Source organism: Achromobacter sp. ACM03, from assembly GCF_014851665.1.
Taxonomy (GTDB): Bacteria; Pseudomonadota; Gammaproteobacteria; order Burkholderiales; family Burkholderiaceae_B; genus Achromobacter; species Achromobacter aegrifaciens.
Genome location: NZ_JACVAD010000001.1, coordinates 1,131,140 through 1,185,855 on the forward strand (window position 1 = coordinate 1,131,140; position 54,716 = coordinate 1,185,855).

Annotated in this window: 55 protein-coding genes (2 of these 55 running past the window's edge); 32 read left to right on the forward strand and 23 right to left on the reverse strand. The window is 64.9% G+C overall.

The window, feature by feature from the left end; all coding sequences use genetic code 11:
* The 4 genes from IB257_RS05145 to IB257_RS05160 all read right to left on the reverse strand — a co-directional run.
* On the reverse strand, window positions 1–459 hold the 5' portion of the coding sequence (locus IB257_RS05145; protein ID WP_225588739.1) for a lysozyme inhibitor LprI family protein. It extends 288 nt beyond the left edge of the window; the window shows 459 of its 747 coding nt (coding positions 1–459); its start codon is at window positions 457–459; its stop codon lies beyond the left edge, outside the window.
* A gap of 387 nt (window positions 460–846) precedes the next feature.
* Window positions 847–3,327, reverse strand: a complete 2,481-nt coding sequence (locus tag IB257_RS05150) for a TonB-dependent receptor (RefSeq protein ID WP_192491950.1) — start codon at window positions 3,325–3,327, stop codon at window positions 847–849.
* 131 nt (window positions 3,328–3,458) lie between these two features.
* Window positions 3,459–4,451 carry a FecR domain-containing protein gene (locus IB257_RS05155; protein WP_370540088.1) on the reverse strand — a complete coding sequence of 331 codons (993 nt, stop codon included), beginning with the start codon at window positions 4,449–4,451 and terminating at the stop codon, window positions 3,459–3,461.
* 40 nt (window positions 4,452–4,491) lie between these two features.
* Window positions 4,492–5,019 carry a sigma-70 family RNA polymerase sigma factor gene (locus tag IB257_RS05160; RefSeq protein ID WP_125473484.1) on the reverse strand — a complete coding sequence of 176 codons (528 nt, stop codon included), beginning with the start codon at window positions 5,017–5,019 and terminating at the stop codon, window positions 4,492–4,494.
* Window positions 5,020–5,415: 396 nt separating this feature from the next.
* On the opposite strand from IB257_RS05160, the gene IB257_RS05165 reads away from it, so the two are divergent.
* The 8 genes from IB257_RS05165 to IB257_RS05200 all read left to right on the forward strand — a co-directional run bounded on the left by IB257_RS05165 (window position 5,416) and on the right by IB257_RS05200 (window position 13,429).
* Window positions 5,416–5,859 carry an Hsp20/alpha crystallin family protein gene (locus IB257_RS05165; RefSeq protein ID WP_192491951.1) on the forward strand — a complete coding sequence of 148 codons (444 nt, stop codon included), beginning with the start codon at window positions 5,416–5,418 and terminating at the stop codon, window positions 5,857–5,859.
* Between the two features lie 34 nt (window positions 5,860–5,893).
* Window positions 5,894–6,280, forward strand: a complete 387-nt coding sequence (locus tag IB257_RS05170) for an Hsp20/alpha crystallin family protein (protein ID WP_125473475.1) — start codon at window positions 5,894–5,896, stop codon at window positions 6,278–6,280.
* Window positions 6,281–6,335: 55 nt separating this feature from the next.
* On the forward strand, window positions 6,336–6,605 hold the full coding sequence (locus tag IB257_RS05175; RefSeq protein ID WP_125473476.1) for a hypothetical protein: 270 nt from the start codon (window positions 6,336–6,338) through the stop codon (window positions 6,603–6,605).
* A gap of 52 nt (window positions 6,606–6,657) precedes the next feature.
* A complete protein-coding gene (locus tag IB257_RS05180) occupies window positions 6,658–7,713 on the forward strand; it encodes an RNA methyltransferase (protein ID WP_192491952.1) in 1,056 nt (351 codons plus the stop codon).
* Window positions 7,714–8,030: 317 nt separating this feature from the next.
* Window positions 8,031–8,543, forward strand: coding sequence for a sigma-70 family RNA polymerase sigma factor (locus tag IB257_RS05185; protein WP_054453792.1), 513 nt, complete (start codon window positions 8,031–8,033; stop codon window positions 8,541–8,543).
* Window positions 8,544–8,547: 4 nt separating this feature from the next.
* On the forward strand, window positions 8,548–9,558 hold the full coding sequence (locus IB257_RS05190) for a FecR domain-containing protein (RefSeq protein WP_054453790.1): 1,011 nt from the start codon (window positions 8,548–8,550) through the stop codon (window positions 9,556–9,558).
* Between the two features lie 101 nt (window positions 9,559–9,659).
* Window positions 9,660–12,200: a TonB-dependent siderophore receptor gene (locus tag IB257_RS05195; RefSeq protein WP_192491953.1), complete on the forward strand. Its 2,541-nt coding sequence runs from the start codon at window positions 9,660–9,662 to the stop codon at window positions 12,198–12,200.
* Window positions 12,200–13,429: a PepSY domain-containing protein gene (locus IB257_RS05200; RefSeq protein WP_225588740.1), complete on the forward strand. Its 1,230-nt coding sequence runs from the start codon at window positions 12,200–12,202 to the stop codon at window positions 13,427–13,429. Before IB257_RS05195 ends, IB257_RS05200 begins: the two co-directional genes overlap by 1 nt.
* A 33-nt stretch (window positions 13,430–13,462) precedes the next feature.
* On the opposite strand, the gene IB257_RS05205 is transcribed toward IB257_RS05200, so the two are convergent.
* The 5 genes from IB257_RS05205 to IB257_RS05225 all read right to left on the reverse strand — a co-directional run bounded on the left by IB257_RS05205 (window position 13,463) and on the right by IB257_RS05225 (window position 16,901).
* Window positions 13,463–14,104, reverse strand: a complete 642-nt coding sequence (locus IB257_RS05205) for a phospholipid-binding protein MlaC (protein ID WP_054453786.1) — start codon at window positions 14,102–14,104, stop codon at window positions 13,463–13,465.
* A gap of 420 nt (window positions 14,105–14,524) precedes the next feature.
* Window positions 14,525–15,364, reverse strand: coding sequence for a hypothetical protein (locus tag IB257_RS05210; RefSeq protein ID WP_054453784.1), 840 nt, complete (start codon window positions 15,362–15,364; stop codon window positions 14,525–14,527).
* 57 nt (window positions 15,365–15,421) lie between these two features.
* Window positions 15,422–16,033, reverse strand: a complete 612-nt coding sequence (locus IB257_RS05215; protein WP_119451942.1) for an LON peptidase substrate-binding domain-containing protein — start codon at window positions 16,031–16,033, stop codon at window positions 15,422–15,424.
* A 9-nt stretch (window positions 16,034–16,042) separates the two neighbouring features.
* Window positions 16,043–16,450: a carboxymuconolactone decarboxylase family protein gene (locus IB257_RS05220; protein WP_192491954.1), complete on the reverse strand. Its 408-nt coding sequence runs from the start codon at window positions 16,448–16,450 to the stop codon at window positions 16,043–16,045.
* A 106-nt stretch (window positions 16,451–16,556) separates the two neighbouring features.
* The gene (locus tag IB257_RS05225; RefSeq protein WP_192491955.1) at window positions 16,557–16,901 is read right to left on the reverse strand and encodes a GFA family protein; all 345 of its coding nucleotides are present in this window, start codon (window positions 16,899–16,901) and stop codon (window positions 16,557–16,559) included.
* A gap of 89 nt (window positions 16,902–16,990) precedes the next feature.
* Here IB257_RS05225 and IB257_RS05230 point away from each other — a divergent pair, with 89 nt between their 5' ends.
* Together IB257_RS05230 and IB257_RS05235 are read left to right on the forward strand one after the other, a co-directional pair.
* The gene (locus tag IB257_RS05230; RefSeq protein ID WP_054453774.1) at window positions 16,991–17,419 is read left to right on the forward strand and encodes a VOC family protein; all 429 of its coding nucleotides are present in this window, start codon (window positions 16,991–16,993) and stop codon (window positions 17,417–17,419) included.
* A gap of 46 nt (window positions 17,420–17,465) precedes the next feature.
* A complete protein-coding gene (locus IB257_RS05235) occupies window positions 17,466–18,905 on the forward strand; it encodes an MFS transporter (protein ID WP_192491956.1) in 1,440 nt (479 codons plus the stop codon).
* Window positions 18,906–18,968: 63 nt separating this feature from the next.
* On the opposite strand, the gene IB257_RS05240 is transcribed toward IB257_RS05235, so the two are convergent.
* Entirely contained in the window at window positions 18,969–20,159 is a 1,191-nt protein-coding gene (locus IB257_RS05240; RefSeq protein ID WP_192328109.1) for a M20 aminoacylase family protein, read from the reverse strand.
* A 57-nt stretch (window positions 20,160–20,216) separates the two neighbouring features.
* Entirely contained in the window at window positions 20,217–21,275 is a 1,059-nt protein-coding gene (locus tag IB257_RS05245) for a Bug family tripartite tricarboxylate transporter substrate binding protein (RefSeq protein ID WP_370540089.1), read from the reverse strand.
* A gap of 140 nt (window positions 21,276–21,415) precedes the next feature.
* Here IB257_RS05245 and IB257_RS05250 point away from each other — a divergent pair, with 140 nt between their 5' ends.
* Complete coding sequence (locus tag IB257_RS05250; protein ID WP_175213494.1) at window positions 21,416–22,129, forward strand: GntR family transcriptional regulator; 714 nt, start codon at window positions 21,416–21,418, stop codon at window positions 22,127–22,129.
* Between the two features lie 19 nt (window positions 22,130–22,148).
* On the opposite strand, the gene IB257_RS05255 is transcribed toward IB257_RS05250, so the two are convergent.
* On the reverse strand, window positions 22,149–22,994 hold the full coding sequence (locus tag IB257_RS05255; protein ID WP_054456468.1) for an IclR family transcriptional regulator: 846 nt from the start codon (window positions 22,992–22,994) through the stop codon (window positions 22,149–22,151).
* Window positions 22,995–23,174: 180 nt separating this feature from the next.
* On the opposite strand from IB257_RS05255, the gene IB257_RS05260 reads away from it, so the two are divergent.
* Window positions 23,175–24,812 (forward strand): GMC family oxidoreductase, encoded by a 1,638-nt coding sequence (locus IB257_RS05260; protein ID WP_192491957.1) that lies wholly within the window; start codon window positions 23,175–23,177, stop codon window positions 24,810–24,812.
* Between the two features lie 86 nt (window positions 24,813–24,898).
* Window positions 24,899–26,236: an MFS transporter gene (locus IB257_RS05265; RefSeq protein WP_192491958.1), complete on the forward strand. Its 1,338-nt coding sequence runs from the start codon at window positions 24,899–24,901 to the stop codon at window positions 26,234–26,236.
* A 51-nt stretch (window positions 26,237–26,287) separates the two neighbouring features.
* Here IB257_RS05265 and IB257_RS05270 read toward each other — a convergent pair whose 3' ends face one another.
* The 3 genes from IB257_RS05270 to IB257_RS05280 all read right to left on the reverse strand — a co-directional run bounded on the left by IB257_RS05270 (window position 26,288) and on the right by IB257_RS05280 (window position 30,264).
* Window positions 26,288–27,298 (reverse strand): aldo/keto reductase, encoded by a 1,011-nt coding sequence (locus IB257_RS05270; RefSeq protein WP_175162872.1) that lies wholly within the window; start codon window positions 27,296–27,298, stop codon window positions 26,288–26,290.
* A 692-nt stretch (window positions 27,299–27,990) separates the two neighbouring features.
* Window positions 27,991–29,043, reverse strand: coding sequence for a serine hydrolase (locus tag IB257_RS05275; RefSeq protein ID WP_192491959.1), 1,053 nt, complete (start codon window positions 29,041–29,043; stop codon window positions 27,991–27,993).
* 24 nt (window positions 29,044–29,067) lie between these two features.
* On the reverse strand, window positions 29,068–30,264 hold the full coding sequence (locus IB257_RS05280; protein WP_192491960.1) for an alanine--glyoxylate aminotransferase family protein: 1,197 nt from the start codon (window positions 30,262–30,264) through the stop codon (window positions 29,068–29,070).
* A gap of 285 nt (window positions 30,265–30,549) precedes the next feature.
* On the opposite strand from IB257_RS05280, the gene IB257_RS05285 reads away from it, so the two are divergent.
* From IB257_RS05285 to IB257_RS05315, 7 genes are all read left to right on the forward strand, one after another.
* Complete coding sequence (locus tag IB257_RS05285) at window positions 30,550–31,221, forward strand: GntR family transcriptional regulator (protein WP_225588818.1); 672 nt, start codon at window positions 30,550–30,552, stop codon at window positions 31,219–31,221.
* 88 nt (window positions 31,222–31,309) lie between these two features.
* Window positions 31,310–32,881 (forward strand): ABC transporter substrate-binding protein, encoded by a 1,572-nt coding sequence (locus IB257_RS05290; RefSeq protein ID WP_119449429.1) that lies wholly within the window; start codon window positions 31,310–31,312, stop codon window positions 32,879–32,881.
* 65 nt (window positions 32,882–32,946) lie between these two features.
* Window positions 32,947–33,864, forward strand: coding sequence for an ABC transporter permease (locus IB257_RS05295; protein ID WP_054456461.1), 918 nt, complete (start codon window positions 32,947–32,949; stop codon window positions 33,862–33,864).
* A 1-nt stretch (window position 33,865) separates the two neighbouring features.
* Window positions 33,866–34,777, forward strand: coding sequence for an ABC transporter permease (locus IB257_RS05300; RefSeq protein WP_082401168.1), 912 nt, complete (start codon window positions 33,866–33,868; stop codon window positions 34,775–34,777).
* Between the two features lie 2 nt (window positions 34,778–34,779).
* Window positions 34,780–35,769: an ABC transporter ATP-binding protein gene (locus tag IB257_RS05305; RefSeq protein ID WP_054456460.1), complete on the forward strand. Its 990-nt coding sequence runs from the start codon at window positions 34,780–34,782 to the stop codon at window positions 35,767–35,769.
* A complete protein-coding gene (locus tag IB257_RS05310) occupies window positions 35,766–36,737 on the forward strand; it encodes an ABC transporter ATP-binding protein (RefSeq protein WP_119449426.1) in 972 nt (323 codons plus the stop codon). Before IB257_RS05305 ends, IB257_RS05310 begins: the two co-directional genes overlap by 4 nt.
* Window positions 36,734–38,128, forward strand: coding sequence for a M20 family metallopeptidase (locus IB257_RS05315; protein ID WP_088140897.1), 1,395 nt, complete (start codon window positions 36,734–36,736; stop codon window positions 38,126–38,128). Before IB257_RS05310 ends, IB257_RS05315 begins: the two co-directional genes overlap by 4 nt.
* A gap of 47 nt (window positions 38,129–38,175) precedes the next feature.
* Here IB257_RS05315 and IB257_RS05320 read toward each other — a convergent pair whose 3' ends face one another.
* Window positions 38,176–39,072, reverse strand: coding sequence for a LysR family transcriptional regulator (locus IB257_RS05320; RefSeq protein ID WP_119449424.1), 897 nt, complete (start codon window positions 39,070–39,072; stop codon window positions 38,176–38,178).
* Window positions 39,073–39,184: 112 nt separating this feature from the next.
* On the opposite strand from IB257_RS05320, the gene IB257_RS05325 reads away from it, so the two are divergent.
* A complete protein-coding gene (locus tag IB257_RS05325) occupies window positions 39,185–39,580 on the forward strand; it encodes a hypothetical protein (protein WP_192491961.1) in 396 nt (131 codons plus the stop codon).
* 70 nt (window positions 39,581–39,650) lie between these two features.
* Here IB257_RS05325 and IB257_RS05330 read toward each other — a convergent pair whose 3' ends face one another.
* A complete protein-coding gene (locus IB257_RS05330) occupies window positions 39,651–40,271 on the reverse strand; it encodes a TetR/AcrR family transcriptional regulator (RefSeq protein WP_054456455.1) in 621 nt (206 codons plus the stop codon).
* A 77-nt stretch (window positions 40,272–40,348) separates the two neighbouring features.
* Here IB257_RS05330 and IB257_RS05335 point away from each other — a divergent pair, with 77 nt between their 5' ends.
* The 3 genes from IB257_RS05335 to IB257_RS05345 all read left to right on the forward strand — a co-directional run bounded on the left by IB257_RS05335 (window position 40,349) and on the right by IB257_RS05345 (window position 42,607).
* Window positions 40,349–40,807: a hypothetical protein gene (locus IB257_RS05335; RefSeq protein ID WP_054456454.1), complete on the forward strand. Its 459-nt coding sequence runs from the start codon at window positions 40,349–40,351 to the stop codon at window positions 40,805–40,807.
* A gap of 120 nt (window positions 40,808–40,927) precedes the next feature.
* Window positions 40,928–41,506, forward strand: a complete 579-nt coding sequence (locus IB257_RS05340) for a hypothetical protein (RefSeq protein WP_054456453.1) — start codon at window positions 40,928–40,930, stop codon at window positions 41,504–41,506.
* A gap of 129 nt (window positions 41,507–41,635) precedes the next feature.
* Window positions 41,636–42,607 (forward strand): tripartite tricarboxylate transporter substrate binding protein, encoded by a 972-nt coding sequence (locus IB257_RS05345; protein WP_192491962.1) that lies wholly within the window; start codon window positions 41,636–41,638, stop codon window positions 42,605–42,607.
* A gap of 28 nt (window positions 42,608–42,635) precedes the next feature.
* On the opposite strand, the gene IB257_RS05350 is transcribed toward IB257_RS05345, so the two are convergent.
* The 3 genes from IB257_RS05350 to IB257_RS05360 form a co-directional block, all read right to left on the reverse strand.
* Entirely contained in the window at window positions 42,636–42,953 is a 318-nt protein-coding gene (locus IB257_RS05350; protein WP_054456451.1) for a hypothetical protein, read from the reverse strand.
* Window positions 42,943–43,449 (reverse strand): DUF523 domain-containing protein, encoded by a 507-nt coding sequence (locus tag IB257_RS05355; RefSeq protein WP_192491963.1) that lies wholly within the window; start codon window positions 43,447–43,449, stop codon window positions 42,943–42,945. The genes IB257_RS05350 and IB257_RS05355 overlap by 11 nt, the downstream gene beginning before the upstream one ends.
* Before the next feature lie 103 nt (window positions 43,450–43,552).
* Window positions 43,553–43,819 (reverse strand): hypothetical protein, encoded by a 267-nt coding sequence (locus IB257_RS05360; RefSeq protein ID WP_192491964.1) that lies wholly within the window; start codon window positions 43,817–43,819, stop codon window positions 43,553–43,555.
* Between the two features lie 97 nt (window positions 43,820–43,916).
* Between IB257_RS05360 and IB257_RS05365 the strand changes: the two genes are divergently transcribed.
* The gene (locus IB257_RS05365) at window positions 43,917–44,711 is read left to right on the forward strand and encodes a helix-turn-helix domain-containing protein (protein ID WP_119449418.1); all 795 of its coding nucleotides are present in this window, start codon (window positions 43,917–43,919) and stop codon (window positions 44,709–44,711) included.
* Between the two features lie 26 nt (window positions 44,712–44,737).
* On the opposite strand, the gene IB257_RS05370 is transcribed toward IB257_RS05365, so the two are convergent.
* Window positions 44,738–46,459 (reverse strand): NYN domain-containing protein, encoded by a 1,722-nt coding sequence (locus IB257_RS05370; RefSeq protein WP_192328128.1) that lies wholly within the window; start codon window positions 46,457–46,459, stop codon window positions 44,738–44,740.
* A gap of 102 nt (window positions 46,460–46,561) precedes the next feature.
* Between IB257_RS05370 and IB257_RS05375 the strand changes: the two genes are divergently transcribed.
* From IB257_RS05375 to IB257_RS05385, 3 genes are all read left to right on the forward strand, one after another.
* On the forward strand, window positions 46,562–47,134 hold the full coding sequence (locus IB257_RS05375; protein WP_119449416.1) for a GNAT family N-acetyltransferase: 573 nt from the start codon (window positions 46,562–46,564) through the stop codon (window positions 47,132–47,134).
* Between the two features lie 251 nt (window positions 47,135–47,385).
* Window positions 47,386–48,276, forward strand: coding sequence for a motility protein A (locus IB257_RS05380; protein WP_192491965.1), 891 nt, complete (start codon window positions 47,386–47,388; stop codon window positions 48,274–48,276).
* Window positions 48,273–49,238, forward strand: coding sequence for an OmpA family protein (locus IB257_RS05385; protein ID WP_192491966.1), 966 nt, complete (start codon window positions 48,273–48,275; stop codon window positions 49,236–49,238). Before IB257_RS05380 ends, IB257_RS05385 begins: the two co-directional genes overlap by 4 nt.
* A gap of 48 nt (window positions 49,239–49,286) precedes the next feature.
* Here the strand turns inward: IB257_RS05385 and IB257_RS05390 are convergent, their stop codons facing one another.
* The gene (locus IB257_RS05390) at window positions 49,287–49,739 is read right to left on the reverse strand and encodes an Lrp/AsnC family transcriptional regulator (RefSeq protein ID WP_054456444.1); all 453 of its coding nucleotides are present in this window, start codon (window positions 49,737–49,739) and stop codon (window positions 49,287–49,289) included.
* Window positions 49,740–49,839: 100 nt separating this feature from the next.
* Between IB257_RS05390 and IB257_RS05395 the strand changes: the two genes are divergently transcribed.
* Window positions 49,840–50,472: a LysE family translocator gene (locus tag IB257_RS05395; protein ID WP_082401164.1), complete on the forward strand. Its 633-nt coding sequence runs from the start codon at window positions 49,840–49,842 to the stop codon at window positions 50,470–50,472.
* Between the two features lie 17 nt (window positions 50,473–50,489).
* Here the strand turns inward: IB257_RS05395 and IB257_RS05400 are convergent, their stop codons facing one another.
* On the reverse strand, window positions 50,490–52,226 hold the full coding sequence (locus IB257_RS05400) for a SulP family inorganic anion transporter (RefSeq protein ID WP_175213509.1): 1,737 nt from the start codon (window positions 52,224–52,226) through the stop codon (window positions 50,490–50,492).
* A gap of 300 nt (window positions 52,227–52,526) precedes the next feature.
* Between IB257_RS05400 and IB257_RS05405 the strand changes: the two genes are divergently transcribed.
* The 3 genes from IB257_RS05405 to IB257_RS05415 all read left to right on the forward strand — a co-directional run.
* Window positions 52,527–53,489, forward strand: coding sequence for a hypothetical protein (locus IB257_RS05405; RefSeq protein ID WP_175213510.1), 963 nt, complete (start codon window positions 52,527–52,529; stop codon window positions 53,487–53,489).
* Between the two features lie 230 nt (window positions 53,490–53,719).
* Window positions 53,720–54,466 carry a hypothetical protein gene (locus tag IB257_RS05410; RefSeq protein WP_175213511.1) on the forward strand — a complete coding sequence of 249 codons (747 nt, stop codon included), beginning with the start codon at window positions 53,720–53,722 and terminating at the stop codon, window positions 54,464–54,466.
* 135 nt (window positions 54,467–54,601) lie between these two features.
* A protein-coding gene (locus IB257_RS05415; RefSeq protein WP_119449411.1) for a YciI family protein crosses the window boundary here: on the forward strand, window positions 54,602–54,716 show its 5' end (the start). The gene runs 239 nt beyond the window's last position; 115 of the gene's 354 nt are visible here — the first part of the coding sequence; it begins with the start codon at window positions 54,602–54,604; the stop codon falls past the right edge of the window.

A 54,716-nucleotide genomic window follows, 5' to 3' on the forward strand; every position in this document is an offset into this window, starting at 1 on the left:
AATCGACACCACATTAACGCACTCGCCACTAACGGTTTGGTTGCCCGGCAGCTTGCAGTCCGAGTACACCTCGCCATTGGCAATATGTTCCTCATTACGAGCCAGCATGGCGATGCGAGTTATGTATGTTTGCTGCAGGCAGGCGCTGTCTTGACAAATATCACGAGCGTATTTAATCCAGTTGCGCTGTTCTTTCGCCAACTCTTTCTTGCCATAGGCATCGGTTGCGGCTAGTGCTGTTTCATAGGCCCCATGCAATTTTCCATCCAGCGCGGATGTCTCGGCATCGCTACAGATCAACCTTTCCGTAGCGCTCACGGCCTTGTTGCAATCAAAACTTGCAGCTTGGGAGCCAGTCCATAAAGTTGCAAGGCCCAACGTAAAGAGAAGCTTTATCGCAGGTGCATACAGCATCTTCAGTGCGTAAGCGGGTGGGCGTGTTGAATGCGGCTGGGTCATGATCCTTTCTTCTCAAGTTGTATGTCGATGATGTCTTGCGTACAGCACAACACATCTCCCTCGTGACACGCCAAATCAGCTTAACCGAGCTAATGCAAATCTCTGGTCTTGCAATCTTGTCGCTGAAAAAAGGTGTCAGACTACAATTTTGCAGCATCTGGCTAGCGTATTTGTAGTCTGACACCTTTATTCAAGGTAGGGTTCTTGAGTCGCCGGCGCCCGGCCTGCGGGATTCCGATGCTCGCCCCGGTGGGGCTGCGCTTCGGATCCCTCCGCCCGGACACCGGCTCACGGCATCTGGCCATGAACGGTATCCAAAGCCAATGCATTAGGCCACTCTGATGCAGGCTGGCCGGCCGATACGATAACTTCGGCCGCTCCCGTGAATCAAAAGTCGTAGCGCAGCGTCACGGCAGCATACCGTGGCGATCCATAGTGGCCATAGCTACCGCCCATGCCCTGGTAGTAGGTCTTGTCGAACAGGTTGTTGATGTTCAATGTTGCCGCCAGCTTCTTATTGAACTGATAGCGCGCCATCAAGTTCACCACCGTGTAAGCATCCTGCTGGACCGTGCTGTCATAGCGGCTGAAATACAACGAGGTCTTGGATGCCCAGTCGACGCCCCCGCCCACCGTCAGTCCGTTCCAGGCGCCGCCCAGCCGATACGTCGTCCACAGGCGCAGCGTGTTGACCGGCAATTGGGTCAGCAACTGCGAACCTTGCGCGTCTTCGCTTTTGGCATGGCTGAAGCCCGCGTGCATGTTCCAGCCCGGCAGGATCTCACCAGCCACTTCCAGGTCGATGCCCGTAGTCGTAGCGCCTTTGGCCGCACGATAGGCCGCGTTATCCGTCCCCGGCACGGTGTGGCCCGCATCCAGCTCCGCCACATTGTCCTTCTGAGACCGGTATATAGCCACGCTGGTGTTCAGGCGGCGGTTCAGAAATTCCCCCTTCCAGCCCATCTCATAGTTCTTGCCCACGATGGGATCGAGGACGTTGCCGTTGCGGTCCTGGGATGATTGTGGCTGGAAGATGTCGGTGTAGCTTGCATAGACCGATTGTTCCGGCGTCAGGTCGTAGACGATGCCGGCGTAGGGGGTGATCTCGCCGCGAGCACGCATGTTGTACGTTTGCAGAAAATTGTCGGTTGGGCTCTCGTAGTAGTAGTCGTAGTTGTAGTCGGACCGCCTCGCGCCAACGATCAGATGCACGTCATTGGTGGGGTTAAGACGAAATGCCGCATAGCTGCCGCTCTGGCGCGATTTCACGTTGAAGATCTCGCCGACAGTGCCGGTGTCGCCTGGCCGGACCATGTTGTTGCCCCAGGTGTAGAAATTGACCGTGGACACGCCCACGTCCCAGCCTTTGTGCTTGTTCTCGTAGTCCTGGAAGTTGAAGCCCGCAACGAACTCATGCGTTCGTCCGCCCAGCTCAAAGGGGCCTTGGATCGTAACGTCCACACCTGTTTGGGTTTGCGTCGCACCCGCCCGGTAGGCCAGCATGCCAGCGTTGCCCGTGGCTTGGTCCAGGAAGGATCGCCCGGAACCCACCCGATACGATCCGTTCAGATTGGAACGGTCCACGTCCATGTAGTTGGCGGCAACCTTGAACTGCCAGTCATGCGCCAGCGCCTGCTCGAAGTTCGCCGTGTAGTTGGTGGTCTTGAATTCGTCGTACATCCAGCGGGCGCCGGAACTGGTCGAGCGCGTGAAGTGCGTCTGCTGGCCGTTGGTGAAGATCAACGGAACACCCGGTGCGCCCGTCGCCTTGTATTGCTGGTGGTCTATGCCAAAGCGCAGCAGCGTGGAATCCGTCAGGTCGGCTTCCACGACGCCATACAGCACGTCCTTGTCTTGCGTATAGGCATCCATGAATGTGTGATTGTCCTGCTTGGCGGCCACGAGCCGGCCACGCAGTTTGCCGTTGCTGATCAGCGGTCCCGATACATCGGCTTCAGCGCGATACATGTCCCACGAACCCACGCCCACCTGCGCGTAGGCCTGGAATTCATGGGTGGGCCGCTTGCGGATCAGGTTGACGGTGCCGCTCGGGCTGCCCGCGCCCGTCATCAGGCCGGTGGCGCCGCGCACCACTTCCACGCGGTCATAGAGCGCCATATCGAGCAACGTGCTGGGCATGGTGCGTGACTGATTCACTTGCGTGGTCGTCACGCCATCCAGCTGGTAAGTATCCATGGCGCTGCCGCGCGAATAGATGTTGAAGCGCTCGCCGCCGTCCTGGGACATGGTGATGCCCGGCGTCTGGTTCAGCACTTCGGTCATGCTGTTGAGCTGCTGATCCTCGATCTGTTGTCGCGTGATGATGCTGATCGATTGCGGCGTTTCCTTGATCGACAAATTCATCTTCGTCGCGGTGCTGCTGACCGGCATGGTATAGCTGCCCGTGCCTTCGCTGACGGGCGCATCGAAGTTTCCGAAGATGGCGACTGGCTCCAGAATCGTCGCCGCGCTCGCGTCCGTGCTCGCGGGGCGCAAGGTGTACGCGCCATCTGCCTGCCGCACGGCTTCCAGGCCGGTACTCATGAGCAGTTTCTGAAAGGCCGCCTGCACGCTGTAGCGGCCTTGCAGACCGGCGGTTGCCTTGCCTTGGGTAAGTGTGCCGGGTGCAGTAAAAAAGACGCCAGCGTCCGCGGCCAGCTGGTTGACAGCGGCGGTCAAGGGGCCGGCCGGGATGGCGTAGTTGCGGACGTCGGCGGCTTGTGCGTGCGCCATTGGCGCCCAGGTCGTAGCGCCGCCGATCAAGCCAGCAACAGCCATGTGCAGCGAGAGCGCCACGTGCCGGATCGCAAAATGCGGGACGGGCTTGAATGCGCGGTCGGCGCAGAGGTGGGTACGGCGGCGAAGCATAAGACGGAAATCCCTCAAGGCGTGGTGGTGAACAGCGAGAGGGAGGCGATCGACACGTCGATCTGATCTTCTCTCATTCCGTAAATCGGATGAGATTCAAAAACCCGAACTGCTTTTCAAAAAATTGGCGATCAGCGCGCGACGATCGACGTCCACCATGGCAGCGGCCGCTGCACGCGCACGGGGAGATTGCGTTCCAGCATGGCTAGGGCGCGGTCGGAGTCGTCGGCAGGGAACACCCCCATGACGAGCATGTCGGCGACTTCCGGCGCCACGCCCAGATAGCCCTGGCGGTATCGACCCAGTTCGTCGATGAGCGTTTTCAAGGGCAGGTTGTCGGCCAGCACGACGCCCCGGCTCCACGCTACGCGGGCGGGATCGGCTTGCTCGGTGGACAGAATCGATTCGGCATTGAAGCGGGCTTGGCCGCCTGCCACCACATTCACCGACGCGCCGGCCGGGTTGCGTGCCGCCACTTCGCCGTCGTAGACGTCCAGCTGGACTTGGCTTTCAGTCAGGCGCACGCTAAAGCGCGTGCCCAACGCCTGCATGCGGCCAAAGCGGGACTCGACATAGAACGGCCGGTGTGCAAGGTCTGGCGCAGTTTCGATCAGGATCTCTCCTGCCAGCAGCGTCAAGCGGCGCGCGGCGTCGCGATAATCCACATCCAGGGCGCTGCGGGCGTTAAGCCAGACCCTTGATCCGTCAGCCAGCAGCTGGTCGCGCCGTTCTCCGGTGCCAGTGGAATAATCGGCGGCAAACGTTAGCGCCAGGCCGGGCAGCATCGTGTGACGCCACCCCAGCCAGCCCAACACGCTCGTGCCCAACATGATGGCGCCGCTGCTCAGCAGTTGGCGCCGCTTGAGCGCACTCTTGCGCGCCACGGCGGCTCCCGCCAGCGCCGCCTCGGCCCCTCCTAGGCGCAGCGGCTCGAACCGCTGGCTGACAGCTTCGATGTGATGCCACGCGGCCGCGTGCTCGGCCCGCTCGTGCAGCCAGGTTTGCCACGCTGTCCTGTCCCGCTCGGTCACGCTATCCGCGCGCAACAACGCAAACCAGTCGGCGGCCTGTTGCAAGCTGTTGAAATCCGCTTCCATTGCACCGCCCGACGGGGACTGGGTCACAATGCCGGAAGGCGAATTCCGCGAAGACGGCACCACCCGTTCACCTGCCCAGCTTGGCATCGATCAGGGCGCATTCCAACATGCCCCGAGCGATGTATTTCTGGACCATGCGCTCTGACACCCCCAGGGTTTGGGCGATGTCGCGGTAAGGCATGCCGTCCACCTGCGCCATGACGAAGGCCGTGGCGGCCTTGTGCGGTAAACGGCTCAGCATCGTGCCGATTTCCATCAGCGTTTCGATGACCAAGGAGCGCTGTTCGGGAGACGGTTCGAATGATTCTGGGCGCGCGGCCAGCGTGTCCAGCCAGGCTTGTTCGACTTCACGTCGTCGCCAGAAGTCCGCGCACAGGCCATTGGCCATGGCCCGCAAGTAGCCGCGGGCTTCCGGAAAGCTCTTGAATCCTTGCGAGGCCGGCTTGCTGAGTAGGCGCAGGAAGGCGTCATGAGCCAGGTCGGCAGCGTCCGCCGCGTTGCCCAGCCGGCGACGTAGCCATCCTTGGAGCCATTCGTGGTGATCGCAATAAATCACATCCATGGACGGTGCCGCACCGTATCCTTCAGCCTTCATTTTCCATTTTGGCCCGCGGCGGTGGGGCCTCTCCATCCAGGCGTTGTAAACGAAACTAATTCGCATTTCCAAAAATCGAGACGAATGATAACTCATTGGGAAATGCCTGACAGGCGAGGAGCCGCACCCTTCATCATGGAGCGCTTCTGTAGCCGACGTCCGCTCCTGGCCGGAATCATTGCGCGCCGAGCCGGGATAACAAAGGGAGGAGTCGGACCGAACAGGGGCTATAAAAAATCTATGCCCTCACAGACGCCCATTATTAAATTCAAAGCAATTCGGCCTTGAAGCAGCATCATTGGATCCTATATCGGCATTGAAGCGATCGAGTGCGGGTCGCGCTGGCGGTCACTTAGCGGAGTCTCGATCCTTCGGAAAAACGCTCTGGAGGTAAATATGGCTAACTACCCTTTCAGCGACAGCAGTGTCGAGTCTTTCTTTGACGCGGTCCAGCAGCAGATGGACCAGATCTTTCGTAGCGCGGGTTTGCCGGCTACCTTGCGAACGATGCCGCGCGGACGTTTTCCGCCCGTCAACATCGCAGTTTCCGACGATGCCACCATGGTCGTCAGCTTCGTGCCCGGCGTCGAACCAGACGCCTTGAAAGTCTCCATGGAGAAGGGGCTGCTCACGATCAGCGGCACTCGGAAAATGCCGCCCCTCCCCGAAAACGGCCGCTACTACGCCAGGGAGCGTGCCGAGGGAGATTTCACTCGCGTTATCGAGCTTCCCGCTGATGTCGACCCTGACAACGTCGAGGCGCGGTACGTTGACGGCTGCCTGCTGATATCCGTCAAGAAGAAGGAGTCGTCTAAACCGCGTCTTATCGCAATCCAGTGACGCAAGCCTCGAACACTACTCAGGAGAAACGATCATGAATGAGCGCAAGGAGTTCGTTGTCGAGCAGGACGGCCGCTCGAAAGAGCAACGTCCCGCCAATCTGCCCGCGGTCGACATCTTCGAGAACGCGACCGGCGTCACCGTCCTCGCCGATTTGCCCGGCGTCACGAAAGACAGGCTCAATATCAAAGTGGAATCGGAAATGCTGGTCATCGAAGGAGAAGCGTCGGTGCCAGTTCCCGCGGATGTCCGACTGGTCCACGGCGAGTTGCGCGAGCCATTGTTTCGCCGTTCGTTCAGGCTGGGGCCGGAGTTTGACAAGGACGCCATCACCGCCAGCTTGAAGTACGGCGTGCTTACCCTCCAAGTTCCTCGCATCCGTGAGGCGCAGCCGCGACAGATCCCGGTGACTGTGGCGTGAGTCTTAGTGCATGCCGCGGTGGCGTAGCGCCGCCGCGGCATCGGAGGGCCAATCCATGAACGACGTCATCCTGACCGAGCACAAGGGATTCCGCCTGGGGGTCCGCGCCGTGCCATTGCGCTGCCTGGAACAGTTCGGAACGCTGCCCGAAGGCTTTCTCCCGCTGGTCCAGGTCACATATTCGACATTGGTGCTGGTCGATTGGTCCATTCCCAGCCCGCTTGCGCCTCGAGACACACCGGCACGCGCTATTCGGGACGGCACCGCATATCTAAAGCTCCTGATCGACTCCGGCAAGGTCAATCAATATCTGCCCGGACCGTAGGGCAGGCCAGTCGCGGCTGATCTCGCCAGGCGCAGGGTAAAATCCGCCCCCCATGCGCTATTCCGACTTCGACAACCGCCTCGCCGCTCTCGGCGCCCTGCCCGTCCATCGTGGCCGGATCCTGCGCGTCTGGCTGCAAGGGCAAGCGCTCGACACCGGCACGCGACGTCGGAGCGCCGAACACTTCCTGCCTCTCGCGCTACGCGACGCCGTGCCCGCCTTGACGGCGGAACTGGACGCCCTTGCCCGCGTCCGCTCCGAACACGCCGGCAACGACGGCTCGCGCTTGCTAGTCGAACTCGCCGACGGGCAGATGGTGGAAAGCGTGCTGTTGCCGCGCGACGGGCTCTGCGTCTCCACCCAGGTCGGCTGCGCGGTCGGCTGCCGCTTCTGTATGACCGGCAAGAGCGGCCTGATCCGCCAGGTCACGAGCATGGAAATCCTCGCCCAGGTCGTGCTGGCACGGCGTCAGCGCGCGGTGAAGAAAGTCGTCTTCATGGGCATGGGTGAACCGGCGCATAACCTCGAGAACGTGCTCGAAGCCATCGACCTGCTCGGCACCGAAGGCAATATCGGCCACAAGAATCTGGTGTTCTCCACCGTGGGCGACTTGCGCGTATTCGAGGCCCTGCCGCAGCAACGCGTCAAGCCCGCGCTGGCGCTGTCGCTGCACACAACCAAGGCCGAACTGCGCGTGCACCTGCTGCCGCGCGCACCGAAAATTGCGCCGGAAGAACTGATCGAACTGGGCGAGAAATACGCTCGCGACACCGACTATCCGATCCAGTATCAGTGGACGCTGCTCAAGGGCATCAACGACGGCGACGATGAACTCGATGCGGTCGTGCGCCTGCTGAAGGGCAAGTATGGGGTGCTCAACGTCATTCCCTTCAATAGTCTCGAAGGGGATGATTACCAGCGCCCCGATACCGAGCGCATCCGCGAGATCGTCCGTAATCTGCAAAGCCGTGGCGTGCTGACCAAGGTCAGGAATAGCGCCGGGCAGGATGTGGATGGGGGCTGTGGGCAGTTGCGCGCTCGGGCCGTTGGCGCGGCGCAGGTGGTCGAATTGCGCAGAAAGCGCAGTGCAAAGGCAGAAATAGCCTAGCTCAGGACTATCCGCCGCTGGCGTGGGCAACCTTTTCGAGAAAATTGATCTCGGCCCGCCGCGGACTTCTACGTTGTCGAGTTTGCCGCGAAAGCGGCAATGTGCAGCCAGGCCCCCCATAGCGACAAAAAAATAGAGAACGTGGTCCTTGCGACGCTCCATTTGCGTGCGTTCGCGCGCGAGCCCTGGGTGGCGAAGCCGCCGGCTTGGAACGAGCCTCCGCACCCGTCCGATGGCCGGGTTGCCGAATTGATTAGCTGTCTATGTATAATGCGATCAATTCTCATTTGATTCGTTTGCTTCGACATTCCGTCCTCATGCCAGCCCAGGATCTACCCATAACCGATGATTTGGCAGGACTGTATGTCGAGCACGGCAAGTGGCTTCAGGGCTGGCTGCGCAAGCGCGTCGGCGACACTTTCGCGGCAGCCGACCTGGCGCAGGACACTTTTCTAAGCCTGCTGGACCGCAAGACCGCGGCTATCGAGATCCGGGAGCCGCGTCCGTTTCTGGCGACGGTTGCCCGGCGGCTCCTCGCACACCGCCACCGCCGGCAGTTGCTTGAAACCGCTTATCTCGAGGCTCTCGCCTGCCTGCCGGAAGAAGTCGCTCCCTCGCCGGAAGCACAGTTGATGGCCGTCGAGAGCCTGCAGCAGATCGACCGCGTGCTCGATGGCCTGCCTCCCAAGGTTCGAGAAGCCTTTCTGTTGGCGCACCTGGTCGAACTGAGCTACGCCGAAATCGCCGAACGGTTGGGGACTTCGACCAGTTCAGTCAAGCAGTATCTGACCAGGGCCAACCGCGAATGCATGTTCGCGCTGGCGACCTGAATTCATGGCCTCTCATAGAGACACGCTAACCCTGCCTGGCGGCCGCGTCATCAGCCGGGCCACTGCGAACGCTGCGGCGGACTGGCTCACGCTGCTGATGTCCGGGGAGGCTGGCGATGAACAGCAACGCCAATGGCGCCAATGGCGCCAGGCACATGTCGATCATGAGGCCGCTTGGCAACATGTCGAATCTGTCACGGGCCGGATGAAATCACTGGAGCGTGCTCCGGCTTACGCGGCCCTGTCGTCGTACGCCACCACCGATCAGCCCTCCTCCGCCGCCCGCCGGCGGGTCACCCGAATGCTCCTGTGGGGGGGAATGGCCACCAGCGCCGGGCTGCTCGCTTCGCGCACTGACACCTGGCAGGCCCGCACGGCCGACTACCGCAGCAACACGGGTGAGCAACGCGAAGTCACGCTGGACGACGGCACCCGGCTGACGCTGAACACGGATAGCGCGGCAAATGTGCGCTTTGATGCGGACCAGCGCCGAATCTTGCTGGTGGCGGGCGAGATCATGGTTGCGACTCGCCACGGGCCGGGGATGGCCGATCCGCGGCCACTTTCGGTAGTGACCGCCGAGGGCAGCATCCGTTCGCTGGGTACACGATTCACTGTACGGCAGCGCGCTGGACAGACCAGTGTGGCGGTTCTGGAAAGCGCTGTGGAAGTCTCTCCCCGCGCCGGCTCCGGCGCGAGTGTGCTGCACGCCGGCCAGCAGACCCAGTTCAGCCGCGATGCTGTTGGGGCGCCGCGCGCGATCAATGAGCAGACGGATGCATGGGCGCGGGGTCAGTTGGTGGCGGACGAGCAGCGGCTGGGCGACTTCGCTGCCGAACTGGATCGCTATCGGCGGGGCGTGCTGCGCGTCGATCCGCAAATCGCGAATCTACGGCTTTCGGGTGTCTTTCCATTGGCGGACACGGACAGGATCCTGGCTACGCTGCCCAGCGTGCTGCCGGTACGCGTGCAATGGCGCACCCGTTACTGGGCGACGATCGTACCGGCCGATTGAGGCCCGAAAAAAATTTTTCGAATTGACTGCCCGATTGGCATGTTCGCGGCACCTACCTAGGAAGGACCGGGATTTTCGGAGGTCCAATCCAGAGGAAGAACATGCCGAACCTGCACCGCGCCCACGATTCGGAGCGCCCTTACCCATCGTCTACTGCGCTTGCCGCCCTGACGCTGACCGCCGCCCTCGCGGCCGGCGTTCCGGCCGCCGTGCTGGCGCAAGGCGCCGCGCCTCCCGCAGCAGGGACCGCCGCGGTCGAATTCAGGATTGCCGCCGGGCCGCTGGCGCCCGCTTTGCGTCAGTTGGCCAGCACGGCCAACATCATGTTGACCTTTACCGCCGAGCAAACCCAGGGCAAGCGCACGGCCGGCGTGAGCGGCCGCCATCCCGCCGCGGGCGCGCTGAGCCTTCTGCTTGCCGGCAGCGGCCTGCGGGCCGTGCAACTGGACAATGGCGCGTACGTGCTGCAAGTCGACGAGACGCTCTCGTCCGCTGCGTCCGCTGCGTCCGACGCCGCCACGCTGCCCATGGTTACAGTAACCGGAACATCGGTAGCGGACGGCACTACCGAGGGCACGGACTCGTACACCACCAGCAGCATGGCCACGGCCACCCGGCTCAACCTGTCCATGCGCGAGACACCGCAGTCGGTCACCGTCATTACCAACGAACGCATCAAGGATCAGAACCTGCAGACGATCAACGACGTGGTGCAGGCTGCCCCCGGTCTGACGTACCGGCGCTTCGGCCCGGAGCGCGCCTCCTTTTATGCGCGCGGCATGTATGTGGACAACATCATGTTCGACGGTCTGCCCGTGAGCCTGGACAGCTCCAACCTGTCGCAGGACCTGCTGTCCACCGACATGGCTATTTATGACCGCGTGGAGATCGTGCGTGGCGCCACCGGGCTGGTGCAGGGTGCAGGGAATCCGTCGGCTGCGATCAATCTGGTGCGCAAGCGGCCGACCGATGTGCCGCAGGTATCCGCCGACGTGAGCGCCGGCAGTTGGGACCACTATAGAGCCCAGCTGGACGCCTCTGGTCCGCTATCGGAGGACGGCAGTCTACGCGGCCGCGCCGTGATCGCCACTCAGGACTACGGAAGCTACAAGCGTGGCGAAAACAGCAGCGGCCAGACGTTTTACGGGATCCTGGAAAAGGACTTGACTGCGTCCACCACGCTCACGCTCAGCGCGTTGCACCAAGAGAACAGGTTGCATGGCAATGGCTTTACCGGCTTGCCCGTGGCCCGCGACGGTAGCGATCTGGATCTGCCTCGATCCACCTCATATGCCAATGACTGGGAACATTGGAACAAGAACACCACTTCGGCATTCGTGGGACTCGACCACCGATTCGAAAATGGCTGGCGTACGCATCTCTCGGCCTACTACGCGCAGGCCGAGGTCGACATGCTGGGCCATTACCTCAATTACAACTTCACCACCGCAAAATACCGCCAACTAGGCGCGCGCAACGCCCATACGGAAAAGCAGAGCAGCGTGGACCTGTATGCCAACGGTCCCTTTCAATTGCTTGGCCGCACGCATGAACTGGTACTGGGCGCCAGCTACCGCAACATCGATTTCGACGGCAACAGCCGTCAAGGCGTGGTTCTCTACGACAACCTCGATCTCTACGACTTCGATCCGAGTGCCGTCGCCAATCCCAATATCCCGCTGCGCGACTGGATGGACGCCGACATCACCCAGCAAAGCTTATACGCCACGACCCGCCTGAACCTGGCCGATCGGCTGAAACTGATACTGGGCGGACGGTTGGACTGGTTCGACTACAACGACACCGTCAACACGTATCCCAGCTTTACCGCCAATACGCCATCCGTCAACGCGCATAACCGATACCGCATCAATAACCAACTGACAAAGTACGCCGGCATCGTCTACGACTTGAACGACCAGCACTCCGTCTACGCCAGCTACACGGACATCTTCAAGCCTCAGAATTACATGGACGCCAGCAACAATCTGCTGGATCCGGTGATCGGGCAAAACTATGAGATCGGTATCAAAGGCGAATACTTCAATGGCGCGCTGAATGCCTCGGCAGCATTGTTCCGCATGGACCAGAAAAACCGCGCCTTCCGCAGCACCGATCAGACCCAATGCGCCGGTTACCCGACTGTCGCCTGCTATTCAGCCGCTGGCGAAGTACGCAGCCAGGGCGTGGAATTCGAATTGCAGGGCGCCATCACCCCCAACTGGCAAGTGAGCCTGGGCTACACGGTAGCCATTGCGCGTTATCGCAAGGATGCGAACCCCGACAATGTGGGCGAGCTGTTCGACACCGACACGCCGCGACACCTGTTCAAGCTGTCGACGATGTACCGGCTGTCTGGCGCTTTGCAAGGCTGGCGCATCGGCGGCTCGGTCTACCGCCAGGGCTCCATTTACAACCAGGGCACCACGAGCGGCGTTCCCTTCCGTATCAGCCAGGACGCCTACACCCTGGCCGACCTGGTAGTGGGCTGGCAGGCGACGCCGAAACTGGATGTACAGCTCAACATCAATAATGTCTTTGACAAGAAGTACTACAACGCGCTGTCCGGCAATGTGGGCTTTCCGAGCAATGTCTATGGCGAGCCGCGCAGTGTGACGCTGTCGGCACGCTACCAATTCTGATGCGCGGCGGCATGCGTGGCGCGATGGTGTTGCTGCACCGCTGGTGCGGCCTGTTCATCGCGGGTTTCCTGTTCGTCGCCGGCTTGACCGGCGCGTTGATCGCATGGAATCACGAACTCGACGAGTGGGCTAACCCCAACCTGTACGTGGCCGCCTCCGGTGCGACAGCTAACGCACTAGCTCCCTTGGAGTTGGCGCGCCGGGTCGAGGCGGCTGACCCGCGCCTGCGAGTCAGCTTTGTCCCGCTGACGCTGGAGCCTGGCCACACTGCGATGCTGGGTGTCGCCGCGCGCATCGATCCCGCCACCGCAGCGCCCTACGTCCTCGGCTTTAATCAATTGGCCGTGGATCCTGCCACCGGCCAGATCCAGGGGCAGCGGCAGTGGGGCCAGATATCCCTGTCGCGCGAGAACTTGCTGCCCTTTCTCTACAAGCTGCACTACACCCTGCACATCCCCAAAGGCTGGGGAATCGAATTCGGGGTGTGGCTGATGGGGGTGGTGTCGGCGGTCTGGATCATCGACAGTTTCCTGGCTCTCTGTATCTCATTTCCCAATGTGCGCAGCTGGCGCAAGTCGCTGAGCTTCCGGCTGCGCCAGGGCGGCGTCAAACTCAATTTCGACGTGCATCGCTCGGGTGGCGTATGGGTATGGGGTCTGCTGCTGATGCTGGCCGTGACCTCGGTGTCGCTGAACCTGGGAACGCAAGTGATGCAGCCGCTCGTGTCGGTTTTCTCGCAGATCACGCCCTCGCCATTTCAGTCACGCCAGGGCAGTCGCGAGCGGGAACTGACCGACCCGCTGCTGCGTCGAGAGCAGGCTATCGCCGTAGCCGAGGCCGAAGGCAGCCGTCGAGGCTGGACTGCCCCCGCCGGGTCTCTTTTCTATGCGCAGCGTTTCGGCATTTATGGCGTGACGTTCTACACGCCGGAAGACGACCGGGATGAGAACGGCATGGGGAACAACGTGCTTTACCTGGACGGCGACACCGGTACGATCGTCGGCGAAAGAGTGCCGGGCCAAGGCACCTGGGGCGATGTGTTCATGCAGGCGCAATTGCCGCTGCACTCCGGCCGGCTACTGGGCATGCCGGGGCGCGTGTTGATTTCGTTCATGGGGATTTTTGTTGCGACGCTGAGCGTGACTGGATTGGTGATCTGGGTGCGCAAACGGCGGGGAAAAGGTGCCAGACTGCAATTCCGCAAAGGAAATTCCCTCCCCTCACCATGAGCGCCCATGGTCAGCGGCGAAATACCAGCCAGATCAGCTATCGACTCGCGCGCGAAGCTCTTCCAGCAACTTTTCGATCGAATCAGACTTGATAATGGAACTGAAATTCGAATGATAGACCTGCTGAACGGACATCCCGCTCACATGCATGTCGACCACCTGCCACCTACCATCAATATAAAGAAGTTGAAACGCCATGGTGAACTCGTTGGCCTTCGATTTCGCCGAATAGTAAATGCAGTCTGCTGTTTTCAGCGTGAGGCAGGTGATCTGATACACAGTAGCCGAGCCGGGCTTACTTCGGAACCTCTCCCCATCCTCCAACTCAAACTGCGAGGGCAACGGGTTTTCGAAGGCGCCTTGGAGGGTCCTCATCAGGAACCGGCTATAAAGATCGACGGCTTCTGCCTGCCTTGACGCTGACATTGATCCCCACGCTGGTCCCAATACAACTCGCGTCATGGTCTCGGTTGCTACCAGGCGCTTGAAGGTAGGGCCAACACGCTGAGCGAACGCTTGCCTGGTCTCCTTCTGCGGGCTCGCTGTAGCTAGAAGTGCCGCTGCAACCTTCTTGGCATCGGCATCCGTTTTCTGAGAGGGCTGCGCGGTTGCACTTCCAGAGGATCCCATCAAGAGAAAGCTCAGCAGCAGAAGTTTCGGAAGCATGTTTTGCATCTTTTTTCATCCATCAGCCGTGGAGAATGCAAGCGTCCTACGCGAGACGCCCGTACTCGATGAAAAAACTGCGGGTCGTGGGACGCGACTGTTTGGCGTTTGCGGCATCCCGGCAGGGTTTTGCAGCGTCGCTGTCAGCCTTCAACTTCGCGCGCTCCGCGATGTAGTCAAGTGCCAGCGTCACTTTCTCGTGATCGCCCTTCATTCATTTTTTAACGAATAGGTTATTCGTGATCGCTGTGCAAGTAACTAGCCCGGAAGGAGCAATCCAATCCTTCCGGGCGATACAGCGGCGCAACCGTAAGCCGAACCGACTTAGCGGCTGGCGCGACTAATCACAGCGACGACGGAAGCTGGCTTTAGGCTGAGCAACGCAAAGCCCACGCTTGGCAAGCCGTTCAGCCTTTCCCAACCAGGCCTTTAGTCATCCCCTCCCCCCGACGCATTCCTCGCCTCCGCCAACGCCACCGTCAAATGCATCACCTTCTTCTTCAACTGATCCCTTTCATCCGTCAGCCGAGTCAGCAACTCCCGTAACCGCGCCACCTCGGCCGGCAAATCCGCAATATTCTCGATAGGAATATCCGGCACAGCCTCCCGAGGCGGCGGGGCCTTGGCTTGGCGGACTTCGCGGGCTGCCTGCTGCAACTCCTTCCTGCCGCCAGCCACGGCCGCAGCCTGTCGCTCCGGCGGCAACGTCGCGACCGCCGCCGCAGCGTTAATCGAGATAGCCCCATCCTTGACCGCCCGCACCAATTCCGGCGCCGCAGCCTTCTGTATCTTCTCGATCTGCCCCAAGGTATTGCTGCTGATACGCGCAGCCCGAGCCAGAGCCTGCCGGCTCAGCGCCTGCGACACGACTGCGGCCGGCAGCGGCGGCGGTTCGCCGGAGTCTTCGTCCCAGGGCGGATCGTCGGGCGCGGGCGCAGCTGCCGTGCGCGCCTGCAGGATTTCCTTCTTGCGCAGCGCCAGCACCCCACGCTGGAAATCCGACACGCTACGCCGGCCCAGGTGGTTTTCGATCATCCAGAGGTGCACGTCCTCGATGGATTTGAAGGAGGTGTTCTGGCGGGTTTCGAAGGGGATGCCGTGCTTCATGCACAGGGCATGGCGGTTGTGGCCGTCGACCAGCAGGTCGCCCCATAGCACCAGGGCGTCGCGGCAGCCTTCGGCGAGCAGGCTGCGTTCCAGCGCCTCGCGCTCGTCGTCGGTCAAGGGGTCTATGTAGGCGCGCAGGCCCTCGTCTATCCTGATTTCCATGGTGTCCAAATACGGTTACGCCCAGCCCGGTACCTATACGAGGCCCTGGCATCTTTCCTAAGCCAGCCCCTGCCCCCGCAGCACGTCCTGGATCGCCGCCAGGCGCGCCACCGGGTCGGTCATGGCGAGCAAGGCGGCCTTGTCGTCGGGCGGCAGGGGCAGCAGTTCGCACCAGCGGTCGGCGACCCAGCCGCTGTCATCCAGCCGGAACGGCGGGCCCAGGGGCATTCTTTCGGGGGACACGCCATCTTGCTGCCATTGGGCCACCAGGCGTCCCAGCGCGTCGGCGCTGGGCTGCATGGCTGCCGGCACGGGTGCAGGCGGGTCGTCGGGGATGGGCTCGGCCTGGCCCATCCAAAGGCCGTATTTTGCCACCTCGCTGGAAAGCAGCCGGAAGCGGCTGGTGCCGACGCAGCGCAGCTCCAGCAGGGCCGGCATGGGCGCGTCCCAGGCGTCGATGCGCGCCATGGTGCCGACGGGGGCCAGGGTCTCCGTGCCTTCGGGGGTGCGGACCTCCTGGCCCGACAACAGGCCGACCACGCCGAATTCGCTGCCGTCCGCGATGCAGCGGCGGATCATGTCCAGGTAGCGCACCTCGAAGATGCGCAGGTGCAGCACGCCTGCGGGGAACAGCGCGTTGGATAGCGGAAACAGCGGGATCAGAGACATGGCGGCCTCCTATTTCACGATGAATGCCTCGTCGACGGGCACCTGCATGGCGGTGACCATGGCATTGGTCTGCGCGGCCATGCCTATTACGCCCAGCAATTCGGCATGCTGGCCGTCGGTCATGCCCTTGGCGCGGGCGGCGGCGGTGTGGGAATGGATGCAGTAGGCGCAGCCGTTGGCGGTGGACACGGCGATGTAGATCATTTCGCGCATCAGGGGAGAGAGTTCGCCGTCCGCCATCATGACCTGCTTGAGCTGGCCCCAGACCCGCTCCAGCTGCGGCGGATCGTTAGCCAGGGCGCGCCAGAAGTTATTGACGAAATCCGACTTGCGCGTGGCGCGGATGTCTTCGAACACGGCCCAGGCCTGCGGGTTTTTGCGGACGTCGTCGTCGGACAGCAGTTTTACGGTACTCATGCGGCGCTTCCCTGAAAACTCGTTCAATTCGATGAAAAGACATGTCACGCGCTCGCCATATCGCGCGGCGCGCGCTTGCCCTATGATGTAGCGCGGTTCGCGGCGTTCAGACGCTGCGGCCGTCGTACGGGATGCGGGGCCAGGCGTTCAGATCCACGTTTTCCAGGCAGCGCACGTTTATCGCTGCTGTCTCTTCGCCCTTGGCGCCCACGCCGAAGCCGAATGGCGCGCAGCCGCAATTGGCGCAGAAGTGGTGTGAAATCACGTGCTTGTTGAACCGGTAGGTCGACATGGCGCTGGCGGGCGTGGCAAGGCGCACGCTGGCGCGGGGCGCGAACCACAGCAGATAGCCTTTGCGGCTGCAGTGCGAGCAATTGCATTCCAGTACCTGGGACGGTTCGCCATCGACTTCGAACGCGATCTGTCCGCAATGGCAGCTTCCTTTCAGCATGGCCGGGCTCCTTTGCACGTGGGGTCAGGCTTCCATCATAGAGCGGCGCCGCCCTCCTGGCACCGTCCGTTCGTCACCCTGGAGACATCATGCCCCAACTATCCGCCTACCTCAGCTTTGACGGCAATTGCGCCGAGGCCATGCACTTCTACGAGCGCGTGCTGGGCGGGCGGATGGAGGCCATGATCCGCTATGCGGACGCCCCGCCCGACGCCGCCATGCCGGTCTTGTCGGACGAAGACGCCGGCCGTATCATGCACGCCCGCCTGGGCCTGGACGAGCAGACCCTGATGGGCAGCGACGCGACCGCCGGGCATCCCTATCCCGGCAAGCAGGGCGTGGCGCTGGCGCTGGCCTATCCCACGGTTTCGGACGCGCAACGCGTCTTCGACCTGCTGGCCGACGGCGGCAGCATCACCATGCCCTTGCAGAAGACCTTCTGGGCCGAGGCCCATGGCTCGCTGATAGACCGTTACGGCACGCGCTGGATGGTCAGTGGCGGGCGCGTTTCCCACTAGAAAAGCAACGCGGCGGATCGAACCGCCATCCACGGAGCAACAACTGATGACGCATGGAATACATGGCAAGCAACGCTGGTGGGCGCTGATGGTGCTTTGCCTGGGCGTGTTGATGATCGTCCTGGACACCACCATCGTGAACGTCGCCCTGCCCTCCATCCGCGAAGACCTGCATTTCACCGAGACCTCGCTGGTGTGGGTGGTGAACGCCTACATGCTGACCTTCGGCGGCTTCCTGCTGCTGGGCGGACGGTTGGGCGACTTGTTCGGCCACCGCCGCATGTTCCTGGCGGGCCTGGTGGTCTTCACTGTGGCATCGCTGGCCTGTGGCCTGGCCCAAAGCCAGGCCCTGCTGATCGGCGCGCGCGCGGCGCAGGGCCTGGGCGGCGCGGTGGTGTCGGCGGTGTCGCTGTCGCTCATCATGAACCTGTTCACCGAAACCGGGGAACGGGCGCGCGCCATGGGGGTGTATGGCTTTGTCTGCGCGGGCGGAGGCAGCATCGGAGTGCTGCTGGGCGGGCTGCTGACCAGCGCGCTGTCCTGGCACTGGATCTTCCTGGTGAACCTGCCCATCGGCGTGGTGGTCTATGCGCTGTGCCTGCGGCTGATTCCGGCCGCACCGCCTGCCGCCGCCGGCGCCCGGCTGGACGTGGCCGGCGCGCTGAGCGTCACCGCCTCGCTGATGCTGGCGGTGTATGCGGTGGTCAACGGCAACGAGGCCGGCTGGACCTCGACGCAATCGTTGACCCTGTTGGGCGCGGCAGCCGCGCTGATGGCGCTGTTCCTGACGATCGAAGCGCGGGTGGAATCCCCGCTGATGCCGTTGGGGCTGTTCCGCCTGCGCAACGTGGCCACGGCCAACGTCGTCGGCGTGCTGTGGGCCGCGGCCATGTTCGCGTGGTTCTTCGTGTCGGCGCTGTACATGCAGCTGGTGCTGGGCTACAGCCCCATGGAGGTCGGCCTGGCCTTTCTGCCGGCCAATCTCATCATGGCGGCGTTCTCGCTGGGGCTGTCGGCCAAGCTGGTGATGCGCTTTGGTATCCGCGGGCCGTTGGCCACGGGTTTGTTCATTGCCGCGCTGGGGCTGGCCTTGTTCGCGCGCGCGCCGGCGGACGGCAGCTTCGCCGTCGATGTCCTGCCAGCCATGCTGCTGCTGGGCCTGGGCGCGGGCGTGGCCTTCAACCCGATGCTGCTGGCCGCGATGAGCGATGTGGAGCCCAGCCAGTCCGGCCTGGCGTCCGGCGTAGTCAACACAGCTTTCATGATGGGCGGCGCGCTAGGTCTGGCGGTGCTGGCCAGCCTGGCCGCAGCGCGTACCGCGGGGTTGGCAGCGGCTGGCGCGGCGCCGACCCTGGCGCTGAATGGCGGCTATCAGCTGACCTTCCTGGCGGGCGCCCTGATTGCAGGGCTGGCCGCTGCGCTCAGCGCGCTGCTGGTGCGCACACGTAACCACGAACTGTCGGTCCAGGCCGGTTCGTCGCACTGACACGGGATAGTCGCGGCGCGCGGGCGGCAGGCGCTGTCCTGTCCGCCCGCGCCGCCATTGCCGCTACTTGCGCGGCATCCAGTTCTCAGCCAGCTTCACGAAGGCGCTCGCGCCGATCGGCAGCAATGCGTCGTTGAAGTCATAGCTGGTGTTGTGGACCAGGCATGGGCCTTCGCCGTGGCCGGGTTCACGGTGGTCGCCTTCGCCGTTGCCGATGAAGCAATAGCTGCCGGGCACCTCTTCCAGCATGAAGGAAAAGTCCTCGGCCGCCATGATGGGCGCCTGCACCAGCACGCGCTCCTGCCCTACCACCTGGGTCAGCGCGTTGCGCATGAAGGCGGTCTCGGCCTCGTGGTTGATGGTCGACGGATAGTGCCGCGTGAAGACGAATTCGCATTGCGCGCCGAACATGCCGGCCACGTGCTGCGCGATCTCGCCCATGCGGCGCTCGATCAGGTCCAGGGTTTCGCGGGTATAGGCGCGCACCGTGCCGCGCAGTTCGCAGGTGTCGGGGATGACGTTGACCACGCCGCCCGCCTGCACCGTCGTCACCGAGATGACCGCCGTCTCCAGCGGCTTCTTGTTGCGGCTGATGATGGTCTGGAAGGCCTCGATCATCTGCGCCGCCGCAGGAATGGGATCAATGGACAGGTGCGGCATGGCCGCGTGGCCGCCCTTGCCGCGCACGGTCACGTGGAATTCGCTGTTGGACGCCAGCACCGGCCCCGCGGACGAGGCGAAGCAGCCCACCGGAATGCCGGGCATGTTGTGCATGCCGAAGACCGCTTCCATGGGGAATTTCTCGAACAGGCCGTCGCGCATCATCTCGCGCGCGCCGCCGCCGCGCTCTTCGGCGGGCTGGAAGATCAGGTACACGGTCCCATCGAAGTTGCGATGGTGCGCCAGATGCTGGGCCGCGCCCAGCAGCATGGCGGTATGGCCGTCATGGCCGCAGGCGTGCATCACGCCGGGATGCTTGCTGGCGTGGCTGAACTGGTTGACCTCGTGCATGGGCAACGCGTCCATGTCGGCGCGCAGGCCCAGCGTACGCCCGGAGTCGCCATTGCGGATCACGCCCACCAGGCCGGTCTTGCCGAAGCCGCGATGCACCGGGATGCCCCAGCTTTCCAGCAGCTGGGCCACCAGGTCGGAGGTGCGGTTCTCTTCGAACGCCAGTTCCGGATGCGCATGGATGTCCCTGCGGATGTCGCGGATGGACGGGGAGTTTTCAACAATCTCTTCGATCAGGTTCATAAGCTGCTGCGGGCCCCGCAAGCGGAGCCCCGAATACCAGGGTTGGAAGTAGGAAGTTCAATCGGGCTTGATGCCCAGCTTGCGCAGCACGGGACCGGAAGTGTCCCGCTCGGTTGCAACGCGCTGGGCGAAGGCCGCCGCCGTCAGATGGTACGGCAAGGAGCCGTGGCTGGCGTACATCTGCTTGAGCGCGCCGTCCTGCTGCGCGCGGCCGATTTCTTCGTTGAGCCGCTGCACGATGGCGTCCGGCGTGCCGGCGCGCGCGGCCACGCCCAGCCACACCGCGCCCTCGAAGCCGCTGAAGTTGCTGGCGGCCAGCGTGGGCGTCTTGCCGAAGGCAGCGTCGGGCACGGTCTCGCTCATTGCCAGCGCGCGCAGGCGGCCGTCCTTGACCATGGGCTCGACCAGCGCGGTGCCGGCGAAATAGATTTCGGTATCGCCCGCCAGCACCGAATTCAGCGCGGCAGTGCCGGTTTTGAATGGGACGTGCAGGATGTCCACGCCTGCCTGTTCACGCAGCATTTCGAACAGCACGTGGGGCGGGCTGCCGTTGCCCGAGGACGCGTAGTTCAGGCGGCCAGGCTTCTGGCGCGCCAGCGCCAGCAGTTGATCCAGGGATTTGGCCTCCAATTTGTCGTTGACGGTCAATGCCATGGGGATGACCGCCAGCGGGCTGACCGGCTGCAGGTCGCGCGCCGGATCGTAGGTCAGGGCCGGAAAAATGTAGGGGTTCCACACCAGGTGCGCGTTGGTGACCAGGGCCAGCGTGTGGCCGTCGGCCGGCGCGGACTTGAGCTGCTGCATGGCCAGCATGCCGCCGGCGCCGGGTTTGTTTTCGACCACGACAGGCTGGCCCAGGGCGCGGTGCAGGCGTTCGGCCAAGGGCCGCGCGAACAGGTCCGGCAGGCTGCCAGGACCGCCATTGACCAGCAGGGTCACCGGCCGCGACGGCCAGGTTTCCGCGCTGGCTGCAGGGCCGGCAACCAGTGCGGCCACCGCCGCCACGCAGGCCGCAACATGACGCAGAACCGGGCGCAACAAGGGCCGCCGGGCGGATGTTTCGGGCAGGTTGCGGGTGCGCGGGCCGGTGCGCCGGACGTCGTGTAGCCGTATCACTGTGCTTGTCTCCTGGGTGCGCCAGCCGCCGGCTGATTACCGGTCGTAGTCTCGACGCTTTTTTCTACGATAAGCAGCATAAATCTCGGCGTCAATAATTTTTATCGAGATTTTTTAAAGCCAGTGATAAAGTAGCTCCCATGTCAGACGGCGCCACCCTCCCCCCGCTTGCCCATTCCGCCTCGGCCAACACCCTGGTCGGCGCGGCCTATGTCAACCTGCGCCGCGACATCATCCAGGGCGTGCATCCGCCGGGCTCGCGCCTGCGGGTCGAACACCTGAAGGACGATTACGGCGTGGGCGCGGGCACGTTGCGCGAAGCGCTGGCGCTGCTGGTGTCCGACGCGCTGGTCATCGCGCAAGGACAGCGCGGCTTTCACGTCACGCCGATTTCGCTGGAAGACTTCCGCGACATCACCGAGAACCGCGTGCTGCTGGAGACCCAGGCCCTGCGCCAGTCCATCGCCCTGGGCGATGACGACTGGGAAAGCGCCGTGCTGGCCGCCTTCCACCGTCTGAGCAAGGCCGAACAGCGCCTTGCAGCCGACCCCGATACCCGCTTTGAAGAGTGGGAACAGCGCAATCGCGAGTTCCACCGCGAACTGATCCGCGCCTGTCCGTCGCGCTGGCTGCATCATTTCCTGGGCATCCTGTACCAGCAGGCCGAGCGCTACCGCCGCCTGACCGTCACGCGCAAGCCCATCGCGCGCGACCTGGACGACGAACACAAAGGCATCCTGGACGCCACGCTGGCGCGCGATGCGGACCGCGCCTGTGAACTGCTGGCCGCCCACATCCGCCTGACCTACGAGGCCGTGGCGCGCCTGCCGCCAGACCTGTTCACGCCCGATTGAAAACCCGCAGGCCGGGCCGCTACGTCGCGCCAGTTCGGTGCTGCGCCAGCACGTCGTGCATGGCCCGCGCGGCGCGCTCCAGCACCGGCACCGCGCGCAGCAGCTCGTCCAGCATGACGCGCGCCGTCGGCGCATGGCAGGCCACGGCCGCCACCACGCGATCGTCCGCGTCGCGCACCGGCACTGCCACGGCGCTCATGCCGCGCACGAATTCCTCGTTGTCGATGCCAATGCCGCGCGCAGCCAGCCGTTCGAGTTCTTCTTCCAGCCTGGCCGGGTCTGTCAGCGTGCGCGGCGTGTTGCGCGTGAGCGGCAGGCGCGCCAGCACCCGCCCGCGCTCCAGCCGATTCATGGACGCCAGGAACAACTTGCCGCTGGCGGTGCAGTGCATGGGCACGTGGCTGCCCACCGCGAAGAACAGGCGCAGCGGTTCCTCCGTTTCCACGCGTTCCATGTAGATCACGCGATCGCCGTCGGGCGCGGTCAGGTTGCAGGTTTCGCCCAGGGTGCCGACCAGTTGGGCGAGCACGGCGCGGCAGGCGCGCGTGAAGGCCGAGGCGCGCAGAGTTGCCAGGGCCAGGGTCGCTGCCTGCGGTCCCGGCACGAAGCCGTTCTCGGTGGGCGTGGCGGCCACGAAGCCGGCGCGCTGCATGGCCGCCAGCAGGCGCATCAAGGTGGTCTTGGGCATGTCCAGCCGCTGCGCCAGTTGCGCCAGCGTGGGTGGATGCTGGGCGCGCGCCAGGTGATCCAGCACCACCAGCGCCCGCAGCGAACGCGCGGCCTCTTGATGGGTGGCGGCGTCGTCGGCCTGCTGCGCCGATGCTGCACCGCGATTTTGAAACTGAATCTGCATATTCTGTTCCACTTTTCCGCCCCTGCGCCTGTTGTGCTTTGCTCTGCGCGCGCGCTTCCTAGAATCGCCTCAAATGCCGCAGCGCTCAGGCGCCGGCATCGATCCAGTATATAAGTGCGCCCCACAACGACAAGCAGGGTTAACGCGCCGTAGGCTTGGCGCCGCGCCCTGCTGCAGGGAGAGCTTGCGGACATGTCCGATACCGTGGATTACATCGTGGTTGGCGCCGGCTCGGCCGGATGCGTGATGGCCAACCGGCTGAGCGCCAGCGGCGCGCACAGCGTCTGCCTGCTGGAAGCCGGCCCCAAGGACAGCAACCCGTGGATACACATCCCCATCGGCTACGGCAAGACGATGTTCCACAAGGTCTTGAACTGGGGCTACTACACCGACCCCGACCCCGGCATGCTGGACCGGCGCATCTATTGGCCGCGCGGGCGCACGCTGGGCGGCTCCAGCTCCATCAACGGCCTGATCTACATCCGCGGCCAGCGGCAGGACTACGACGCCTGGGCCGCCGCCGGCAATCCCGGCTGGAGCTGGGACGAATGCCTGCCCTACTTCCGCAAGCTCGAGAACAATGACCTCGGCCCCGGCCCCACGCGCGGCACCGAGGGCATGCTCAACGCCACCTCGATCAAGACGGCGCATCCGCTGGTGGAAGCGTTGATAGGCGCCGCGCAAAAGCTGGGCCTGCCGCATGTGCAGGACTTCAATACCGGCGACCAGGAAGGCGTGGGCTACTACCAGCTCACCACACGCAACGGCCGGCGTTGCTCAACCGCCGTGGCCTATCTGCGCCCCGCGCAGAACCGCAGCAACCTGCGCGTGGAAACCGACGCACACGCCATGGCCGTACTGTTCGAAGGCAAGCGCGCCTGCGGCGTGCGCTACCGGCGCGACGGCCAGGTGCATACCGTGCGCGCCCGCCGCGAAGTGGTGCTGTGCGCCGGCGCCCTGCAATCGCCGCAGCTGCTGCAGCTGTCCGGCGTCGGACCCGCAGCCCTGCTGCGCCGGTTCGGCATCGGCGTAGTGCGCGACCTGCCGGGCGTGGGCGAAAACCTGCAGGACCATCTGCAGATCCGCCTGATCTACGAGACCACCCGCCCCATCACCACCAACGACCAGTTGCGCAGCCTGACGGGCCGCGCCCGCATGGGCCTGGAATGGCTGCTGTTCCGCGGCGGGCCGCTGGCGGTGGGCATCAACCAGGGCGGCGTGTTCTGCCGGGTAGACCCGGCCAGCCGCACGCCCGACACGCAGTTCCATTTCGCCACGCTGTCGGCCGACATGGCGGGCGGCAAGGTGCATCCGTTCTCGGGCTGCACCTATTCGGTGTGCCAGCTGCGGCCCACGTCGCGCGGCCGGGTCCAGCTGCGCAGCGCGGATCCCTTCGAGGCGCCGTCCATGCAGCCGAACTACCTGTCCACCGAACTGGACCGCCACATGGCCGTGGCGGCGGTGAAGTATGCGCGCAGGCTCGCCGCCACCGAACCGCTGGCAGGCCTGATGAAGCGCGAATTCCGCCCCGGGCCGGACGTGCGCACGGACGACGAGATCCTGCACTTCTGCCGTGAATACGGCGCCACGATCTTCCACCCGTCCGGCACCGCCAGGATGGGGCCGTCCAGCGACCCGATGGCCGTGGTGGACGAACGCCTGCGCGTACACGGCGTGGCGGGGCTGCGCGTGGTGGACTGCTCGATCATGCCGACGCTGGTGTCGGGCAACACCAACGTCCCCGTGGTGATGCTGGCCGAACGCGTGGCCGAATTCATGTTGCAGGACCTCAGGCAAGCGCAGCCCCAGGCGCTGCGCGTCGCCGCCTGAATCGGAGATGACGGACCCCGGATAGCAGAACCCCAAGGCGCAGGACAACGCAGATTGCCCCACCGCCCCACCAAAGGAGACTAGACATGGCCAAGCAAAACGAAGCCGCGGTGCGCAAAGTCGTCGCCGCGTCGCTGATCGGCGCCACCATCGAGTGGTACGACTTTTTCCTGTACGGCGTCGTCGCGGGCATCGTGTTCAACAAGCTGTACTTCCCTACCGGCGACCCGCTGGTCTCGACCATGCTGGCCTACACCACCTTTGCCGTCGGCTTCGTCACGCGACCGCTGGGCGGGCTGATCTTCGGCCACTTCGGCGACCGCATCGGCAGAAAGAGCATGCTGGTGATGACGCTGATGATCATGGGCATCGCCACCTTTCTGATCGGGCTGGTGCCGACCTACGACAGCATCGGCATCTGGGCGCCGATCCTGCTGCTTTTGCTGCGGGTGTTCCAGGGCATAGGCCTGGGCGGCGAATGGGGCGGCGCGGTGCTGATGGCTTATGAATACGCGCCGCCGGGCAAGAAAGGCTTTTATGCCTCGCTGCCGCAGATCGGGCTGGCGATCGGGCTGTGCCTGGCCTCCGGCACGGTGGCGCTGCTGTCCACCCTTCTGACCGACGAACAGTTCATGGCCTGGGGCTGGCGCATCGCCTTCCTGGCATCGGCCGCCATGGTGCTGGTGGGCATGTACATCCGCCTGAACATCAAGGAGACGCCCGAGTTCGCGGCGGTCAAGGCCAACAACGCCGAAAGCCGCATCCCGTTCTTCGACATGCTCAAGCGATATCCGGGCAATGTCTTCAAGGGCATGGGCGCGCGCTACATCGACGGCGTGTTCTTCAACGTGTTCGGCGTGTTCTCGATCTCGTACCTGACGCAGACGGTGCAGATCAGCCGGACCGAAGCGCTGATCGGGGTGATGGCGGCGGCCCTGGTGATGTGCTTTTTCATCCCCTTCTTCGGCCGGCTGTCCGACCGCATCGGCCGCACGCGGGTCTATTTCTGGGGATCGCTCATCACTGCGGCGGCGTCCTTCCCGGGCTTCTGGCTGATGCTCAACAGCCAGGGCAGCGTGATGCTGATCTGGCTGGCCATCATCATTCCGTTCGGCATCCTGTACGCCGCCGTGTACGGACCGGAAGCAGCGCTGTTCTGCGAGCTGTTCGATGCCAAGGTGCGCTACACGGGGATTTCCTTCGTCTACCAGTTCTCGGGCATCTTCGCCTCGGGCATCACGCCCATCATTGCGACGGCGCTATTGAAGACTGGCGGCGGCCAGCCCTGGCTGATCTGCCTGTACGTGTTGTTCGCTGGGGTCGTGTCGGCGGTGTGCGCGATGCTGATCGGGCGCGGCGCGCAGCCGGCGGAACTGGAGGCGGCGGCAAATGCCATGCCGCGCGGGGGATTGGGCAAGGCCTGAATGTGAAAGCGCCGGCCATATGGGCCGGCGCGTTCCTACCTGAGTTGTGCCTCAGGCCGCTGCTACCGGGCGGCCGTAGAACGGATAGTTGGGGTCGTTGTAGCCGTGGCTCGACGCGTGCCCAGGCGTGACCCAGCCGTTGACGACGGCCTCGTCCTCGGCCGTGATCTTCACGTCCAGCGCCGCGTAGTAGTCCTCCATCTGCGCCAGGGTGCGCGGGCCGGCGATGACGGCGGTGATGACGGGATTGGCCAGCACCCAGGCAGTGGCGAAATGCCCCGCCTGCGTGCCACGGACTGCGGCGTGCGCCACCAGCTTTTGCGCGATTTCCAGGGACTCTTCGCGGAATTCGGTCGCCAGGATACGGCGGTCGCCGCGTCCGGCCCGGGTGTCGGCCGCGGGCGCCTGGCCCGGCAGGTACTTGCCGGTGAGCACGCCGCGCGCGATCGGGCTGTAGGGCACGACGCCCAGTCCATAGTGCTTGCAGGCGGGCAGGATCTCGACTTCGGGACCGCGGTTGAGCATGTTGTAGTAAGGCTGGCACACCACGGGTTGCGGCACGCCCATTTTTTCGCACAAACGCATCACTTCGGCGATGCGCCAGCCACGGAAGTTGGACAGGCCGAAGCTGCGCAGCTTGCCGGCGCGGATCAGGTCGCCCAGCGCCCACAGGGCTTCTTCGAGGTTTTCCTCATGGTAGTCGCGGTGCAGGTAGAGGATGTCCATGAAGTCGGTGCCCAGGCGCGTGAGGCTTTCCTCCACGCCGCGCATGAGCCACTGGCGCGAATAGTGGGCCTGGTTGGGGCCGGTTCCGACGGCGTTGCCGATCTTGCTGGCAAGCACCCAATCGTGGCGCTGGCCTTTCAGTAGCTTGCCGACCACCTCTTCGGAGCGGCCGCCGTTATAGACGTCGGCGGTGTCGATGAAGTTCAACCCATGGTCACGCGCGGACGCGACGATGCGGGCGGCTTCGTCGTCGGGGGTCTGCTCGCCGAACATCATGGTGCCCAGGCAGAGCGGAGAGACGCGGAGATTGCTGCGGCCGAGGCGGCGGTAGTTCATGGTTGGCTTCCTCTCGTTCACGGAAATGGATTAGGCGGGAGCATGCAACGGCAGGCCCGCGCGAGTCAAATTCGCATCTTGGGCATTCTGGGATGGATTGTTGACGTTTGGTGTTGTGAGGCTGGGGTTCTTGAGTCGCCGGCGGCCGGACTGCGGAATTCCGATGCTCGCCCCGGTGGGGCTGCGCTTCGGATCCCTCCGCCCGGCCACCGGCTCAAAGCATCTGCCCATGAATCGGCCTGAAACCAATGCATAAGGCTGCTGTCAGCCGAGGCAGCCCGGAGCCATCCGAAGCGCAGCCCCATTGGGGCGAGCATCGGAATGGCGCAGGGCCGCCTCGGCGGCTAAAGAACCCTGACGCCCGCAAGCTCGAAGCCCTGCCACTTCGGTTTTGTGAGACAGGGTTCTTGAGTCGCCGGCGTCCGGACTGCGGGATTCCGATGCTCGCCCCGGTGGGGCTGCGCTTCGGATCCCTCCGCCCGGACACCGGCTCACGGCATCTACCCATGAACGGACCTAAGACCAGTGCATTCAGCTGCTGTCAGCCGAGGCGGCCCGGAGCCATCCGAAGCGCAGCCCCACCGGGGCGAGCATCGGAATGGCGCAGGGCAGCCTCGGCGGTTCAGAACCCCGACATCCGCATACTCGAAGCCGCCTACAGCCGCCACATCAAATACCTAGCCAAAAACGATCTAGACCCCAGCGTCCACCGCCTCCAGGATCTTGCCGAACAGCGCGTCGGCGTGGGTCGAGTTCAGCCAGCGCACAATCACCACCATCTGCCGCTCCGGTTCCACCCACGTAAACGAGCTACCCGCCCCCACGCCAAAGAAGCTGGAAGCCGGCACGCTGGGAAACACGCGGCCTTCATGATTCAGCCAGATCAGATAGCCGTAATACGGCGCGATCGCGCATGGCGTGCGCATGTCCCGGATCCACTCGCTGGACAGGATGCGACGGCCGTTGGCCATGCCGTCGTTCAGCAGCATCTGACCGATCAGCGCCTGGTCGCGAGCGCTGATGGACATGCCGCCGCCCCAGTGCGAACCGCCCGGCACCGACGGCATGCGCTGGCCGTCGATCTCGACCCAGGCGTTGTCGTAGCCGACCCACTGCCAGTTTTCGCTGGCGCCGATGGGCCGCGTAACCGCCTCGCGGAAGACCTCGGGCAAGGGTTTGCGGAACAGGTGCAGCAGCGCGTACGACAACTGGTTGATGCGCACGTCGTTGTATTCCCAGTACGTGCCGGGACGCTGCAAGGGCCGCGCTTCGCCCTTCTTGCCGTCCGGCGGCACGCCGAAGGTGACGGCGCGATAGCGATCGGCCTGGTCGGATACGCCAAAGCGTTCGCCTTCCCATTCGCTGGTCTGCTGCAGCAGATGACGCCAGGTGATGTCGGCGTTCTGCCCTTCGTCGAAGCCGATGCCGGGCACGCGCTTGCCCACAGGCTCGTCCACGTCCGGCAGCAGGCCGCGGTCATGGGCCACGCCGGCCAGGATTGCCAGGTACAGCTTGGCCACGCTGAAGGTCAGGTCGGCGCGCTCGGGCTCGCCCCAGGACGCGACGGTCTCGCCGCGCACGGTGACCACGCCCGACACCGGGCCGCGGTCGTGGATGGGGCCCAGCAGGCGGTTCCAGGGCGGCGGATCGTTCAGGTGCACGCCAAAGTTGCCCTTGACGCTGCGGTCCCAGGCGGATTCGTGGTCGTTGGCGAACTGGATCGCCTGCTGCATGAGTGTGTTCATCGTTTCCCTCGTTATGTGTGTGTCTCAGGCCGCTACGCTTGCGCGCGAGCCGGCCAGGAATTCCATTGCCGCCTGCACGCCGCCCGCCCTATGCGGCACGGCTGCCGCGGCCAGGCCCATTTCCACGCCGGCCAGCGTGCCGCACAGCGTCAGGTCGTTGAAGTGGCCCAAGTGGCCGATGCGGAACACGCGGTCGGTAAGCTTGCCCAGGCCCTGCCCCAGCGACATGTCGAAACGTTCCAGCACCAGCTTGCGGAAGGCGTCGGCGCCATGGCCTTGGGGCATGACCACCGCAGTGAGCGCCGGGCTGTGCGCGGCCGGATCCAGGCTCAGCAGCTCCAGCCCCCACCCGGCCAGAGCCAGGCGCGTGGCCTGGGCATGGCGCTGGTGGCGCGCGAAGACTTGCGGCAAGCCTTCTTCGCGCAGCATGGCCAGGGCTTCGTGCAGGCCGTAAAGCAGGTTGGTCGAAGGCGTGTACGGAAAGTAGCCGCGGGCGTTGGCGGCGAGCATCTCGCGCCAGTCCCAGTACGAGCGCGGCAGCCGCGCCTCGTCGGCCGCGGCCAGGGCGCGTGCGCTGACGGCGTTGAAGGCCAGGCCGGGCGGCAGCATCAGGCCCTTCTGCGAACCGGCCACGGTCACGTCCACGCCCCATTCGTCGTGGCGGTAGTCGATGGAGCCCAGCGACGAAATCGTGTCCACCATCAGCAGCGCCGGATGCGCGGCGCCGTCGATCGCGGCGCGCACGGCCGGGATGTCGCTGGTCACGCCGGTGGAGGTTTCGTTGTGCACCACGCACACGGCCTTGATCTTGCGCCCCTGGTCTTCGGCGAGGCGGGCGGCGATGGCTGCCGCGTCCACCGGGTGGCGCCAATCGCCTTCCAGGAAGTCCACCTCCAGGCCCAGCCGCCCCGCCAGCTTGCGCCACAGGCTGGCGAAATGGCCGGTCTCGACCATCAGCACGCGGTCGCCGGGCGACAGGGTGTTGACCAGCGCGGCCTCCCAGGCGCCGGTGCCGGACGACGGGAAGATCACCACCGGGGACTGCGTCTGGAACACCTGCTTGACGCCTTCCAGCACCGCCAGGCCCAACGCGCCGAACTCGGGTCCGCGATGGTCGATGGTGGGCTGGTCGATCGCGCGCAGCACGCGATCGGGCACGTTGGTGGGCCCCGGAATCTGCAGGAAATGCCGGCCGGACAGATGACTGTTCAGGGTAAGCATGCGTAGTCCCAAAGTGGAATATTTTTGTATACCAACGAAAGGCGCAGGGCAGACAAGCAGGACTTTCCCCGCGCGCGGACTTGCGGCATGCGTCACTCTATCCCATTGTTTTTGCGTTAATAACCTAGGGTATACACCCATCTGGCGATACGGAAAGACAGGTTTATAGTCTCGCAAAACACGGGGAATTTTTGTATACCAATGAGCAGCGTTTCCAGCCTGATGCCTGATTCCGGCGCCACCAGCGTGGCCGCCGAAACCGCGCCGCCGCCTGCGGCGCGCGGCATGGGCAACGGCCGCACGCTGCCGGCCACGGTGGCCGGGCAACTGCGCGAACGCATCATCCAGGGCGAATTCCCGCCCGGCTCGCGGCTGAACGAGCGCACCCTGTGCGACCTGCTCGGCGTTTCCCGCACCCCCTTGCGCGAAGCCTTCCGCGTGCTGGCCGCCGAAGGCCTGGTGCAGATCGAACCGAATCGCGGGGCGCAGGTAGTGGCGCTGTCGGAAGCGAACATCCGCGAAGCCTTCGAGGTCATCGGCGGGCTGGAGGCCATGTCCTGCCGGCTGGCCTGCGAACGGGCCACGGACCAGGAAATCGCCGAGATCCGCGCGCTGACCTACGAAATGATGGCCAGCCACGCGCGCCACGACCTGCCCACCTATTTCCGCACCAATCGCGAGATCCACGAACGCATCAGCCTGGCCGCGCACAACAGCCTGCTCAAGCAGCTATACGACGCCCAGAACGCGCGCATCCAGAACCTGCGTTTCGTCTCGAACGAAAACCGCCAGAAATGGGATCTGGCGATGCGCGAACACATCGAGATGGCCGAGGCCCTGGACGCGCGCGACGCGGACCGGCTGGCCGGCATCATGCGCCAGCACTTGCAGCGCAAGTGCGAGGCCGCGTTGAAGACCCTTACCCAGCCGCCCGCGGCGGCGGCCGATTCCGGCTGACCCGCCGCAGGCAGCACATCGGGCCGCGCCGCCCGCGACAAGATGGCAGATAAGCAGTACGTGCAGTGACTTCCACAGGAGCCTCACCATGACTGATTTCCGCATCACCCCCGCAGCATCCGCGCCGACCTGGCGCAGCCCCCTCCCCCTTAAGGCCCTGGCTGCCGCCCTGCTGGCCTGCGCCACGCTGGCGGCCCAGCCAGCGCTGGCCGGCAAGAAGGACGACACCGTGCGCATGGCCTACGACCAGGCGCCGGAAAGCGTGGATCCCTACTACAACAACGTGCGGATCGGCGTCATCATCGCCGCCAACGTCTGGGACACCCTGCTCTACCGCGACCCGGTCACCAACGAGTACAAGGGGCAGCTCGCCAAGAGCTGGAAGCAGGTCGACGACAAGACCATGGAATTCGAGCTGCGCGAAGGCGTCAAATTCCATAACGGCGAGGAGTTCGACGCGGATTCGGTGGTGTACACGCTGAACTACGTGGCGGACCCGAAGAACAAGGCCGTCACGCAGCAGAACGTGGCCTGGATCGACAAGGTCGAGAAGATCGACAAGTACAAGGTGCGCCTGACCACCAAGGAGCCCTTCCCCGGCGCCAAGGAATACCTGTCCACCACCGCCGCCATACATCCGGCCAAGTACTACCAGGAAGTCGGGCCCAAGGGCATGAACGCCAAGCCGGTGGGCTCCGGTCCCTACAAGGTGGTGGACTACCAGCCCGGCAAGTCCATCACGCTGGAGCGCAACGCCGATTACTTCAAGGATTCGCCCAAGGCCCAGCCGAAGATCGGCAAGGTGGTGATCCGCTTCATCCCCGACCGCCAGACGCAGATGGCCGAGGTCATCTCGGGCGGCGAGGACCTGATCATGAGCGTGCCCAAGGACCAGGCCGAGCAGCTGGGCGGCATGCCCTCGCTGCAGATGGTCACGGGCGACACCATGCGCATCGTCTTCATGCAGATGAACATCCAGGAAGGCACGCCCGCGCCGCAGCTCAAGGACGAACGCGTGCGGCGCGCCATCATCCACGCCATCGACCGCGAAGCCATGTTGAAGAACATCGTGGGCGAAGGCGGCGGTCTCATCAACACCATCTGCACGCCTTCGCAGACGGGCTGCACCCAGGAAGGCGCGCCGGTCTACAAGTACGATCCCGCCCAGGCCAAGAAACTGCTGGCGGAAGCGGGCTACCCCAACGGCTTCGACATCGACCTGGTGGCGTATCGCGAGCGCAACCAGACCGAAGCCATCATCAACTACCTGCAGGCGGTGGGCATCCGCGCCAAGCTCAACTTCCTGCAGTACGCCGCCATGCGCGACATGATCCGCGCCAACAAGGCCTCGCTCACGCACCAGACCTGGGCGTCCAACCTGGTCAACGACGTGTCCGCGTCCACGCCTGTGTACTTCGCCTTCGGCAACGACGACATCACCCGCGACCCGCAGGTGCGCGACCTGCTCAACAAGGGCGACCACACCATCGAGAGCGGCGCGCGCAAGGCCGCCTACAAGCAGGCGCTGGACCTGATTGCACAGAAGGCCTATGCGGTGCCGCTGTGGACCCTGCCCGCCTACTACGTGACCACCAAGGACCTGAACTTCAAGCCCTATTCGGATGAACTGGTGCGCTTCTGGGACATGAGCTGGAAGTAAGGCGCGGCCCCGCGCCGGCCTGGCATCGCGCCGGGCCGGCGTGAGTCCAACGAAGAGGAAGCCCTATGCTGTATTTCACGATCAGGCGCCTGGGCCTGGCGGTGCTGGTGGCGCTGACGGTCTCGATCCTGGCGTTCCTGCTGCTGCACCTGTCTGGCGACCCGGCGCTGGCGCTGGCCGGCGAAGGCGCGCGCCAGGCCGACATCGACATGATCCGCAAGACCTACGGCCTGGACCGGCCGCTGGCCGTGCAGTACGCGGACTGGCTCTGGCACATCCTGCAGGGCGATTTCGGCACCTCGGTGTATTTCAAGACCGAGGCGGGACCGCTGATCCTCTCCAAGCTCAAGACCACCCTGCTGCTGGGCCTGGGCGCGCTGGCCTTCGCGCTTCTGATCTCGATTCCGCTGGGCGTGCTGGCCGCGCTGTACAAGGGCAGCCTGATCGACCGCATATGCCTGGCCATCGCCGTGCTGGGGCAGGCGCTGCCCAACTTCTTCTTCGCGCTGATCCTGATCATGCTGTTCTCGATATCGCTGCGCATCCTGCCGGTGTCGGGCAGCGGCAGCTGGCAGCATTTCGTGATGCCGGCGATCGCGCTGGGCTATTACGTGGCCCCCGCCTTCATGCGCCTGATCCGCGCCGGCATGATCGAAGTCCTGGCCGCCGACTACATCCGCACCGCGCGCGCCAAGGGCCTGCCGGCACGCAAGATCGTCTTCAAGCACGCGCTGCGCAACGCCATCGTGCCGGTGGTTGCGCTGGCCGCGGTGCAGCTGGGCTACCTGCTGGGCGGCTCGGTCGTCATCGAAACCATCTTCGCGCTGGACGGCCTGGGCTACCTGGCCTACCAGAGCATCACCTACAAGGACTATCCCGTGATGCAGCTGATCGTGCTGCTGCTGTCGGTGCTCTACGTGCTGCTGACCCTGGCCGCCGATATCGCCAACGCGTGGCTGGACCCGCGCATCCGGGTGTCCTGACATGAACACGCCTACCCTGACCCCGTCCGCTTCCGGCGCCCCGGCGCCGCTGGAACTGTCCGCGTCCGCCCTGCGCTGGCGGCGGCTGCGCCGCAACAAGGCGCTGCTGGCCGGCGGCGGCATCCTGCTCCTCATCGTGCTGATCGCGCTGTTCGCGCCCTGGATCTCGCCGCATGACCCCTACTACCAGGACCTGGCCTACCGCACGGCGCCGCCGGTCTGGTACGCCAAGGGCACCTGGCTGCACCCGCTGGGCACCGACCAGCTGGGCCGCGACTACATGTCGCGCCTGTTCTACGGCGCGCGCATCTCGCTTCTGATCGGCATCAGCGTGGCGCTGATCTCGGGCCTGATCGGCACGGCCATGGGCATGGCGGCCGGCTACTTCGGCGGCAAGGTCGACATGGCGGTGTCGTTTCTCATCACCACCCGCTTGTCCATGCCCGTGATCCTGGTGGCGCTGGCCACCGTCGCCATCGTCGGCGGCTCGCTGTGGGTCGTGATCCTGGTGCTGGGGCTGCTCAAGTGGGATCGCTATGCGGTGGTGATGCGCAGCGCCACCCAGCAGGTGCGCTCGCTGGAATACGTGGCCGCGGCGCAGGCCGCGGGCGCGTCCACCTGGCGCATCGTCTGGGGCGAAGTGCTGCCCAATGTGGTGCCGCAACTGATCGTGATCGCCACGCTGGAAGCCGCCAGCGCGATCCTGCTGGAAGCTTCGCTGTCCTTCCTGGGCCTGGGCGTGCAGCCGCCGCTGCCGTCGTGGGGCCTGATGATCTCGGAGGCCAAGGCCTACATGTTCTTCTCGTTCTGGCTGATCGCCATACCGGGGTCGGCGCTGGCGCTGCTGATCTTCGCGATCAACCTGGCCGGCGACGGGCTGCATCAACTCCTGACGCCTGAAGAGAGGGCCTGAGCATGAGCGACACCGACATCGTGCTGGACGTGCAGGGTCTCACCGTCGACATCGCCACGCCGCGCGGCCCGCTGCACGCGGTGCGCGACGTGTCCTTCCAGGTCCGGCGCGGCGAAACGCTGTGCCTGGTGGGGGAATCAGGCTGCGGCAAGTCCATGACCTCCCTGGCCATCATGGGTCTCTTGCCCAAGGCCGCCCGGCGCAGCACGCGGCGGCTGGCGGTGCTGGGCGAAGACCTGTCCGCCGCGCGCGGCGGGCGCATCAACGCGCTGCGCGGCAGCAAGATGGCCATGATCTTCCAGGAGCCGATGACGGCGCTGAACCCCGCCTACGCCATCGGCGAACAGCTGACCGAGCACTACATCCACCATTGCAAGGCCGGCGCGCGGCAGGCCCGCGACCGCGCGGTGGAGCTGCTGGAGAAAGTCGGCATCGCGTCGGCCGGGCAACGGCTATCCCAGTATCCGCACCAGCTCTCCGGCGGCCTGCGTCAGCGCGTGATGATCGCCATGGCGCTGATGTGCGGCCCGGAGCTGCTGATCGCCGACGAGCCCAGCACCGCGCTGGACGTGACCATCCAGGCGCAGATCCTGCGTCTGCTGGCCGACCTGCAGGCCGAGCTGGGCATCGCCATGGTGCTGATCACCCACGACCTGGGCGTGGTCGCGCGCATCGCGCGCCAGGTCGCGGTGATGTACGCGGGCCAGATCGTGGAAGAAGGACCCGTGGCGGAACTGTTCGCTTCGCCGCGCCATCCCTACACCCAGGGGCTCCTGGGCTGTATCCCCGTGCCCGGGCGCACGCCGCCCGGCGAGGCGCTGGGCACCATCCCGGGCGTCGTGCCCGCGCTGGTGGGCGAACTGCAGGGCTGCGCCTTTCGCGACCGCTGCCCGCACGCCCAGCCGCAATGCCGCCATGAGGTACCCGTACACGGCGCCGCATCCGGCCAGCAATGGCGCTGCATCCTCGAATCCGAAGGAGTCCCGGCATGAGCCCATTGCTACAAGCCGAGGCTGTCAGCAGGCAGTTCTCGATCCGATCCGGCATGTTCCGGCCGCGCAGCACGCTGCACGCCGTCAACGGCGTGGACCTGGCGGTGGAGCGCGGCGCGGTGCTGGGCATCGTGGGCGAATCCGGCTGCGGCAAATCCACGCTTGCCCGCATGCTGCTGGGACTGACGCCGCCCACCGAGGGGGCGATCCGGCTCGACGGCCAGGACATCCGCAACCTGGGCCGGCGTGCGCTCGCCCGCCGCGTCCAGCCCATCTTCCAGGATCCATATTCGTCGCTGAATCCGCGGCGCTCCATCGCCTCCATCGTCTCGCTGCCGCTGGAAGTGCACGGCATTCCCAATCCGAAGCAGCACAAGGCCATCGAGATGCTGGAGCGCGTGGGCCTGCCGCCCCGGCTGGCCCACAACACGCCAGGCCAGCTGTCCGGCGGCCAGCGCCAGCGCGTGGCGATTGCGCGAGCGCTGGTGATGCATCCCGAGATCGTCATCTGCGATGAGCCGACCTCGGCGCTGGACGTGTCGGTGCAGGCGCAGATCATGAACCTGCTGATGGACCTGCGGCGCGAATTCAACCTGACCTACGTCTTTATCAGTCACAACCTGGCGGTGGTGGAGCACATCGCCACCCACGTGGCGGTGATGTACCTGGGCCGGGTGGTGGAATCCGCGGCCACGGCGCAACTATTCCATGATCCGCGCCATCCCTACACACAGGCGCTGCTGGCCTCGGTGCTGACGCCCGAACCCGGACTGGGCATACCCGACATGGGCCTGGGCCTGTCATTCCCGGATCCGCTGCGTCCGCCCTCGGGTTGCCCCTTCCACCCGCGCTGTCAGCAGGCCATGGCGCAATGCAAGACCGAACGCCCGGCATTGGTCCGGCGCGAGCAATCCGTGGTGGCCTGCCACCTCTATCCCCCTACCTCCAACGGAGTCCAGCCATCATGACCCGCGCACAAGCCATCGCCCAGGCGGAACAGTGTTTTGATTCCGGCGCCTTCCGCGCGCTATTGGCTCGCCGCCTGGCCCAGCCCACCGAAAGCCAGAACCCGGCGCGCGCGCCCGAACTCGCGGCCTACCTGGAAGCCGAGATCCGGCCCGCCTTCGAAGCGCTGGGCTTCACCTGCCGCACGCTGACGCACCCGAAGGCGCTCGCGCCGTTCCTGTATGCCGAGCGCATCGAGGATCCGGCCCTGCCCACCGTGCTGGGCTACGGCCATGGCGACGTCATCCGCGGCCTGGAAAAGGAATGGAAGGAAGGCCTGTCGCCCTGGGCGCTGACCGAAGCCGAGGGCCGCTGGTATGGCCGCGGCATCGCCGACAACAAAGGCCAGCACAGCATCAACATGGAAGCGCTGCGGCTGGTGCTGGAGACGCGCGGCAAGCTGGGCTTCAACGCCAAGTACCTGATCGAGATGGGCGAGGAAACCGGCTCCATGGGCCTGCGCGACCTGTGCGAGGAACACCGGGCGCTGCTGGCGGCGGACCTGCTCATCGCCTCCGACGGCCCGCGCCTGAGCGCGGAACGCCCCACCATCTTCCTGGGCGCGCGCGGCAGCCTGAACTTCGACCTGAGCATCGAGGCCCGCGCGGGCGGCCACCACTCGGGCAACTGGGGCGGCCTTATCTCAAATCCCGGCATCCAGCTGGCCCACGCCATCTCCACATTGGTTTCGCCCACCGGCCAGATCCGCATCCCCGAATGGGTGCCGCGCGAACTGCCCGCCGCGGTGCGGCGCGCCCTTGCCGATTGCCAGGTGGACGGGGGCGCCGATGGTCCCGAGATCGAACCCTGGTGGGGCGAGCCGGGGCTGTCGCCGGCAGAGCGCGTGTTCGGCTGGTGCTCGTTCGAGGTGCTGGCCTACAAGACCGGCAATCCCGACACGCCCGTCAACGCCATTCCGCCGCGCGCCTGGGCCCGCTGCCAGCTGCGCTTCGTGGTGGGCGTGGATCCGGACGACCTGGTCCCCGCCCTGCGCCGCCATCTGGACCGCCAAGGCTTCCCCATGGTCCAGATCACGCTGACGCGCGAGAACATGTTCCGCGCCACCCGCATCGACCCTGACGACGCCTGGGTGCGCTGGGCGGTGGATTCGCTGGAACGCACCTCCGGCGCCAAGACCGCCGTGCTGCCCAACCTGGGCGGCTCGCTGCCCAACGACATCTTCACCGACGTGCTGGGCCTGCGCACGATCTGGGTGCCGCACTCCTATCCAGGCTGTTCCCAGCACGCGCCGAACGAACACTTGCCGCCGGCCTTGCTGCGGCAGGCGTTGAGCCTGATGACAGGACTGTATTGGGATCTGGGCGCGGGCGGCACGCCGGCATTGGAGCGCTGAGACGCGAGGCCCGAGCATGTTCGCATGCAAAGGACCATGCACCGCCCCTAAGGCTTGCCGGACGGCCCCAGCCGCTCCCGCAGGAAATCGATGAAGCGCCGGACCTTGGCGCTGACGTGGCGGGTGTCGGGATACACGGCGTAGACCTCCAGGCGCGGCAGCGCATACGAAGGCAGCAGGCGTTGCAATGTGCCGCGCGCCAAAGGCTCTTCCAGCAGCCACTCCGGCAGCGCGGCCACGCCGCATCCGGCCTCGGCAAAAGCCAGCAGCGCCGAGGCCGTATCGGCCTGCGCCACCGGCGCCACGCGCAGCTCGTGCTCGCGCCCCTTGCTGTCCGTCAGCCGCCAACGGTCGCTGCGGCCGGGCCGGTTGGCCAGCCAGGGCAGCGCCGCCAGCGCCTGCGGCGTGCGCGGCGCGCCGTGCTGCGCCAACAGGTCCGGACTGCCCACGATCCATAGCCTGAACTGGCCGATGCGCGTGGCCCGGTAGCTGGAATCCTCCAGCGCCCCCACCCGTATGGCCAGGTCCAGCCGTTCGGCGATCAGGTCCGCATGCGCGGACCCGGCGCGGTAGCCCACCCGCAAGGCGGGATGCGCGCGCGCGAATGCCGCCAGCGCCGGCGCCACCACCCGGTTGCCGTAGTCCACCGACGCCGTCACCCGCAGGCTGCCCGACAGCGCCGTCTGGCCGGAACGCGCCTCGTCCACCGCGGCCTCGGCTTCGCGCAGCAGCCGCGCGCAGTGGCCGTAAAAGCCTTCCCCCGCCTCGGTCAGCGCCAGCCGCCGAGTGCTGCGCGTGAGCAGCGCCACGCCCAGCTCCTGTTCCAACTGCTTGATGTTGAAGCTGACCACCGCCTTGGTCGTGCCCAGCGCATCGGCCGCCGCGGTAAAAGAGCCGGCCTCGGCCACCGCCGCATACATCGCCAGACGATTCAGATTGATCATGGAAGGCCTGGATTAATTGTCAAAAAAACACGAACAGTATATCCATCGATAGGTCGTTTTTCGGGAACAACCTGGCTCCTAGAATGGCGCTCCCTTTCCAGGAATCCCACCCATGTCCGACCTTTCATCCCATTGCCTGCGCCTGGCTGTCGACGTCCATTCCCGTATCGAAGGCTGGATAGGCTCGCCCGATGCCCCGGATACACAGCTGACCGCCCTGCTCAAGGATTTTGCGCCCGGCTTCAGCATGATCGCCGCCGACGGTCAGCGTCTGCCCGCGGAGGCTTTGCCGGCCTTGTTCGGCATATTGCGCGGCGCCCGCCCCGGCTTGAAGATCGACATCGACGAGCTGGCCGTGCTGCACGCCGGCGCGGATTCGGTCTTGCTGAGCTACCGTGAACGCCACGCCTGGAGCGCGGGCGCGACCCAGCGCCGGGCGACAGCGCTGTTTGCCGTCCAGCCCGACGGCCAGCCGCAATGGATGTATCTGCAAGAAACCTGGGCTTGAGCGCCGGACCGCGCGAATGCAATTCAGGCCCGGATTCGGATCCGGATTCCGGCCAAAAAAAAGCCTCCGGCTAGGAGGCTTGTCGGAGCGGTTTTCGTATCCCGTCCAGCAACAGGCTGGTGACGACTTCCGCCAGGGCTTGCTGCCTGGCCGCATCCGGCTCCTGCCGCGTGAACCGTTCGATGATGCCCATCATGGATTGGGCGTACCAGTCGGCCGGAATGTCCTCGCGGAGCAGTCCCACCTTTTGCTCGGCCCTCACGTTGTCGGCGATCATCGCGGCCAGCTCGTTCTTGAGCGCCTCGGCCTCGGCGGCCTGGAAGAAGCCGATGCGCGTCAGGTTCGGATCCTCTTGCAGAATGGCGAGCAGGCCGCTCACGCCCAGGCGGACGCGACTGTCCAATCCGGCGTCTTGCAGGCCGTCCGGCATGCGCGCCTGGCCGATGGCCTGGCGCAAGCGCTGCGCGAACAGGCCCACCAGTTCATCGTAGGCTGCCTGTTTGCCGGCGAAGTATTGATAGAAGACAGGTTGGGTCACGCCGGCCCGGGCGACGATGTCGCTGATCCGGGTATGCTGGAATCCGCGTTCCGCGAATTCCGCTGCCGCGACCTCCAGAAGTTGAGCCCGTGTGCGTTCACCCTTGGTGAGACGCTTGTCTTGCGGTAAAGAAGAAGGTCGTGCCGTAATCATCGCGAGAAAATACTACCCTTCCGCGCTTTTAGCCACTGGTTTTACCCACGGTTCCCACAACGGATACAACCATTGCAATGTCCTTCCCAAAGTGCTTGCCGACCATTGCCCCCCTGGCGCTCGCCAGCCTGCTATCGGGCTGCGTGCCCTACCCCGTGTACAAGACCATGCAGCCTGACGCCCGCGCCACTGTGCTGGACGAAAATTCCCAGCCCCTGGCCGATGCGCGGGTGGTGTTGATCAGCAGCACGTTTCCCTATGGGCGGGAACAATTCCGCAATGAAACCCGCAGCGCGTCCGACGGCAGCGCCGCGTTCGGGGCCCTGAAGGAATGGCGCGCCGAATCGATGATGATCCACGGGGCGCAGGTGTACTTCTGGAACTGGTGCGTGGAGAAAACGGGCTACGAAACCTACATGACGCTGGACCGCGACGCCGCGTATTTCAACGATAAGCCGCAGATCACGTTGCGCCCCGGCGAGTCGCGTTCCTGCAACAACTGGCCCGACCGCCGGGACCCGTCCGCCTCCCGCTGAAATCAGTTGAAATCTCCGTAGCGCTTGAGACACGTTATGGGAGAGGCCAGGCGGTAAAGTGGCAATATCGGTCCGGGTCCCGCGTCACGCTGGGCCCCGGGGCGGATCAGGAGCAAGATCATGAAGCGGTTTTCTGGCCGTATGGCCATCGTCGCGGCGCTGGCGTTGGCCGTGGCAAGTGCGCCTGCCATGGCTGGCGGGCGTGGCGGCGGTTATTGGGGCGGCGGCCACGGCGGCGGATACCACGGTGGCGGATACCACGGCGGGTACCACAATTACCATGGCGGCAGCAGCAGTTCCGACGGTTGGTGGATAGGCGGCGCCTTCGCGCTGGCCACCATAGGCCTGCTGTTGGCGGCTGATTCCGGGCCCTCCTACACCCAGGCGGGCGTCTATTCGTCGGGCGTGGGCTACACCAGCCCGCCGGTCTACGCGGCCCCCGTCTACAACGCGCCAGTGTACGAGGCGCAGCCCGTGTACAGCGCGCCCCAGCCTCAGTACGAGCCGGTGCAATACGAGTCCACCGCGCCCGTCAACAGCGCCCAGGCCAGCGCCACCGTGGACTGCCAGCGCTGGGCCATGAACCAGAGCGGCTACGACCCGGCCACCATCACGCAATGGACCACCCAGGTCATGGTGGACTCCTACAACCGGGCGCTGGATTCCTGCATGACCAGCCGCGGCTACCGCGCGCACTGAAGCGCCATTCCGGGTATTCCCGCTTGCCCTGCCGCGCCGGCCTGCACACACTGCATGCCGGCGCGCCTCTTTGCAGGGCCGTTGCCGCGTCCCGACGGACAGGCCGTCGGGCATAGACAAGGGGAAAGCATGTTGAATTTCAAGCGGATCGCCGGGCTGTGCGCAATCAGCGCAGCCTGCGCGTTCTCTGCCGCCGCGCAAGCGCAAGCCGACGCCAAGGCCATGACCATCGTCGTGCCCTATGGTGCGGGCGGCATCGTCGACAACACGGCGCGCGCGTTCGCGCAGAAACTGGCGGCGGAACTGGGCCGGCCCGTGGTGGTCGAGAACCGCGGCGGCGCGGGCGGCATGATTGGCATGAACACGGTGGCGCGGGCTCACGACGAGAACACCCTGGCCTTTACCGCCGTCAGCCCCGTCACGCTATCGCCGCATGTGATGAAGACGCTGTACGACCCCTTGAAGGATCTGGCGCCGGTGGCCTCCGTGATGTATTCGCCGGTGCATCTGGTGGGCGGCCCGAAGTTCACGGGCAAAACCTTCCAGGACATGCTGGCCCAGGCCAAGGCCGATCCCGGCGGCCTGTCGCTGGCGACGGCCGGCGTGGGGTCGCTGGGGCATTTGATGCTGGAGCAGATCAATGGCCAGGCGGACGTGCGCATCACCCACGTGCCGTACAAGGGCATGGCGCAGATGGTGCCCGATGCCCTCGGAGGACAATTTACGCTGATGCTGGTGAATGCCTCCGGTCCGGTCAATGCGCTGATCGACGAAGGCAAGCTCACGCTGCTGGCGGTGGGTTCCCCCGCCCGCCTGCCCGGACGGCCCGGCACGCCCACGCTGGCCGAACTGGGCTATCCCATGGCCAACATGACATCCACTTTCGGGTTTTTCGCTCCCGCCAGCACCAGTCCGGATTTCCGCCAGCGCATGAACGGCCTCATCAACCGCATCGCCGCCATGCCGGACATCAGCAAACCGCTGACGGACGCGCTGAACATCATGTCGCCCGGGACGGTGGAGCAGTTCACGGCCCAGGTGCAGAAGGAATACGCCGATAACGGCCGGATCGTGAAGCAGGCCGACATCCGCAGCGAATGACCGCGTGAGGCAGTAAGCGGCTGGCGGCTCAGCGGCGCCAGCCGCGCCAGCCGCAGAGCAGGCCGACGGCCAGCATGACGCTGGCGGGCAGGATCCAGACGAATCCTGAATCCGTGTAGACCACCTGGTCGACCGGATCGTAGTAACGGCCCAGCTCGTTGAAGTCCCACTTCAGGTATTGCGCGTACCAGGCGTAGAAAAAGAAGCCGGACAGGGCCAGGCAGAGGCCGGCGGCCAGGCGCAGGAGGCCCTTGCTGCGGCCGGTGCGCACTGCGGACTTCCATGCCAGGACCGCGCAACCGGCCACTCCCAGCAGCACCAGCAGGTCGCCCACATCAACGCCCATCGGCCGCCTCCAGGCCGGCCAGACAGGCCTGGGCCTCATCCCACTGTTTCTCGCTGAGGACGCGCAGGCCGGCCCGGGCCAGCAGTTCGGCCGTCACGCCCACGCCGGGCTGTTTGCGGCCGGCGAAATGGCCGTCGTACACGTAGCCGCTGCCACAGGAAGGGCTACCCTCCTTCAGCACTGCGATGCCGATGCCGTGCTTGCGCGCGGCTTCCAGCGCTGCTTGCGCGCCATGCACGAAGGGCGCGGTGACATCCTCGCCCGACACCGCCATGACGCGAGCGCGGCCGGCCAGCACGGCGGCGGCGTCCGAGTCCGGCTCGATCTCGGCGGGCGGACGCGGAACCGGCATGCCGCCCGCCATTTCCGGACAGACCGCCACCACCCGGCCTTCGTCCCGCCAGCGCGTCAGCACGGCGTGGTCATGGGAGGCGCCGCGTCCGTCGTAGCGTACGGGGTTGCCCAGCAGACAGGAACTGACCAGAACGTATTGCATGCGTAATCCGAGGCGATGGACCGCAACACGGCGCGCGGCCCTTATTCAAAGCATGCATGATAGAGCACCGGGCTTGGCGCGCGGACGCCTGTGTGGCCAGGGCTCAGCTTGCGGCCGCGCCCATTTCGCGCATCCAGGCGCGCAGCGCGGGATCCCGTACCTGCAGCACGTCGAACAGCCCCAGCGCATTGAGCGCCGGCAAGGCATCCTGGATGTCCCTACGCGCATCGGCCACGGCCTGGGCCGGCGCCTGTGGGTCGAGGCAGACGCGGGCGTTGGCGAGAAACGCCCCCACCGTACCCTTGCGCACCGCCACGCCGTTGAACTCCCCCAGATCCCTGCCGTCGGGCAGGATATCGCTTGCTTTCATGTTGTGCTCCTGTAGCTGCTCAAGACAGGAGTTACGATAGACGGGCCCGCGTGGCAAGTCTGCGCGGTTCTGGCCATTCAATACGGTATTTCTGCCAATGGCACTGCCTGCTCTCACCCCTCCCTTGCTCGATCCTGGACGCGCCCGCGACCGCGGCGGTCCCAGGCTGATCGCCGTACGCAGCCAGGATGGCGCGCTACGCCATACCGCCATGCATCAGCATGCGCGGGGGCAGCTATTGGGCGCCTATCAAGGCTTGCTGACGGTCTATGCGGGAGACCATCAATGGGTGGTGGCATCCCGCCAGACGGTGTGGATACCCCCCGACGTACCGCACGGACTGTACTCGCATGGTCCGTATGCCGGCTATAGCGCGTACTTGAGCCCGGCGGCTTGCGCGGGGCTGCCTGCCGGTCCTTGCGTGCTGCACGCCTCCGATCTGCTGCTGGCCGCCGTGGGCCGCGCCGCGTCCTGGAGCGACGACGCAATCGACCCGGCGCGCAGCCGCCTGATCGAGGTGATCCGGGATGAAATCAGAACCCTGCCGCATGCCGGCCAGCCCCTGCTCCTGCCGCGAGACGCGCGTCTGCAGCGGCTGGCGCTGGCGCTGTCGAACCAGCTCTCGGACACCCGGACGCAAGAAGAATGGGCCGCCGCCATCGGCATGTCGCCGCGCACGCTGGCGCGCCGCTACCTGGCGGAAACCGGCCTGACCCTGGGCGCCTGGCGGCAGCGCGCCCGCCTGATGCGGGCGCAGGAAATGCTGGCCGAAGGCGCGGCCGTGACCACAGTGGCCTTGGAGCTGGGCTATGACAACGTCAGCGCCTTCATTGCCATGTTCAAGCGCGAGCTGGGCGCCACGCCGGGCCGCTACGGCGGCCCGGGCGGTTGAGCGCTGTCAGCCCTGAAGCCGGGGCTTCAGGATTCCCCGGCCGTCTTGCTGGCCCGGCGCGCGCGGGGAGCCGCCTTGCTGGCGGTCTTGGCGGCGCTCTTGCGGGCAGGCTTGGCGGGCGCTTCGGATGCCGCCGCAGCCGCTGGCTCGGCCGGCGCCACGGGTGCGGTCTTGGCGGCGGTCTTCTTGGCAGCGGGACGGCTGCGGGTCGCGGCCCGTTTCGATGCGGGCTTGTCGGCTGCGGGCTCTGCAGCCGCATGCGTGTCCGCCACGGGCTGGACGGCCTTGGCCTCGTCCCTTGCGGCAATCCTGGCCATGCCGCCCTCGAACGGGTCGGACATCTTGGCAGGCGTTTTGCTCGCGGGCTGGCTGCGGCTTTCCGCGGCAGGTTGGGCAAAGGTCCATTCAGCGATGTTCACCGCCGGCAACGGCTGGCGCGCTTGCGGCAGGGGCTTGGGCATGGGCGGCAGACGCGAGGGTTGGACCGGTTTCGATTCCTGCGCTCGAGCCAGGGCGTCGGCCCGCATGGCGTCCAGCTTGGCGGCATCCGCTTGTTCGTCGGCCTGCCTGGCGGCATCGACCTGCGCGGTCGCCGGCGCTATGGCGGCGGATTGCGCGGCTGCCTCAGTCGGGGCCGGCGCCTTGGTTGCGGGTTGGACGGAAGACGCCGCGGACGAAGCTTCGGACGGCGCGGCAGCGCTCTCGCCAGCGGTTTCCTGCTCGGCAGTCTGGTTGGCTCCCCTGCCCTCGCCGCCCGACTTGCGCCCGCCACGCGATTTGCGGCCGGAGCGGGAACGGGATTCTTCCTGAGCCGCGCCGGCGGACGCGTCGCCGGTCTCGGCCGCTGCCGGTTGACGGGCCGAGGCTGAACGGGATCCGCCATCGGCTGCGGCGCGATTCGCGGCTGCAGCCCCGTCCGCGCTGTCGCGGTATACGTAGGTGCCGGCGTTTTCCTCGCGCCCGACTTCCAGCAGGCCGCGCGACTGCGCCTCGTCCAGCAGGTTGCCGAAGGCGCGGAAGCCGTAGTAGGACTCGTTGAAATCCGGCCGGCGGCGCTTGAGCGCATCCTTCAGGGCGGACGCCCAGATCTTGCCGCTGTCGCCGCGTTCGGCCATGAGGGCTTCGAAGGTCTCGGCAACCATTTCCACGGCCTGGGTCTTGCGGGCCTCGAGTTCTTCCTTGCGGCGGCGTTCCTCGTCGGGCGTGCGGCGCTGCTGGCCCGCGGCGGCGCCGCCACGGTTGTCGCGGCGCGCGTCGGCTGCGCGCTGGCCTTCGCGGGCCAGGTCGTCATAGAAGATGAATTCATCGCAGTTGGCGATGAGCAGGTCCGAGGTGGACTGCTTCACGCCCACGCCAATCACTTTCTTGTTGTTCTCGCGCAGCTTGGACACCAGGGGCGAAAAATCGGAATCGCCGCTGATGATCACGAAGGTATTGACGTGGGACTTGGTGTAGCAAAAGTCCAGCGCGTCCACGACCAGCCGGATGTCGGCGGAATTCTTGCCGGACTGGCGCACGTGGGGGATCTCGATCAGTTCGAAATTGGCCTCGTGCATGGGGGCCTTGAATTCCTTGTACCGCTCCCAGTCGCAATAGGCCTTCTTGACCACGATGCTGCCCTTGAGCAGCAGCCGTTCCAGCACCGGCCGGATGTCGAACTTCTGGTACTTGGTGTCGCGTACGCCCAGCGCCACGTTCTCGAAATCACAGAAAAGCGCCATGCTGACGTTTTCGTTGGGGGTATTCATGTTTTTGCTCCAATGCTGCCGCGGCGCCGGGCGAGACGCCGCCAGATGACGCTCATGATATACATATCTGCCGCCGGTACGCGGCGCCCGCCCCCAGCAGCCATGCCTGAAGCTCCTTTGTTCCCGCCTCTTGCCACCGACCGGCTGATCCTGCAGCCCTTGGAAATCGGCGACGCCGAAGCGATCCAGCGCCTGTTCCCGCAGTGGGAAGTGGTGCGCTACCTGGTCGACCAGGTGCCATGGCCCTACCCGCCCGACGGGGCGCGCAGCTATCTGGAACAAGTGGCGATCCCTGCGATGCGGCGCGGCAAGGAGTGGCACTGGTCCATCCGCACCCGTCAGGCGCCCGCCAGCCTGATAGGCATCGTCAGCCTGATGGACGACGATTCCTGGAACAACCGCGGTTTCTGGCTGGACCCCGCCCATCACGGCCGGGGCTACATGACCGAGGCCAGCGAAGCCGCCACCGCATACTGGTTCGAGGTCCTGGGCAAGCCTTTGCTGCGGGCGCCCAAGGCCGCCACCAACACCGCCTCGCGCCGGATTTCGGAGCGAAGCGGCATGCGCCTGGTCGCCACCGAGGAGCGCGGCTACGTCAGCGGACGGCTGCCCACGGAAATCTGGGAGATCACGCGCGAGGAATGGTTCGCCCGGCAGGATCGCCAGGGCCGATAGGGCCGACGCGAGGATCGACGAGGAGCCGATGCGGGACTCGTGGCTTGCCGGCATATGCACCGACCGATCCTGCGTCTTATCCGACCCTTTTATTTCCAGACCGACCTGCGCCCCGCCGACCGCTTCAAGCCGCCGCTTACCGCCCTTTTCGCCCCGTTTTCCGGCCGATTGACTCAGACCTGCCCTGGCTAGAATTCCCCGAAATCCGGCATTCCGCGTACGGGGATGCCTATGTTTATCGGGCAAGATCCATGAATCCGTCTACCGTCATCGGCGCCGCCGTCGGCCTGCTTACCCTGGTTATCGTCGTGGCCCTGGCCGCCACCGACCCCGGCATGTACATCAACCTGCCGGGACTGGCCATCGTGCTGGGCGGCACCGCGGCCGCCGTGTTCATCGCCTACCCGCTGTCGGAAGTGCTGCGCGTCTTCAAGCTGGTGCGCACCGTCTTTCGCAACGACCAGCACGACCAGCAGCGGGACATCGAGGAACTGGTGTCCATGGCCCAGCTGTGGATGAACACCGACGTCCGCAAGGTCGAGCAGGAACTCAAGAAGGTCAGCAACCCCTTCCTGCGCACCGGCGTGCAGCTGATCATCGACAACACGCCCGAAGACCAGATCATCGAATTGCTGCAATGGCGCGTGGCGCGCCTGCGCGCGCGTGAACAGGCCGAGGCCCAGATGTTCCGCGTCATGGCCACCTTTGCCCCGGCCTTCGGCATGCTGGGCACGCTGGTGGGCCTGATCAACCTGATGTCGGTGCTGGGCGACGGCAGCATGCAGATGATCGGCCAGCAGCTGGCCATCGGCCTGATGACCACCTTCTACGGCATCCTGCTGGCCAATCTGGTCTGCAAGCCCATCGCGCTCAAGCTGGAACGCCGTACCGCAAGGCGCGTCGAATCCATGAACATGGTGCTGCAGGGCATCGCCATGATGTGCGAGAAGCGCGGCCCCGCGGTGGTGCGCGAAACGCTGAATTCCTTCGTCATGCACGTCGAAGACGAAATCTACGACGGCGGCGCGGACGCCAAGCCCCAGGCCGCGCAAGCCAAGGCGGAAGGTCAGATCAAACACGCGGCCAAACCTGGCGCGGCCCAGCCCGTCTCCATCGCCCGTCCTGCCGCCGCGCGCCAATGAGCCTGATTTCTCCCACCCTGGCGCAGCGGATCGAGCAGGCCCGCCAGGCCCAGCTACGCGCCGAGAAAGCGGCGGCCAATAGCGGCTGGCGTCCCAGCAAGGGCGACCGCAAGGACCGCTATGCCCGCTGGCACGTCGAGGAAACCGTCGAACAGGACTCCGAGAACTGGCTGCTCAGCTACCTGGACCTGATCACCCTGCTGCTGGCCATGCTGGTCGTGCTGCTGGCGCTCACGCGGCTGCACGGCGGCGCATTCGGCCAATCGGAACAACCCGTGGAGCTGGTCGGCACGCTGGCCGCCAGCGGCCTGCCGGCCTACGACGGCGAATACTCCGAATTCGACGCGGTCCAGATTCCGGCAAGCTGGGCGCAGGCCGAAGCCCCGGCGGTCGCCGTGGCCGCAGCCACGGCCCAGCCTGCCCAGGAAGGCGAGGTCGTCGCCGACGCCGCCCCGCCGCTGCGCGCTCCCTCCAAGGAATCGCTGGGCCTGGCCGACCTGGGCAAATCGGTGGACGTGATCATCAACGAGCAGTCGGTGAGCTTTCGCATCAGCAATGAACTGCTGTTCCCGTCCGGCCAGGCCACCCTCAGCCCCACCGGCCTAGACGTGATCAAGCGCCTGGCCGCCATCCTCAACAAGAACGAATACCAGGTCTCGGTCGAGGGCCACAGCGACCCCGTGCCCATCCAGACCCGACAATTCGCGTCCAACTGGGAACTGTCCAGCAGCCGCGCCACCAGCGTGCTGCGCGAGCTGGTCCGCGACGGCGTATCGGCCCAGCGCCTGCGCGCCGTCGGCTACGCCGAGACCCGCCCCATCGAGTCCAATGACACCCCGGCAGGCCGCGCGGCCAACCGGCGCGTGGAACTGATCATGGACATCGCGCCCTCGCAGAAGACGGCGCAGGGCGCGACGCCTGGGGCCGCCGCGGCCGCCCCCGCCCCCGCCGCGAAATCCTGATCCGGGCCCAGGTCGCGCGCAGCCGCGCGGCCTGGCTCTCCGCCCGCCTCAGAGCGGCACAGGCCGGTTCCTCAGCACGTTCTTCATCACTAGCGTCGACCGCAAACGCAGCACGCTCGGCAGCGCCGACAGCACGCGGTCATAGAGCGCCTGGAACGCGGGCAGGTCCTGGGTGACGACGTGCAGCATGTAGTCCGGGTCGCCGAACAGCCGCTGGGCCTGCACCACCTCGGGAATATCGGCCAGGGCTGCCTCGAACGCCGACACCCGGTCGCTGCTGCCTTCGCGCATGGTGACGAAGACGATGGCCGAAAAATTCAACCCGACCGCGGCCAGATTGATGTTTGCGCCGTAGCCGCTGATGACGCCCGCCTCTTCCAGCGCCCGCAGCCGCCGGTGGCACGGGGACAGGCTCAGGCCAACCCGTTCCGCCAGGTCCGTGATGGAAATGCGGCCGTCTTCCTGTAGCTGCGCAAGAATTTTTCTATCCAAGTCATCCATGGGGAAGATTCTACCCACAACTATGTATTTTCAGGTAGATAGCAGGAGCACTTCCCCTTGCTTCGCCGATAACATTCCCCGCCTGAGACTCATTTGGGGTATGCAGTTGGAAACCGGCAATCTGGTGGCGTTTTGGCTTGTTTCGCTTTCTTTGGTTGTCGTCCCGGGCGCGGATTGGGCGTATGCCATATCCGCCGGCTTACGGGACAAGGCCGTCCTTCCCGCCGTCGCGGGCATGTTGACCGGCTATCTGATGATCACCATGGTGGTCGCGGCGGGCATAGGGGCGCTGGTTGCGAGCGAACCCGCCATCCTCACCGTGCTGACGCTGGTCGGCGCGGCGTATCTGCTCTGGCTGGGGGCCAACGTGCTGGCGCATCCGTCGGAGCCCATAGCGGGTGACGCGCGGGCCGCGGGCCATTGGCTGGGCTGGGCCGCAAGAGGTTTCGCCGTCAGCGGCGTGAACCCCAAGGCCATCCTGCTGTTCCTGGCCTTGCTGCCGCAGTTCACCAGCCGCGACGGCGCCTGGCCGATTTCCACGCAGATCACGGCGTTGGGAATCCTGCAGATCCTCAATTGCGCCGTCATCTACACCCTGGTGGGCCTGGGGTCGAAGGCGGTGCTGCAATCGCGCCCGGTGGCCGCGCGCAGGGTCAGCCAGTTCTCGGGCCTGGCCATGATCGTCATTGCGCTGATCCTGTTCGGCGAACAGGTCGCCGTGTTGATGGCCTGACCCAGGCGAGGCGGGCCTCAATCTCCAGGATGCCCGCCGCCCCCGCTCTCCAGGTAACTGTCCACCGCGCTGCCCACCGTTGGATGGAAGCGGTCGTCGCCAAAAACCTCGGTCAGTTCGAAGCGCTTGAGCTTGTCGCGCACGGGGTCCTTCATTTCCGCGAAATGCAGCGCCGCGCCTTGCTGGGCCAGGCTGCGGCTGAGTTCGCGCAACATGTCCGCCGACGTGACGTCCACACTGGTGACCGGCTCGGCAGCCACCACCACCCGGCGCACCGGCGTGGGCGAGGCCTCCACGGCTTCCATCAGGCGTTGCTGGAAGAGTTCAGCATTGGCGAAGAACAGCGGCGCGTCCCAGCGGAACAGCACCAGGCCGTCGATCAGTGCAGCATTCGGATAGCGTTTCAGGTCGTGGTAGCCGCGCAGGTTGGGCACGCGGCCCAGCACGGCGAAGTGCGGACGCCAGCCGTCCCACAGGAATTCGATCACGGCGATCAGCACGGCCAGGCAGATGCCGGGAATGGCGCCGAACACGGCCACGCCGGCAAAGCACGCCATCGACAGCCAGAACTCCCATTGCTGGATACGGTAGATGCGGCGCAGGTCCTTGAATTCAAAGAGGCCGATGGCCGCCGCGATCACCACCGCGGCCAGCGCGCTGTTCGGCAGATAGCGCAGCAGGTTGGGCGCTGCGACCAGCAGCCCCGCGACGGCAAGCGCGCCCACCACGCCCGTGAGCTGCGTGCGCGAACCCGCCGCCTCGGCCACCGGCGTGCGCGAAGCGCTGCTGCTGATCGGAAAGCCCTGGAAGAAGCCGGCCGCCAGGTTGGCCACGCCCAGGCCCACCATTTCCTGGTTCGGATCGACCCGCGTGTTGGTACGCGCGGCGTAGGTGCGCGACAGCACGCTGGTGTCGGCGAAGGCGATCAGCGCCACCGCGCAGCCGCCCAGCGCGATCTTGACCAGGTCCGCGTTGCTGAGCCAGGGCAAGACGAACTTGGGCAGCCCCTGCGGGATTTCGCCCAGCACTTTCACGCCCTGCGAGTCCAGGTGGAACAGGCTGACGGCCAGCGTCGCCAGGATCACCGCGATCAGGATGCCCGGCACGCGCTCGTAGCGTTTGAGCAGCAGGATCACCGCCAAAGTCGCCGCCCCTACCCCGAAGCTGTACCAGTTGGTCTGCCCCTGGTAAACGGCCTGGCCCAGCTGCACCAGTTCGCGCAGCGGGCCGGCGTCTTCGATGGAGATGGCAAACAGCTTGGGCAACTGGCTGACCAGCACCGTCAGCGCAATGCCGTTCATGTAGCCATAGCGGATCGGCTTGGACAGCAGCTCGGTGATGAAACCCAGCCGCAGCAATCCCATCACGATGCAGAACAGCCCGGCGACCAGCGCCATCAGGCTGGCCGCGGCCACCGCGCGCATCGGATCGCCTTCGGAAACGCTGAGCACCACCGCCAGGATGGGCGCTGCCAAAGCGGAGTCCGGTCCCAGCACCAGGATCCGGCTGGGGCCGAACAGCGCATAGGCCAATAGTGGAATGATGGTGGCATAAAGGCCATAAACGCCCGGGACGCCGGACGCTTCGGCATAGGCAATGCCGACCGGCACCAGCATGGTCGTCAGCACCAGGCCGGCGGCCACGTCCTTGGGCAGCCAGGCGGCCCGATACGACCTGAGCATCGCCAATCCGGGCAGCCAGCGCAGCCAGCTGCGGGCGTGGGCGTTGCCAGCCCCCTGCGTGTCGAAAGCCATAAGACCTCTTTCAAGAGAATCGTGCCGGATATCGTGCCAGACAGCAGAGCAAATTGCGCCGGTCTCGAGCAAAAGATGCTGGACGGCCAAAGGAAGACGCTAACGACCATGCTGGCGAAAAACTGCATACCCAATTCTAAGTATGACCGGCCTCTCCGCGCGTCCTAAGCTATGCCCACATTTCAACCCATTTCGCACGAACCACTTGCGCACTGCGACGAAGTACGGAAACGAGTGGGCGACTTAGGGAAAAAATCCCATTTTGCCGCAAACAGTCGTGCACACATTCGGAGAAAATTCATGGGAAACCGCCGTGTTCTTCTTCTATGCCTAATGCTCGCGCCGGCGGCCAACGTGGTGTCGCAGCCGATAGGCCCAATTCAGTCTCGTCAGGGTTGCATCGTCGATCTGGACATGCGTGGAGCGGCGCCTGCATATGTGGATTGGACTGGCGCTTGCCAAGCTGGCAAGGCGACAGGCTCGGGCGTCCTGACTCTGCAGTACGCTGAAAGTCGGAGTACGTATGAAGGGACAATGAGCAATGGAAAACGAGACGGAAACGGCCGCTATGCTTACCTCGACGGCCGCGTATACGAAGGAGGATTCCGCAACGACAGCCCAAGCGGAACAGGCGAAATAATTTATCCGAATGGAAATCGACTGCAGGGTCAGTTTGATAACGGGGTTATGCGCAGCGGCGCGTTGTATGGCCCGTCGGGGGACAAGATCAAGAACCTGGCTGCCGGGGCGAATCCGCGCGACATCTATTTGTTGGCCGCAGCGCCTCACACAAGTACTCCTGCAACTCGATACGAGCGAGTGGCACAGGCTACCTCCGCGAGCGGACGTTGTCGCAGCAACATGCAATACCTCGCGGGCAGGATACCGGTGACCGGTAACGCCCAGGTGGATAGTATCCGGTCACAGGTACTGGCGACAGATGTTATGGAGGTGATGCGGTCGGCTTCAACTCAAGGGTATTCGCCCAACGCTGCCGTCCAAGCAACACTGGATCAGGCAAGAGAGTTTGACCGAACGACAGCCGAAGCACTATCTGCCGCGGCTGCAACAGATGCGTTCGGTACAACTGACGACCAATTTCTGGACAAGTTGAAATCCGGAAAAATTTCCATAAAACAATGTGACGGCATTCGCAACAATTCCCTTTGTGCGGCCGCAATTACCAAGATCGGCGCAATTGTGAACCGCGCAGTCGCAGCGGAAATGCAATGCCATATACGCGCCAACACATGGCCCCGCTGATACGCGCGGCAATCCAATGCGGCAGGTCGCGATTCAAAGCGCGGACGATACCATTCGTGCGTTACGGATGTTTATTGATACCGCTTTTCTGCACGCTAGCTGCCGCCCAAGGACAGCCATCTCAGCCTTTACCGCAGATGCCAACCCCACCGACCATTACAGCTTGCAGAAAGTTTTCGCATGATGTTTTCGTGCAGTTGAGTGGCATATACAGACAGCAAAGTCAGTGTATGAGCCAAACTCGGGCGAATATCGGAGCGGGGCTGGAATGCAACGCGTTGACAGGGATTGTCCGGCGCACGGTAACTGCCTGGCCTCAATGTTTCGAATCCTCGGCAGAGGATCATTGCGAACTTCTTCGCTTGCGGTCCTTGGCTCAGGTTTGTATCCAGCAGGCTCAAACGTCCGCGGGAAAATCCCGACAGGCAGCGCAGACAGTAGCCAAGCTTGCCGAAGCCGAGCAACAAGGCCGATCATTGATTTCTGCCTTCCAGAATACCCGTGACGCTTTCAATGATCCTAAGGAGTTCATACAGCAGCAACTACAGGACCATTTGAACTCAGAGATCCTGTCCATCATCCGGCAGCCGTCAGGGGATTTGAATCCCGCCGGGCTTGGACCTCTACAAGAAGTTTATGACTACCTGTTCGACAAAACGCTCGCGAATGACAGCCTGCTTTCTGGCAACCCTGTAATCCATGCGATACAGGGCGAAATCGCTCAGCGAATACGACTCGCTCATGCGGCCAACATCAATCAGTTGAGACACATCGTGGAGTCAATAGAACATATCGATTCGGAACCGGGCCAATCCCGGCCAAATCCTCAACGGGCGCCGTTGATTCGCCCGACTTCGCCTGCGATTCCGGGTGACGCGGATTGTGCGTTGCTGGACAGTGAGGCCCGAATTGATTTCGTGCAGGACCACCCGGACGAGTTCGAAGCTTTGGTAAAACGCTGCGGCGCGCGGCGTTAGAATTGCTTACAGACTCATTTGCTAGCTCCAGCGGGAGCACGAGTCAAAACTCGCACGAACTCTTCCAAGTGGCCGAAATGGGTCGATCAGCGGTAATCTGGCGAACCTTATCGGCAGTCCGAACTGGAAGATCCCATGTCCTATCTGCTTTTCATCGTCGAACCGGTGGGCCAGCGCGCCCAGCGCACGCCCGAAGAGGGCCGCGAAGCCTACGCGCAGATGCTGCGCTATGCGGAAGACCTGAGTTCGC

Excerpts from the sequence above, each read along its gene's own strand:
- IB257_RS05165 (WP_192491951.1), top strand. The coding sequence starts at position 5,416 with ATGGCTAACTACCCTTTCAGCGACAGCAGTGTCGAGTCTTTCTTTGAC.
- IB257_RS05325 (WP_192491961.1), top strand. The coding sequence starts at position 39,185 with ATGTCCGACCTTTCATCCCATTGCCTGCGCCTGGCTGTCGACGTCCAT.
- IB257_RS05320 (WP_119449424.1), bottom strand. The coding sequence starts at position 39,072 with ATGATCAATCTGAATCGTCTGGCGATGTATGCGGCGGTGGCCGAGGCC.
- IB257_RS05250 (WP_175213494.1), top strand. The coding sequence starts at position 21,416 with ATGTCAGACGGCGCCACCCTCCCCCCGCTTGCCCATTCCGCCTCGGCC.
- IB257_RS05185 (WP_054453792.1), top strand. The coding sequence starts at position 8,031 with ATGCCAGCCCAGGATCTACCCATAACCGATGATTTGGCAGGACTGTAT.
- IB257_RS05405 (WP_175213510.1), top strand. The coding sequence starts at position 52,527 with ATGGGAAACCGCCGTGTTCTTCTTCTATGCCTAATGCTCGCGCCGGCG.
- IB257_RS05360 (WP_192491964.1), bottom strand. The coding sequence starts at position 43,819 with ATGAAAGCAAGCGATATCCTGCCCGACGGCAGGGATCTGGGGGAGTTC.
- IB257_RS05200 (WP_225588740.1), top strand. The coding sequence starts at position 12,200 with ATGCGCGGCGGCATGCGTGGCGCGATGGTGTTGCTGCACCGCTGGTGC.
- IB257_RS05270 (WP_175162872.1), bottom strand. The coding sequence starts at position 27,298 with ATGAACTACCGCCGCCTCGGCCGCAGCAATCTCCGCGTCTCTCCGCTC.
- IB257_RS05310 (WP_119449426.1), top strand. The coding sequence starts at position 35,766 with ATGAGCCCATTGCTACAAGCCGAGGCTGTCAGCAGGCAGTTCTCGATC.
- IB257_RS05160 (WP_125473484.1), bottom strand. The coding sequence starts at position 5,019 with ATGAAGGCTGAAGGATACGGTGCGGCACCGTCCATGGATGTGATTTAT.
- IB257_RS05315 (WP_088140897.1), top strand. The coding sequence starts at position 36,734 with ATGACCCGCGCACAAGCCATCGCCCAGGCGGAACAGTGTTTTGATTCC.
- IB257_RS05300 (WP_082401168.1), top strand. The coding sequence starts at position 33,866 with ATGAACACGCCTACCCTGACCCCGTCCGCTTCCGGCGCCCCGGCGCCG.
- IB257_RS05290 (WP_119449429.1), top strand. The coding sequence starts at position 31,310 with ATGACTGATTTCCGCATCACCCCCGCAGCATCCGCGCCGACCTGGCGC.
- IB257_RS05295 (WP_054456461.1), top strand. The coding sequence starts at position 32,947 with ATGCTGTATTTCACGATCAGGCGCCTGGGCCTGGCGGTGCTGGTGGCG.
- IB257_RS05275 (WP_192491959.1), bottom strand. The coding sequence starts at position 29,043 with ATGAACACACTCATGCAGCAGGCGATCCAGTTCGCCAACGACCACGAA.
- IB257_RS05400 (WP_175213509.1), bottom strand. The coding sequence starts at position 52,226 with ATGGCTTTCGACACGCAGGGGGCTGGCAACGCCCACGCCCGCAGCTGG.
- IB257_RS05240 (WP_192328109.1), bottom strand. The coding sequence starts at position 20,159 with ATGAACCTGATCGAAGAGATTGTTGAAAACTCCCCGTCCATCCGCGAC.
- IB257_RS05385 (WP_192491966.1), top strand. The coding sequence starts at position 48,273 with ATGAGCCTGATTTCTCCCACCCTGGCGCAGCGGATCGAGCAGGCCCGC.
- IB257_RS05370 (WP_192328128.1), bottom strand. The coding sequence starts at position 46,459 with ATGAATACCCCCAACGAAAACGTCAGCATGGCGCTTTTCTGTGATTTC.
- IB257_RS05215 (WP_119451942.1), bottom strand. The coding sequence starts at position 16,033 with ATGTCTCTGATCCCGCTGTTTCCGCTATCCAACGCGCTGTTCCCCGCA.
- IB257_RS05375 (WP_119449416.1), top strand. The coding sequence starts at position 46,562 with ATGCCTGAAGCTCCTTTGTTCCCGCCTCTTGCCACCGACCGGCTGATC.
- IB257_RS05410 (WP_175213511.1), top strand. The coding sequence starts at position 53,720 with ATGAGCCAAACTCGGGCGAATATCGGAGCGGGGCTGGAATGCAACGCG.
- IB257_RS05345 (WP_192491962.1), top strand. The coding sequence starts at position 41,636 with ATGTTGAATTTCAAGCGGATCGCCGGGCTGTGCGCAATCAGCGCAGCC.
- IB257_RS05330 (WP_054456455.1), bottom strand. The coding sequence starts at position 40,271 with ATGATTACGGCACGACCTTCTTCTTTACCGCAAGACAAGCGTCTCACC.
- IB257_RS05305 (WP_054456460.1), top strand. The coding sequence starts at position 34,780 with ATGAGCGACACCGACATCGTGCTGGACGTGCAGGGTCTCACCGTCGAC.
- IB257_RS05205 (WP_054453786.1), bottom strand. The coding sequence starts at position 14,104 with ATGCAAAACATGCTTCCGAAACTTCTGCTGCTGAGCTTTCTCTTGATG.
- IB257_RS05175 (WP_125473476.1), top strand. The coding sequence starts at position 6,336 with ATGAACGACGTCATCCTGACCGAGCACAAGGGATTCCGCCTGGGGGTC.
- IB257_RS05225 (WP_192491955.1), bottom strand. The coding sequence starts at position 16,901 with ATGCTGAAAGGAAGCTGCCATTGCGGACAGATCGCGTTCGAAGTCGAT.
- IB257_RS05355 (WP_192491963.1), bottom strand. The coding sequence starts at position 43,449 with ATGCAATACGTTCTGGTCAGTTCCTGTCTGCTGGGCAACCCCGTACGC.
- IB257_RS05180 (WP_192491952.1), top strand. The coding sequence starts at position 6,658 with ATGCGCTATTCCGACTTCGACAACCGCCTCGCCGCTCTCGGCGCCCTG.
- IB257_RS05265 (WP_192491958.1), top strand. The coding sequence starts at position 24,899 with ATGGCCAAGCAAAACGAAGCCGCGGTGCGCAAAGTCGTCGCCGCGTCG.
- IB257_RS05190 (WP_054453790.1), top strand. The coding sequence starts at position 8,548 with ATGGCCTCTCATAGAGACACGCTAACCCTGCCTGGCGGCCGCGTCATC.
- IB257_RS05170 (WP_125473475.1), top strand. The coding sequence starts at position 5,894 with ATGAATGAGCGCAAGGAGTTCGTTGTCGAGCAGGACGGCCGCTCGAAA.
- IB257_RS05195 (WP_192491953.1), top strand. The coding sequence starts at position 9,660 with ATGCCGAACCTGCACCGCGCCCACGATTCGGAGCGCCCTTACCCATCG.
- IB257_RS05285 (WP_225588818.1), top strand. The coding sequence starts at position 30,550 with ATGGGCAACGGCCGCACGCTGCCGGCCACGGTGGCCGGGCAACTGCGC.
- IB257_RS05210 (WP_054453784.1), bottom strand. The coding sequence starts at position 15,364 with ATGGAAATCAGGATAGACGAGGGCCTGCGCGCCTACATAGACCCCTTG.
- IB257_RS05150 (WP_192491950.1), bottom strand. The coding sequence starts at position 3,327 with ATGCTTCGCCGCCGTACCCACCTCTGCGCCGACCGCGCATTCAAGCCC.
- IB257_RS05350 (WP_054456451.1), bottom strand. The coding sequence starts at position 42,953 with ATGGGCGTTGATGTGGGCGACCTGCTGGTGCTGCTGGGAGTGGCCGGT.
- IB257_RS05235 (WP_192491956.1), top strand. The coding sequence starts at position 17,466 with ATGACGCATGGAATACATGGCAAGCAACGCTGGTGGGCGCTGATGGTG.
- IB257_RS05220 (WP_192491954.1), bottom strand. The coding sequence starts at position 16,450 with ATGAGTACCGTAAAACTGCTGTCCGACGACGACGTCCGCAAAAACCCG.
- IB257_RS05365 (WP_119449418.1), top strand. The coding sequence starts at position 43,917 with ATGGCACTGCCTGCTCTCACCCCTCCCTTGCTCGATCCTGGACGCGCC.
- IB257_RS05230 (WP_054453774.1), top strand. The coding sequence starts at position 16,991 with ATGCCCCAACTATCCGCCTACCTCAGCTTTGACGGCAATTGCGCCGAG.
- IB257_RS05390 (WP_054456444.1), bottom strand. The coding sequence starts at position 49,739 with ATGGATGACTTGGATAGAAAAATTCTTGCGCAGCTACAGGAAGACGGC.
- IB257_RS05395 (WP_082401164.1), top strand. The coding sequence starts at position 49,840 with ATGCAGTTGGAAACCGGCAATCTGGTGGCGTTTTGGCTTGTTTCGCTT.
- IB257_RS05340 (WP_054456453.1), top strand. The coding sequence starts at position 40,928 with ATGAAGCGGTTTTCTGGCCGTATGGCCATCGTCGCGGCGCTGGCGTTG.
- IB257_RS05335 (WP_054456454.1), top strand. The coding sequence starts at position 40,349 with ATGTCCTTCCCAAAGTGCTTGCCGACCATTGCCCCCCTGGCGCTCGCC.
- IB257_RS05260 (WP_192491957.1), top strand. The coding sequence starts at position 23,175 with ATGTCCGATACCGTGGATTACATCGTGGTTGGCGCCGGCTCGGCCGGA.
- IB257_RS05380 (WP_192491965.1), top strand. The coding sequence starts at position 47,386 with ATGAATCCGTCTACCGTCATCGGCGCCGCCGTCGGCCTGCTTACCCTG.
- IB257_RS05280 (WP_192491960.1), bottom strand. The coding sequence starts at position 30,264 with ATGCTTACCCTGAACAGTCATCTGTCCGGCCGGCATTTCCTGCAGATT.